This is a genomic window from Vibrio sp. 99-8-1 (assembly GCF_013114595.1).
Taxonomy (GTDB): domain Bacteria; phylum Pseudomonadota; class Gammaproteobacteria; order Enterobacterales; family Vibrionaceae; genus Vibrio.
In genome coordinates this window covers 1-52,662 of the sequence record NZ_VTXE01000033.1, presented here as the reverse complement: position 1 = coordinate 52,662, position 52,662 = coordinate 1, and the positions used below count along the sequence as shown (strand labels likewise).

At 40.7% G+C, this 52,662-nt stretch carries 41 protein-coding genes, 2 tRNA genes, 1 pseudogene and 1 riboswitch; of the genes and pseudogenes, 19 read left to right on the top strand and 25 right to left on the bottom strand.

The window, feature by feature from the left end; all coding sequences use genetic code 11:
• Nucleotides 1-132: 132 nt before the first annotated feature.
• The 6 genes from nrfF to F0227_RS17195 are packed head-to-tail and all read right to left on the bottom strand — an operon-like array spanning nt 133 to nt 5,353.
• The gene (gene nrfF, locus F0227_RS17220; protein ID WP_171754480.1) at nt 133-576 is read right to left on the bottom strand and encodes a heme lyase NrfEFG subunit NrfF; all 444 of its coding nucleotides are present in this window, start codon (nt 574-576) and stop codon (nt 133-135) included.
• A 1-nt stretch (nt 577) separates the two neighbouring features.
• A complete protein-coding gene (locus tag F0227_RS17215; RefSeq protein ID WP_171754479.1) occupies nt 578-1,096 on the bottom strand; it encodes a DsbE family thiol:disulfide interchange protein in 519 nt (172 codons plus the stop codon).
• A complete protein-coding gene (locus tag F0227_RS17210) occupies nt 1,083-2,990 on the bottom strand; it encodes a heme lyase CcmF/NrfE family subunit (protein WP_171754478.1) in 1,908 nt (635 codons plus the stop codon). The genes F0227_RS17215 and F0227_RS17210 overlap by 14 nt, the downstream gene beginning before the upstream one ends.
• A 49-nt stretch (nt 2,991-3,039) precedes the next feature.
• Nucleotides 3,040-3,987 (bottom strand): cytochrome c nitrite reductase subunit NrfD, encoded by a 948-nt coding sequence (gene nrfD, locus F0227_RS17205; RefSeq protein WP_171754477.1) that lies wholly within the window; start codon nt 3,985-3,987, stop codon nt 3,040-3,042.
• 2 nt (nt 3,988-3,989) lie between these two features.
• Complete coding sequence (gene nrfC, locus F0227_RS17200; protein ID WP_171754476.1) at nt 3,990-4,673, bottom strand: cytochrome c nitrite reductase Fe-S protein; 684 nt, start codon at nt 4,671-4,673, stop codon at nt 3,990-3,992.
• Nucleotides 4,673-5,353: a cytochrome c3 family protein gene (locus tag F0227_RS17195; RefSeq protein WP_171754475.1), complete on the bottom strand. Its 681-nt coding sequence runs from the start codon at nt 5,351-5,353 to the stop codon at nt 4,673-4,675. Before F0227_RS17195 ends, nrfC begins: the two co-directional genes overlap by 1 nt.
• A 537-nt stretch (nt 5,354-5,890) precedes the next feature.
• On the opposite strand from F0227_RS17195, the gene nrfA reads away from it, so the two are divergent.
• A complete protein-coding gene (nrfA, locus tag F0227_RS17190; RefSeq protein ID WP_171754474.1) occupies nt 5,891-7,312 on the top strand; it encodes an ammonia-forming nitrite reductase cytochrome c552 subunit in 1,422 nt (473 codons plus the stop codon).
• Between the two features lie 519 nt (nt 7,313-7,831).
• Here the strand turns inward: nrfA and F0227_RS17185 are convergent.
• Both F0227_RS17185 and gyrA read right to left on the bottom strand, forming a co-directional pair.
• Nucleotides 7,832-8,479 carry a hypothetical protein gene (locus tag F0227_RS17185; RefSeq protein ID WP_253822127.1) on the bottom strand — a complete coding sequence of 216 codons (648 nt, stop codon included), beginning with the start codon at nt 8,477-8,479 and terminating at the stop codon, nt 7,832-7,834.
• Nucleotides 8,480-8,581: 102 nt separating this feature from the next.
• Complete coding sequence (gene gyrA, locus F0227_RS17180) at nt 8,582-11,221, bottom strand: DNA topoisomerase (ATP-hydrolyzing) subunit A (RefSeq protein WP_171754473.1); 2,640 nt, start codon at nt 11,219-11,221, stop codon at nt 8,582-8,584.
• A 482-nt stretch (nt 11,222-11,703) separates the two neighbouring features.
• On the opposite strand from gyrA, the gene ubiG reads away from it, so the two are divergent.
• The 4 genes from ubiG to F0227_RS17160 all read left to right on the top strand — a co-directional run bounded on the left by ubiG (nt 11,704) and on the right by F0227_RS17160 (nt 16,688).
• Nucleotides 11,704-12,414, top strand: a complete 711-nt coding sequence (gene ubiG, locus F0227_RS17175; protein ID WP_171754472.1) for a bifunctional 2-polyprenyl-6-hydroxyphenol methylase/3-demethylubiquinol 3-O-methyltransferase UbiG — start codon at nt 11,704-11,706, stop codon at nt 12,412-12,414.
• Nucleotides 12,415-12,805: 391 nt separating this feature from the next.
• The gene (nrdA, locus tag F0227_RS17170) at nt 12,806-15,091 is read left to right on the top strand and encodes a class 1a ribonucleoside-diphosphate reductase subunit alpha (RefSeq protein WP_171754471.1); all 2,286 of its coding nucleotides are present in this window, start codon (nt 12,806-12,808) and stop codon (nt 15,089-15,091) included.
• A 99-nt stretch (nt 15,092-15,190) separates the two neighbouring features.
• On the top strand, nt 15,191-16,324 hold the full coding sequence (gene nrdB / locus F0227_RS17165) for a class Ia ribonucleoside-diphosphate reductase subunit beta (RefSeq protein ID WP_171754470.1): 1,134 nt from the start codon (nt 15,191-15,193) through the stop codon (nt 16,322-16,324).
• 85 nt (nt 16,325-16,409) lie between these two features.
• Nucleotides 16,410-16,688, top strand: coding sequence for a 2Fe-2S iron-sulfur cluster-binding protein (locus F0227_RS17160; RefSeq protein ID WP_171754469.1), 279 nt, complete (start codon nt 16,410-16,412; stop codon nt 16,686-16,688).
• On the opposite strand, the gene F0227_RS17155 is transcribed toward F0227_RS17160, so the two are convergent.
• Nucleotides 16,664-16,984, bottom strand: a complete 321-nt coding sequence (locus tag F0227_RS17155; RefSeq protein ID WP_253822126.1) for a hypothetical protein — start codon at nt 16,982-16,984, stop codon at nt 16,664-16,666. The genes F0227_RS17160 and F0227_RS17155 overlap by 25 nt on opposite strands.
• A 229-nt stretch (nt 16,985-17,213) precedes the next feature.
• Nucleotides 17,214-18,455 carry a CinA family nicotinamide mononucleotide deamidase-related protein gene (locus tag F0227_RS17150; RefSeq protein ID WP_171754468.1) on the bottom strand — a complete coding sequence of 414 codons (1,242 nt, stop codon included), beginning with the start codon at nt 18,453-18,455 and terminating at the stop codon, nt 17,214-17,216.
• Between the two features lie 320 nt (nt 18,456-18,775).
• Here F0227_RS17150 and F0227_RS17145 point away from each other — a divergent pair, with 320 nt between their 5' ends.
• Together F0227_RS17145 and F0227_RS17140 are read left to right on the top strand one after the other, a co-directional pair.
• Nucleotides 18,776-19,285 (top strand): ACT domain-containing protein, encoded by a 510-nt coding sequence (locus tag F0227_RS17145; RefSeq protein ID WP_171754467.1) that lies wholly within the window; start codon nt 18,776-18,778, stop codon nt 19,283-19,285.
• Nucleotides 19,286-19,572: 287 nt separating this feature from the next.
• Entirely contained in the window at nt 19,573-21,315 is a 1,743-nt protein-coding gene (locus tag F0227_RS17140) for a methyl-accepting chemotaxis protein (RefSeq protein ID WP_171754466.1), read from the top strand.
• A gap of 215 nt (nt 21,316-21,530) precedes the next feature.
• Here F0227_RS17140 and F0227_RS17135 read toward each other — a convergent pair whose 3' ends face one another.
• From F0227_RS17135 to F0227_RS17115, 5 genes are all read right to left on the bottom strand, one after another.
• Nucleotides 21,531-22,826, bottom strand: a complete 1,296-nt coding sequence (locus tag F0227_RS17135) for a rhodanese-like domain-containing protein (RefSeq protein WP_171754465.1) — start codon at nt 22,824-22,826, stop codon at nt 21,531-21,533.
• An 89-nt stretch (nt 22,827-22,915) separates the two neighbouring features.
• A complete protein-coding gene (locus F0227_RS17130; RefSeq protein ID WP_171754464.1) occupies nt 22,916-23,242 on the bottom strand; it encodes a hypothetical protein in 327 nt (108 codons plus the stop codon).
• A 31-nt stretch (nt 23,243-23,273) separates the two neighbouring features.
• Nucleotides 23,274-23,873 carry a cytochrome b/b6 domain-containing protein gene (locus F0227_RS17125; protein ID WP_171754463.1) on the bottom strand — a complete coding sequence of 200 codons (600 nt, stop codon included), beginning with the start codon at nt 23,871-23,873 and terminating at the stop codon, nt 23,274-23,276.
• Nucleotides 23,874-23,891: 18 nt separating this feature from the next.
• Nucleotides 23,892-25,511: a tetrathionate reductase family octaheme c-type cytochrome gene (locus F0227_RS17120; RefSeq protein ID WP_171754462.1), complete on the bottom strand. Its 1,620-nt coding sequence runs from the start codon at nt 25,509-25,511 to the stop codon at nt 23,892-23,894.
• A 519-nt stretch (nt 25,512-26,030) separates the two neighbouring features.
• Entirely contained in the window at nt 26,031-31,316 is a 5,286-nt protein-coding gene (locus F0227_RS17115; protein WP_171754461.1) for a diguanylate cyclase, read from the bottom strand.
• A 291-nt stretch (nt 31,317-31,607) separates the two neighbouring features.
• A riboswitch (cobalamin riboswitch) is annotated at nt 31,608-31,799 on the top strand.
• Between the two features lie 160 nt (nt 31,800-31,959).
• On the opposite strand from F0227_RS17115, the gene F0227_RS17110 reads away from it, so the two are divergent.
• From F0227_RS17110 to F0227_RS17085, 6 genes are read left to right on the top strand one after another with little or no spacing between them, the layout of a single operon-like run.
• Nucleotides 31,960-32,964: a sirohydrochlorin cobaltochelatase gene (locus F0227_RS17110; RefSeq protein ID WP_216613460.1), complete on the top strand. Its 1,005-nt coding sequence runs from the start codon at nt 31,960-31,962 to the stop codon at nt 32,962-32,964.
• Between the two features lie 59 nt (nt 32,965-33,023).
• Nucleotides 33,024-33,899 carry an ABC transporter ATP-binding protein gene (locus F0227_RS17105; RefSeq protein ID WP_171754460.1) on the top strand — a complete coding sequence of 292 codons (876 nt, stop codon included), beginning with the start codon at nt 33,024-33,026 and terminating at the stop codon, nt 33,897-33,899.
• The gene (locus F0227_RS17100) at nt 33,892-34,632 is read left to right on the top strand and encodes an ABC transporter permease (RefSeq protein ID WP_171754459.1); all 741 of its coding nucleotides are present in this window, start codon (nt 33,892-33,894) and stop codon (nt 34,630-34,632) included. Before F0227_RS17105 ends, F0227_RS17100 begins: the two co-directional genes overlap by 8 nt.
• Entirely contained in the window at nt 34,629-35,579 is a 951-nt protein-coding gene (locus tag F0227_RS17095) for an iron ABC transporter permease (RefSeq protein ID WP_171754458.1), read from the top strand. The genes F0227_RS17100 and F0227_RS17095 overlap by 4 nt, the downstream gene beginning before the upstream one ends.
• Complete coding sequence (locus tag F0227_RS17090; RefSeq protein ID WP_171754457.1) at nt 35,572-36,309, top strand: ABC transporter ATP-binding protein; 738 nt, start codon at nt 35,572-35,574, stop codon at nt 36,307-36,309. The genes F0227_RS17095 and F0227_RS17090 overlap by 8 nt, the downstream gene beginning before the upstream one ends.
• Complete coding sequence (locus F0227_RS17085; protein WP_171754456.1) at nt 36,263-37,054, top strand: ABC transporter substrate-binding protein; 792 nt, start codon at nt 36,263-36,265, stop codon at nt 37,052-37,054. The genes F0227_RS17090 and F0227_RS17085 overlap by 47 nt, the downstream gene beginning before the upstream one ends.
• A gap of 45 nt (nt 37,055-37,099) precedes the next feature.
• Here the strand turns inward: F0227_RS17085 and F0227_RS17080 are convergent, their stop codons facing one another.
• Together F0227_RS17080 and F0227_RS17075 are read right to left on the bottom strand one after the other, a co-directional pair.
• On the bottom strand, nt 37,100-37,765 hold the full coding sequence (locus tag F0227_RS17080) for an SDR family NAD(P)-dependent oxidoreductase (protein WP_171754455.1): 666 nt from the start codon (nt 37,763-37,765) through the stop codon (nt 37,100-37,102).
• 102 nt (nt 37,766-37,867) lie between these two features.
• Complete coding sequence (locus F0227_RS17075; RefSeq protein ID WP_171754454.1) at nt 37,868-40,132, bottom strand: EAL domain-containing protein; 2,265 nt, start codon at nt 40,130-40,132, stop codon at nt 37,868-37,870.
• A 234-nt stretch (nt 40,133-40,366) separates the two neighbouring features.
• On the opposite strand from F0227_RS17075, the gene F0227_RS17070 reads away from it, so the two are divergent.
• Together F0227_RS17070 and F0227_RS17065 are read left to right on the top strand one after the other, a co-directional pair.
• A complete protein-coding gene (locus F0227_RS17070; RefSeq protein WP_171754453.1) occupies nt 40,367-40,975 on the top strand; it encodes a hypothetical protein in 609 nt (202 codons plus the stop codon).
• 272 nt (nt 40,976-41,247) lie between these two features.
• On the top strand, nt 41,248-41,958 hold the full coding sequence (locus F0227_RS17065; protein WP_171754452.1) for a hypothetical protein: 711 nt from the start codon (nt 41,248-41,250) through the stop codon (nt 41,956-41,958).
• A 91-nt stretch (nt 41,959-42,049) separates the two neighbouring features.
• On the opposite strand, the gene F0227_RS17060 is transcribed toward F0227_RS17065, so the two are convergent.
• Nucleotides 42,050-42,616, bottom strand: coding sequence for a cytochrome c3 family protein (locus tag F0227_RS17060; RefSeq protein ID WP_171754451.1), 567 nt, complete (start codon nt 42,614-42,616; stop codon nt 42,050-42,052).
• 302 nt (nt 42,617-42,918) lie between these two features.
• On the opposite strand from F0227_RS17060, the gene F0227_RS17055 reads away from it, so the two are divergent.
• Nucleotides 42,919-43,422 (top strand): glucose PTS transporter subunit EIIB, encoded by a 504-nt coding sequence (locus F0227_RS17055; protein ID WP_171754450.1) that lies wholly within the window; start codon nt 42,919-42,921, stop codon nt 43,420-43,422.
• 141 nt (nt 43,423-43,563) lie between these two features.
• Here F0227_RS17055 and F0227_RS17050 read toward each other — a convergent pair whose 3' ends face one another.
• The 3 genes from F0227_RS17050 to F0227_RS17040 form a co-directional block, all read right to left on the bottom strand.
• A complete protein-coding gene (locus F0227_RS17050) occupies nt 43,564-44,091 on the bottom strand; it encodes an MltR family transcriptional regulator (protein WP_171754449.1) in 528 nt (175 codons plus the stop codon).
• 327 nt (nt 44,092-44,418) lie between these two features.
• A complete protein-coding gene (locus F0227_RS17045) occupies nt 44,419-45,567 on the bottom strand; it encodes a mannitol-1-phosphate 5-dehydrogenase (RefSeq protein ID WP_171754448.1) in 1,149 nt (382 codons plus the stop codon).
• A 93-nt stretch (nt 45,568-45,660) separates the two neighbouring features.
• Nucleotides 45,661-47,547 carry a PTS mannitol transporter subunit IICBA gene (locus tag F0227_RS17040; RefSeq protein ID WP_171754447.1) on the bottom strand — a complete coding sequence of 629 codons (1,887 nt, stop codon included), beginning with the start codon at nt 47,545-47,547 and terminating at the stop codon, nt 45,661-45,663.
• Between the two features lie 706 nt (nt 47,548-48,253).
• Between F0227_RS17040 and F0227_RS17035 the strand changes: the two genes are divergently transcribed.
• Complete coding sequence (locus tag F0227_RS17035) at nt 48,254-48,550, top strand: hypothetical protein (protein ID WP_171754446.1); 297 nt, start codon at nt 48,254-48,256, stop codon at nt 48,548-48,550.
• A 98-nt stretch (nt 48,551-48,648) separates the two neighbouring features.
• On the opposite strand, the pseudogene mtlA reads toward F0227_RS17035, so the two are convergent.
• Nucleotides 48,649-49,659 (bottom strand): annotated as a pseudogene (gene mtlA, locus F0227_RS17030) (mannitol-specific PTS transporter subunit IIC); the annotation flags it as partial.
• A gap of 146 nt (nt 49,660-49,805) precedes the next feature.
• Nucleotides 49,806-50,282 (bottom strand): MarR family transcriptional regulator, encoded by a 477-nt coding sequence (locus tag F0227_RS17025; protein ID WP_171754444.1) that lies wholly within the window; start codon nt 50,280-50,282, stop codon nt 49,806-49,808.
• Between the two features lie 386 nt (nt 50,283-50,668).
• Between F0227_RS17025 and F0227_RS17020 the strand changes: the two genes are divergently transcribed.
• Together F0227_RS17020 and F0227_RS17015 are read left to right on the top strand one after the other, a co-directional pair.
• Nucleotides 50,669-51,619, top strand: coding sequence for a DMT family transporter (locus tag F0227_RS17020; protein WP_171754443.1), 951 nt, complete (start codon nt 50,669-50,671; stop codon nt 51,617-51,619).
• 153 nt (nt 51,620-51,772) lie between these two features.
• Complete coding sequence (locus F0227_RS17015) at nt 51,773-52,078, top strand: YHYH domain-containing protein (RefSeq protein WP_171754442.1); 306 nt, start codon at nt 51,773-51,775, stop codon at nt 52,076-52,078.
• 320 nt (nt 52,079-52,398) lie between these two features.
• Here the strand turns inward: F0227_RS17015 and F0227_RS17010 are convergent.
• Together F0227_RS17010 and F0227_RS17005 are read right to left on the bottom strand one after the other, a co-directional pair.
• A tRNA-Gly gene (locus F0227_RS17010) sits at nt 52,399-52,488 on the bottom strand.
• A gap of 70 nt (nt 52,489-52,558) precedes the next feature.
• Nucleotides 52,559-52,634 (bottom strand) — tRNA-Gly (locus F0227_RS17005).
• Nucleotides 52,635-52,662: the final 28 nt, after the last annotated feature.

Here is a 52,662-nt window from a genome sequence, read left to right as displayed (position 1 = left end):
GTCAGATAATCTTGAAAGGGAATGCCATTCCTTCAATTATCTTTCTTGAACTGAACTTGTTGATGTTGCTCTGAATCCTGCATCTTGAGGTCACTTGAGTATATTCTCGATTGAGAACCAAGGGTAAAAAAACTATTTTTTCACCGCTCGGATGGCAAGTACGCCCCCGATAAGCAAGAGCAGCAGAGGCAAAAACCATAGTAGATAGGTACGATTATTGACACTTGGCTGATACAGTACAAAATCACCAAAACGACGAGTCATATAGTCGACAATTTCTTGATTCGACTTTCCTTCTTTAATCATCTGATAAACATGAAGACGTAAGTCTTTGGCAACAGGAGAGTTAGACTCAACCAAATTTTGATTTTGACATTGAGGACATCGAAGGGACTTTGCCAACTCAATGGCATTTTGTCTTTGTGCGTCGTTATCAAATTCAAATAGTTCGACTTTAATAGCGACGTCTTTATTGTCATCGTAGAAAACCGTTTGGTTATTATTCTGTGCAGACCACGCCAATGAAGCCGTAACAGTTAGCATAGCGATAAAGGTAGCTCTTAATAAACGATACATATTACCTCTCAAAATACGCAGCAATACTGTTATCCCAAACAGCTTGATCGATGACACCACTAATCCTATGAACTATCTTGCCATTAGAGTCGATAACAAATGTTTCTGGTGTTCCTATCACACCTAGATCCAGTGCTAATTTACCCTCTGGATCAAAAATCACGTTTTTATAAGGGTTGCCATCTAACACCAGTACTTTGCGAGCATCTTTTTTATTATCGCGATAGTTAAGCCCATAAATAGCAACACCTTGGCGATTTAGCTGTAAAAGAAAAGAGTGCTCCAGTTTACAAATACCGCACCACGATGCCCAAACATTAAGCAGTTTGTAACCATCACTGATTAACTCTTTTTCGGTAACCGGATTATCGCTACTCAATGACTGTAAGTTAAATGCTGGTATTGGCTCATTTAGCATCGCAGTATTGTTGCTCGATGAGTCATCATTTAGTGCATAGGTTAATACCACAAAAATGGCCAACGATAATGAGGCAAATAAAACCAGTTTAATTATGCGCATTTACTTTCTCTACATTGTCTATATATCTAAACCGAGATACAAAAGCGGCAATTCCGCCTAGAATCATCACCATACCACCAAACCAGATCCACTGAACATACGCTTTGTACTGAATCCTCACCGCGAATGAACCATCATACAGTTTCTCTCCCAGAGTAATGTATAAATCCCCATGCCAATAGCTCTTAATCCCCGGCTCTGTCATGTTCATTACTCTGACTTGATAGTGTCGTCTCTCAGGGATAACGTGATCACCACTACTGGTTGTTAGCACGACTTTCTCAGAGGTATAATTTGGCCCAACAAACAGTTCTTGCTGTTCAAAGGTAATAGCAAATCGACCAAGTTCTGTTTTCGTTCCAACCGTCATGCGGTCACTATTTTCAATAGAGTGGTACGCGTTCATACTCGCCCCTATTGATGCCATAACAATGCCTAAGTGAGCAAGCCACATAGGCAATAACTTAAGTCGAACTCGTGTTGATGGAGAGGTAGCGAACTGATAAATCATGGATAACATGACATTACTCGCTAAAATCCATGTCGCCAATACCATCATCTCTAGCTGCTGATATTGCAGGCGATACAGAATGAAACCAATAAAACACGCCAGCAAAAACTGCACAACCAACACTCGTGGCTTATTGTTTTTACTGCTTAATACAATCGGGGCAGCACTCATTAATAGCAAAGCAATGAATGTCAACGGAGCAAATAAAGAATTGAAATATGGTGCTCCTACGGAGATTTTTCCAAGATTTAATATCTGGAATACCATTGGGTAAAAAGTACCCAGCAGTACCGTTATCATCGCAATGGTAAACAAACCATTGACCAACAAAAACAGAAACGGCTGTGTGGTAAAGCTTTTAATAGGCTTTGACTGAATGTCGTTTGCTCGATAAATCTGCGAGCCAAATCCAGCTAAAATCAAGCCGAGGAGAATAAGTATTAAGACAACCCCTCGGGTTGGATCCACAGCAAAGGCATGCACTGAGGTCAAAATACCAGAACGAACAACAAAGGTACCTAATAAGCTAAGAGAAAAAGTAATGAACGACAGGCCGAGTGTCCAGCCAATCAATCGTCGGCTATTACTGCTCACGACAAGACTGTGAACTAAAGCTGTCGCCGTTAACCAAGGAAGCAAAGAAGCATTCTCAACAGGATCCCAGAACCACCATCCGCCCCAGCCCAACTCGTAATAAGCCCACCATGCACCTAAAAGAATTCCGGCGGTTAAAAACACCCATGCAAACAAGGTATATTTACGGCTCACTTCAAACCAGTAGGTTGGAATCTCTTTCTGCCACAATGCCGCCAGAGCTAAAGCAAAACTTGAGGCAAATCCAATATAGCCCATGTATAGCAAGGGTGGATGGAAGATCAGTGCGATATCTTGCAGCATCGGATTGAGGTCTCGCCCTTCATCCGGAAGAACCGCATTTAACTCAAAAGGATTGGAAGCAAACAAGGTAAATACAGCAAAAATAGCCACTAAAGAGGCGCTAATGATCAGTACTTTAGTGAGATAACTTTGCGCTACTTTTGTATTTAGTAACGCAATAGCAGAGTTCCAGAATGCAAGAGTGATAACCCAAAACAGCAATGACCCTTCATGTCCTCCCCACACTGCAGCAATCTTAAAAAAGTTGGGTAATGCGCTATTGGAATGCGCAGAAACATATTGAATCGCAAAATCATCAAAGTAGAAAGCAAAAGCTAAAGTGATGATGGAAATGAGAGAAAACAGTAGACTGGCATGCACGAGAGCAAGTTGCAGTGGATAGCACTCTTTTCGTCCTGAATACAGACCAAATGCTGCAGTGAGGATAGAAAAGATGGAGGCTATAGCGACTAATAGAAGAGAGAACTGACCAATTTCTGAATACATATTTTATATTAAGAAGGCTTTACCCTAACAGGGTAAAGCCTTTTCATTCCTAAACGACTGTCATTTGACCAGCATATAGAATAAAGGTACGAAGCATCAATACCCCAGCTAAACTAAGTGTGGTAACAAGCAGGATAAACACAGATTTGTGACGCACCTCTTTTGGACAAAATGCGTTTAGCGCTAATGGAACAAGCATACCAAACAGTATCACGCCCCACCAAAACCATGACGCCCAAAAACCACTACCAATAGCATTCCACGCCGCCACTTCGCCTCGTCCACCTGCAAATATAAGCCCAGTAAAGAAGGTAACCATGACAAACAGTTCAAACATCACAACGGGACGCTCAAAACTATGCACCCACTTAACACTTGCGCTATGAGGTGATTCTTTAAATCCAAGAATACCAAACAACATACACGCAGCCGCACCAGAGGATAAACTAGAGAATAAGAACAGTATTGGTAATACAGGGTTATTCAGCATTGGATAGGTTTTAAGCGCTGACAGTAAGAATCCAGTATAGGCCGCCAATACAATGGCAAGAAAGCCAAGGAATAACTCTAACGCATTCTCTACCTTAGCGATTTTATCAATAAGATCACCAACAAATGAAAGCTGCTTAGGCATATATTTCATAATGGTATCTTTGAAAATAATCGCAATCCATGCAAACAGCACGGCCATATAGATGTTAAATAACATCACCCCCATGGACATAACGGAACTGGTATTGTAGTAAATCATGATTTTCCAAAACATCAGAGGTTTTGTTAAGTGGAAAACCAAAATCGTCAAACCAGAAATAATGCCAAATGGCGCTAACCATGCTGTGGCTTTTAAAATACCGTTTTTAGCCGGATCACCTTCAATAACTTTTCTCTTCAAGTATATTGAAATCATTACCGAGCCTGCGGACATACCCGCCAAAAACAGATAAATAGCTATAATCCAGTCCCATACAAGGGAATCGAAATTAAACGCAACTTCCATTTCTAAATCTCCCCTTTCTCATGTGGAACTTTGTATAGCTTAGGTTTTGTCCCTAGCTGTACCTTGTCTCGATATACTATCTTGTCTTTCAATACCGCATTAATTTGCGACTCTGGATCATTAAGGTCACCAAATGTTAGCGCTTTGGTAGGACACGACTCGACACACGCAGGCAGTTTGCCTTGTGCCAAATTAGTATCACGACAGAAGTTACATTTATCTGCAGATTTAGTTTCAGGATTAAAGAAACGAACTTGATATGGACACGCGGCTAAGCAATAACCACAACCGACGCACTTGTCATTATGAACATCGATGATTCCAGTTTCTTCATCTTTATAGGCCGCACCTGTTGGACAAACCATTACACATGGCGCGTTTTCACAGTGCTGACAAGAAACACGATTAAAGCTGTAATCAACGTTAGGATACTCGCCTTTCGGTTCACTACGTTCAATCTTAAGTCTTGCTACGCCTTCTGGAACATTGTTTACTTCGCGACAGGCATCTTCACAAGCAGTACAACCGATACAAGCATTTTCGTCATAAACCATGCCGTATCGCTTTTTGCCATCTTCCATACTATAAGCAAGAGACTTACCGCTTAATGCTGACGTACCAGCAACACCGGTGGTAAATATAACGGCACCCGCACCGGTTAAAAAATTTCGTCTTGAACAGCTCATTACTGATCCTCCTGCTTGTCTTTAAGCTGGTTAAAATCAGCGTGACAATCAACGCACATACCAATGATGTCTTTATGACTTTCAAACTCTAGTACGTTCACACCAGTATCGTTCTTCTTCTTAATTCTCGCCTTGGTCTTCATGCGTTTGCTTTTCTTCGTTGCAATATGAACATCATGACAATTTGAACAGGTTAAATTCAGCGCATGAACATCGTGAGTCCAGCTTGCTTGCTGTAAAGAGGTCGCGTCATGACACTCCACACACTCTTTATTCGCTTTGAAAACATCCTCTTGACTAAGCAGAGTTTTGTTTGTTCCAGCTTGAGATTGCGCAGAAGCGTATTTGGTTACTTTTTTTGAATTCTTACGGTGCGTAGAACCGATCTTATTGTGGCAGTTTGCACATGTGACAGGTTTACCCAGTACTTCGGTTGCTGCATCGCCGTGAGTCTGATGTTGCGTAACACGTGAAGAGGTATGACACTGAAGACATTTAGCATCAGGGTCTCGTTTCTTACGGGTTGTTTTTTTGACTTTTGAAACTGTTTTCGTAGCAGTTTCAGCTTTTGAGGTGGCCGCCCCATCCGCAGCGACTGCGTAATTAACGGAAAAACCATAAAGACATAATATAAGAAGAGACTTCAACATTATGGCTATGGTCAATCTACTATTGCCCATGTTTACCTATCCTAATTCCGAAAGTTAAATAAAATAAACTTTCGAACAAATATAAAAGTTTATGAAGTTAAATATAACCCCAAATGATAATAACTCTTATTTAGAAACAGCCACAACGCTATTGCAAGTATTATAATTAGTTCTTCAATTAATGCTTAACTAACGTTCGAAAAGAGTGAGCTATTTCACCTTATTTTATTTAAGGTAATATTCTAACCTTTTGAATATGAAGCCTTAATCTTACAGCTAAGTACTACTAAAGTAGTAGTTGAAAATAGTGAATATATTAACTACACATCTGCATTAGATAATTAACTATTAACCCTTTAGGGGTATATAAATTAATTTGTGCTTTGGATCACCTCGATAAATTGATCTGAAACAATTTATATTTTTTGTTTAATAAAACTTATTATTTTTCAGCTAGAATATAACGGTATCTCCAAAGTCTTATTTTGGATACCAGTCCACAACGCTAGGTATAAAAAAAGTAAACGGAGTAAATAATGAAAAAACAACAAACATGGAGGCAACACCATGAGTAAGCACTGGATAACAAGTTCTATAACAGCCATCGCTGCTAGCTTAATTTTTAGTGCAGCTAGTGTTGGTGCTGCTGAAGGCAAGATCGGTGATCCACGTAATGAGCAGTTCGAAGCTTCACATGCAGATCAATATCAATCTTGGAAAGCAACTTCTGAAAGCAGTGAAATTGAAGACGCACTAGCCGGTGATCCTAATATGGTCATCATGTGGGCTGGATACGGCTTTGCAAAAGACTACAACAAGGCTCGCGGTCACTTTTATGCGATCGATGACTTACGTAATACACTAAGAACAGGCGCACCTAAAGACGAAAAAACAGGTCCTATGCCAATGGCATGTTGGAGCTGTAAAAGCCCTGACGTTGCGCGTTTAATTGAAAACGAAGGTGAAGACGGTTATTTCGCGGGTAAATGGGCTCGTCTAGGTCATGAAGTCGTTAACTCTATTGGCTGTTCAGACTGTCACAACACAAAAAGCGAAGCGTTTAAAAACGGTGAGCCTGAGCTAATGATCACTCGTCCATACGTGGAACGTGCATTTGAAGCTATCGGTATGCCTTTTGCTGAGCAAGATGATACTGAAAAACAAGCTACTGTTTGTGCTCAGTGTCACGTTGAGTACTACTTCACAGGTCCTAACAAGAGCGTTAAGTTCCCTTGGGATCAAGGTACTAACGTAGGTGACATGGAAGCATATTACGATGCTCTAAACTTCAAAGACTGGACTCACAAAGTGTCTAAAGCGCCTATGCTTAAAGCACAGCACCCAGGCTTCGAAACATGGAAACTTGGTATCCATGGTAAGAACGGCGTAGTTTGTGCTGACTGTCACATGCCTAAAGTTGAAAAAGATGACGGCACTGTATACACAGACCACAAAGTAGGTAACCCACTAGATAGCTTCGACAACACTTGTGCGCAATGTCATACACAAGAAAAAGAGTACTTCGAAGATGTTGTTTCAACTCGTAAAGCTCAAGTTACTAACATGAAGCTAACGGCTGAAAAACAAATCGTAGCCGCTCACTTCGAAGCTGGTGCAGCTTGGAAAGCTGGTGCAACTGAAGAAGAGATGAAACCTATCCTAATGGATATTCGTCACGCACAATGGCGCTGGGACTATGCTATCGCATCTCACGGTGTACATATGCATGCTCCAGAAGTTGCTCTAGAAATTCTAGGTACTGCAGTAGACAAAGCAGCTGACGCTCGTACTAAGCTTGTTCGTCTTCTAGCGAAGAAAGGCATTACTGATCCAATTCAAATCCCTGATATCTCAACTAAAGCAGCCGCTCAAAAAGCGATTGGTATGGATATGGATAAGATGAACGCTGAGAAACAAGAGTTCCTTAAAACTCTTGCTCCTGAGTGGGATAAGAAAGCTGACGCTCGCGAAGCTCAATACAAGTACTAAACTAAGTAGATAAGGTAACGGGCCTACCCCGTTACCTCTATTTTAAAAAGCTAGCATATTGCTGGCTTTTTTATTGCCTATTACTCCTCTCTGCTAAACGGCATAAGGCCAAGCCATAAATCATATCTGCGCTTATTGCTGTCTTATGCAAATCAACCTCTAGTGAAAGTCGCTCCGTACGCACCAGTAGCATCATCATTCACTACAAAAGAGTCAACTACCCCAATAACGCCCACTCTCAACCTTATCCAACGCCAAAGTAGAACTATTGATGCCAGACCAAAGGAGACACTTTAGTGGTACTTTATTAACAACGGATAAGATAGTACCCCATTGAAAGTCGTTACTTATTAGAAGTCGATAGATATCACTACCGTGTTTTACAGCGGCTGTTAATTTGCGGCGAGAACCAATAGAAGATTAGCGAGGTGCTTTACTCACCGCCATCATAAGCGATGAGTAATAAGATATGGGATAAGTATTGTTAGAAAAGCACAGTGTACAAATATGACTTTAACGTTAGTTCATCATTTCACGAGTTTTATTGATCGAGTTTATCAAAGTAACTCTGTCTATATTAGGACGATCGGAATCAAGCACTTGCTGCCAGATATCAATCGCTTTTTGATATTCAAAACTTAAGAAATAATCATTAGCTATTAACATCAAAGCGGTGTCATTAAGCGGGTCTCTCGATAACGCCTCATCAATTAGGCGCTGTACCCCATCAGTAATCCTTTGCGAATTAATGTAATAGTCTGCCGTGGCTTTGGCAGCAAAAACGGTAGATGATGGCTCATCAGTAAGGCGCAGCACATAACTGAAGCAGGTAGAAGCCGATTCAAATCTCCCATCCGCAAAATAGCCTTGTCCTAACTGAAACCAGAGATCGGCATTGTTTCTATCTTGTTTTAACTTCTCTTCAATCTCTAGCAATACTGCATCAATGGTTTTTCCTTGCGCTTTTTTAGATGCAGAAAGAACAACCTCTGGCTTACTTGGTTCAATAACAAGATACCAAATAGAGAATGCCGTTAATGATAGGCATAGTGACACCAGCAGCGGAACCTTAAAAACGGCCGCAGAGTATTGACTAAAATTATGCTTATAAAGATAAAGAGAGCAAATAACAATTACTGCTAGTGCAGAGAGAATAATAGGATACATTTTGTCATGTCAAACTTGCCAATTCGAGATGTCTAATTTTAACATTTAAAGCAAAAAAAAACCGGGCTAATTGCCCGGCTTACATCAAGATATTAACTAAAGTTACGCTTCAGTATCACTAGAATCATCTGAACCATTATCTTGTTCTACTGAATTTTCTTCTAAGTTAGAAGCCTCTTCAGTTTCAAGTAGTTCACCTTCTTCTATTTCAGCTTCATCAATTTCATCAATGCGCTGTAGAGCAACCACGTTCTCATCTTCTGACGTTCGAATCAATGTAACGCCTTGAGTATTACGACCTACCTGACTTACTTCAGCAACACGAGTACGTACTAATGTTCCTGCGTCTGTGATCATCATGAACTCATCGCCGTCTTCAACTTGAACTGCGCCAACTACTGGGCCGTTTCTCTCTGAAACTTTAATAGATACAACGCCTTGGGTTGCACGACCTTTGGTTGGATATTCTTCTAATACCGTACGTTTACCATAACCATTTTCAGTCACAGTCAGTACATCACCTTCGTTTGAAGGAACGATTAGAGAAACAACCTGATCGCCATCAGCAAGTTTCATACCTCTAACACCAGATGCTGTACGTCCCATTGCACGTACTAGTTCTTCTTTAAAGCGAACAACTTTACCGGTTTTAGAGAACAGCATAATGTCACTTTCACCATCAGTGATATCAACACCAATAAGCGAATCGTCATCGCGTAGATTAACTGCAATAAGACCGTTTGAACGAACTTTAGCAAACTGATCAAGAGAGGTCTTCTTAACCGTTCCATCACCTGTCGCCATAAAGATATACTTATCTTTAGAGTACTCAGAGACTGGGAGAATCGCCGTAATACGTTCACCTTCTTCCAATGGAAGAATATTTACAATTGGCTTACCACGAGCAGTACGTGTTGCTTGAGGTAACTGGAACACCTTCAAGCTATATGTCTTACCACGAGTTGAGAAGCAGAGAATATTATCATGAGTATTTGCGACAAGCAGACGCTCAATATAATCTTCATCTTTCATCTTAGTGGCGCTCTTACCTTTACCACCACGACGTTGTGCTTCATAGTCATTAAGAAGTTGGTACTTCACATAACCTTCATGTGACAGCGTAACCACAACATCTTCTTGCGCGATAAGCTCTTCCATATCCATATCATGGACAGCGGCCGTTATTTCTGTGCGACGTTCGTCACCAAAGCCATCACGTACTGCGACAAGCTCTTCACAAATAACTTCCATCAAACGTTCAGTGCTAGCAAGAATATGCATTAATTCAGCAATAACATCGAGAAGCTCTTTGTATTCATCAAGAATTTTCTCGTGCTCAAGACCCGTCAGTTTTTGTAGACGCAAGTCTAAAATAGCTTGGGCTTGTTGCTCAGTTAAGAAATACTGACCATCACGAATACCAAACTCTTCTGCTAACCAATCTGGACGAGCGGCATCTGTACCTGCTCTCTCGAGCATTGCTGCAACATTACCAAGGTCCCAACCACGTGAAACTAAGCCAGCTTTCGCTTCTGCTGGTGTTGGAGCACGACGAATCATTTCAATGATTTCGTCAATATTCGCTAGAGCCAGAGCTAAGCCTTCAAGAATGTGTGCGCGATCCCGAGCTTTACGTAGCTCATAGATAGTACGACGAGTAACCACTTCACGACGGTGATCAACAAAACACTTCAGCATCTCTTTGATGTTGAACAGTTTAGGTTGACCATTATCTAGAGCAACCATATTGATGCCGAATGTCGTTTGAAGCTGAGTTAGTGAGTAAAGGTTATTAAGAACAACCTCTCCTACTGCGTCACGCTTACACTCGATAACAATACGCATACCATCTTTATCAGATTCATCACGAAGAGCACTAATGCCTTCCACTTTCTTATCTTTTACCAGCTCAGCAATTTTCTCAATTAAGCGAGCTTTGTTAACTTGATAAGGAATCTCAGTAACAATAATGGTTTCACGACCATTTGCAGCGGTTTCAATATCCGCTTTAGAACGCATGTAAACTTTTCCGCGTCCTGTTTTATAGGCGTCTACTATCCCTTTACGACCACTGATCATTGCGGCAGTAGGAAAATCAGGACCAGGAATATGTTCCATGATTTCATCAATAGTAATGTCTTCATTGTCGATAAATGCAAGACAGCCATCAATAACTTCCGTCAGGTTATGTGGTGGTATGTTTGTTGCCATACCTACCGCGATACCAGACGAGCCATTTACCAATAAGTTCGGTACTTTAGTTGGTAAAACAGCTGGAATTTGTTCTGTACCATCATAGTTTGGTACATAGTCCACCGTTTCTTTATCAAGATCTGCCAACAGTTCGTGGGCAATCTTCGACATACGAACTTCGGTATAACGCATTGCCGCAGCAGAGTCACCGTCAATAGAACCAAAGTTACCTTGGCCATCTACTAACATGTAACGCAGTGAGAATGGCTGAGCCATACGTACTATTGTGTCGTATACGGCACTATCACCATGTGGGTGATACTTACCAATTACGTCCCCGACAACACGGGCAGACTTTTTATATGATTTGTTCCAATCATTACCAAGAACATTCATCGCAAATAAAACACGACGGTGTACTGGTTTAAGGCCATCACGCACATCAGGAAGAGCACGACCTACGATAACTGACATCGCGTAGTCTAAATATGAACCTCTCAGCTCATCCTCAATATTGACGGGTGTGATCTCTTTAGCTAGATCGCTCATAGAGCCATTATTCCTCTATAGTTTGATCGTATATTCGATACGTACAAGGAGGGAAAATATAACACAGTTTGTTGTGGTACGGCATCCCTTTCATTCACCTTTTATAATGTTGTGACATTGGTTTAGAATCTGATGTACAAAAAAGCATCAACTTGGAGTTATACATTTGATTAGAGGCTAGTTTTTAACCATTCCAACACGGTTATCTCCAACAATACACCGAATAAGCGCAATTTAAATTTGTCGTCAACAGCCTCTAATTGCTCTTTTCAGCTCTAACTAGGGTCTTTTGACCTTTCCCGTATGTTTTTGTGGCTTTATGCCGGTGTTTTATACAAAGCCGCGTCTGTGCCGTGTCGTCATTGACACAAAACGCGCTCCATTTTGCCATCCTGCTATTTGAGCGAGTCCTAACGACAATTTTGAGCTCACACAACAATATGGTTATAATCCGACGATTCGCAGTCAGCTAGTTAGATAATATGCAACAATCAATAAATGTAGATCCCGATGAAATAAAGAAATTTGAAGATATGGCATCTCGTTGGTGGGATTTGGAAGGTGAATTTAAGCCTTTACATCAAATCAACCCACTCCGACTTAACTATGTTTTAACCGGCTGTAATGGACTCTTTGGCAAAAAGGTTCTCGATGTGGGTTGCGGTGGCGGCATTCTCGCAGAGAGTATGGCAAAAGAAGGTGCCGAGGTAACAGGGTTAGACATGGGGAAAGAGCCGTTAGAAGTCGCTAGGCTGCATGCATTAGAAACCGGGACATCATTACAATACATTCAAAGTACCATTGAAGACCATGCTAACGAGCACCCGGCCAGCTACGACGTGGTTACTTGTATGGAAATGTTAGAGCATGTTCCTGACCCACTGTCTGTCATAAAGTCGTGTGAAAAATTGGTTAAACCTGGCGGTCATGTCTTCTTTTCAACCTTGAATAGAAACATTAAGTCTTATCTGTTTGCTATTGTGGGCGCGGAACAGTTACTCAAAATCGTCCCTAAAGGTACTCATCATCACGATAAGTTCATTAAGCCTTCTGAACTACTTAAAATGGTTGATCAAACCGCCCTTTTCGAAAAGAGCATCACTGGACTTCACTACAACCCGCTCACTGATAACTACCGATTAGGTAGCAATGTAGAAGTGAACTATATTGTGCACACACAGCTCGCACAATAATGTAATTAATAGCCGGATCTTTCTATTGGTTTTGAGTAAGATCACACTGATGAAGTTTCGGCTAAAATCAAGGAAAATATTTTTTATTTTATTTTTATTTTTGTTTTGATCGAATTGACATTTTTCCTCGCTAATTCTCGCCTATTTCCATCAGTTAGCAGCTACTAACTGTTTTTCAATTTGTCCATATCCTCAGCTAATCTCCTTAATGTTAGTGTATTGAAAAATGATCAGAGTAAGACTATCTTGTACTCGCTCAAACAAATAATCCCTATATATAGTGTTTTAGTGATTTCACTGTTGGGGAGCAGATCACATGAGTCCTTATTGATTTTTGACAATAACTACAAAAAATGGACGTTAGTCAGTATTTTTAGGAAATTAAACCATAATGAATCAACAACTCACCGTTTCTAAGCGTAATGGACGTAAAGAAAATATAGATTTAGAAAAGATCCATCGCGTTATTACCTGGGCAGCTGAAGGGCTAGAAAACGTCTCAGTATCTCAAGTAGAAATTAAGTCGCATATCCAATTTTATGACGGTATTACCACCTCAGACATTCACGAAACTATTATCAAATCAGCGGCTGACCTTATCTCAGAAGAGACGCCAGATTATCAATATCTCGCCGCTAGATTAGCCGTTTTCCATCTGCGTAAGAAAGCTTACGGACAATACGAGCCACCTACTCTTTATGATCACGTTTCTAAACTTGTAGAGTCCGGAAAATACGATAAGCATTTACTAGAAGATTATAGCTATGATGAATTTGTAAAATTGAATGACATCATAGACCACAAGCGAGATTTGGATTTTTCTTACGCAGCGGTTAAGCAGCTTGAAGGTAAGTATTTTGTTCAAAACCGTGTCACCAAAGAGATTTACGAGAGTGCTCAGTTCTTATATATCTTGGTTGCCGCTTGTCTGTTTGCAAAATATCCGAAGAAGAACCGTTTAGATTACATAAAACGCTTCTATGATGCGGTTTCTACTTTCAAGATCTCGCTTCCTACACCAATTATGTCTGGTGTTCGTACGCCAACTCGCCAGTTTAGCTCATGTGTGCTTATTGAGTGTGACGACAGCTTGAACTCTATCAATGCAACGGCAAGCTCAATTGTACGTTATGTTTCTCAGCGCGCAGGTATTGGTATTAATGCCGGTCGTATTCGTGCATTAGGATCTGAGATTCGCGGTGGTGAAGCATTTCATACTGGATGTATCCCATTTTACAAATACTTCCAAACGGCAGTGAAATGCTGTTCACAAGGTGGAGTACGCGGTGGCGCGGCCACGGTGTTCTACCCAATGTGGCATGGTGAAGTTCAATCGCTAATGGTGCTAAAAAATAACCGTGGTGTTGAAGAAAACCGTGTTCGTCATATGGATTACGGTGTACAGCTAAATAAGACGATGTACTCTCGTCTTATTAAGGGCGGAGACATCAGTTTATTCTCTCCATCAGATGTTCCCGGTTTGTACGATGCGTTTTTCCAAGATCAGCAAGAGTTTGAGCGCCTTTATACTCAGTACGAAGCAGACTCATCCATCAAGCGTGAAACCGTTAAGGCTGTTGACCTGTTCTCTCTTCTCATGCAAGAGCGCGCATCTACTGGTCGTATTTACATTCAAAACGTCGATCATTGCAACACTCATAGCCCGTTTGATCCGGCTGTCGCACCTATTCGTCAATCGAATCTTTGTCTTGAGATTGCCTTACCGACTAAGCCATTAAACAATGTAGAAGATGATGAAGGTGAAATCGCTTTATGTACGCTTTCTGCATTCAACCTTGGCGCCATTGACTCGCTGGATGATTTTGAAGAGCTTTCTGAGCTTGTTGTTCGCGCTTTAGACGCATTGCTCGATTATCAAGACTACCCTCTTCCAGCTGCATATAAGTCAACAATGAACCGCCGAACCTTAGGTGTGGGTGTGATTAACTACGCTTATTACTTAGCCAAAAATGGTGTGAAATATTCTGATGGCAGCGCTAATGGCCTAACACACAAAACATTTGAAGCTATTCAATACTACCTGCTGAAAGCATCAGTTGCGTTAGCGAAAGAGCAAGGTGCCTGTCCTCTCTTTAATGAGACCAGATACGCGCAAGGCGAACTGCCAATTGATACCTACAAGAAAGATGTGGATTTAATTTGTGACGAACCTCTGCACTACGATTGGGAAACATTAAGAGAAGAGATTAAAACGCACGGATTAAGAAACTCAACCCTAACCGCATTAATGCCTTCAGAAACCTCGTCTCAAATTTCTAATGCAACGAATGGTATTGAACCACCGCGTGGCTTTGTTTCCGTTAAGGCGTCTAAAGATGGAATCCTAAAGCAGGTCGTTCCTGAGTACTTATCGCTGAAAGATCAATACGAGTTGTTATGGGATATCCCTTCAAATGATGGTTATCTTCATTTGGTTGGCATCATGCAAAAGTTTGTAGACCAAGCAATCTCATCTAACACCAATTACGATCCAACTGATTATGAGAGCGGCAAAGTGCCAATGAAGCAGTTACTAAAAGACCTGCTTACTGCCTATAAATTTGGCGTTAAAACTCTCTATTATCACAACACCCGTGATGGTGCGAGTGACGGCCAAAATGGCGATGTTGCTCAGGCGCAAGATGATGATTGTGCCGGTGGTGGTTGCAAGATTTAACCGATAAAATTGATAACATATCTGGCTTAAACCGGATAATAAAAAAGTATAATTTTCCCTTGAGCAATCAAGGGAAATCTCAAAAGGAATTCGTATCAAATGGCTTACAGTACGTTTACACAAACTAAAAATGATCAACTTAAAGAACCCATGTTCTTTGGCCAGCCGGTTAACGTCGCTCGTTATGACCAGCAGAAATTTGAAATTTTCGAAAAACTCATCGAGAAACAGCTGAGCTTCTTTTGGCGTCCAGAAGAAGTTGACGTATCTAGTGACAGAATCGACTACAACAATCTTCCTGAGCATGAAAAGCACATTTTTATCAGCAACTTAAAGTATCAAACGTTGCTGGACTCCATTCAAGGTCGTAGTCCGAATGTGGCATTACTACCCTTGGTTTCACTGCCAGAAGTAGAAACTTGGATAGAAACTTGGTCATTCTCTGAAACAATTCACTCACGTTCATATACTCATATCATTCGTAATATCGTCAATGAGCCAAGTGTCATTTTTGATGATATTGTCGAAAACGAACAGATTCTAAAACGAGCTAAAGATATTGCTCACTATTACGATGAGCTAATCGCTTTAACCGCCGATTATCACCGCTACGGTGTCGGTCAGCATCAAATCAACGGAGAAACCGTAACCGTTGATCTCAATGTTCTTAAGAAGAAACTATACCTCTGCTTAATGTCGGTTAATGCACTTGAAGCCATCCGCTTCTATGTAAGTTTTGCTTGTTCTTTCGCCTTTGCCGAGCGTGAGCTGATGGAAGGAAACGCGAAAATAATCAAGCTAATTGCTCGTGATGAAGCGCTGCATCTTACTGGCACTCAATACATGCTTAACTTACTACGCAATGGCCAAGACGACTTTAGCTTTATGCAAATCGCCGAAGAGTGTAAACAGGACTGTTTTGACCTATTTAAAGAAGCGGCAGAGCAAGAGAAAGAGTGGGCAGAATACCTATTTAAAGACGGTTCTATGATAGGTCTGAATAAAGACATTCTTTCGCAATACGTTGAGTATATTACCAATACTCGAATGCAAGCTGTTGGTCTCGCTCCTGCTTACCCAGACGCCACATCTAACCCGATACCATGGATTAACGCTTGGTTATCCTCTGATAATGTTCAGGTAGCCCCTCAAGAAGCAGAAATCAGCTCTTATCTGGTCGGTCAGATAGACAATGAAGTTGACGCTGATGATTTTGAAGACTTCGAACTATAGAAGCCCCTTCAATTACACAACTTGATTTAGCGCTAGCCCTCTATTTTTTATGGCTAGCGTGTTATTCACTCAAACACGTGTCCCTATGTATAAAATAAACATTACAGGTTTGTCCCCGATTCTAGCGTCTTCAAATAAAACACTATTGGAGAATATGGAGTCAGCAAATTTACAACCAGAATATCACTGCCGAGATGGTCATTGTGGTGCGTGTAAATGCACTTTGGTGTCGGGGGAAATTGAAGAGATTGGCTTTAAAATGGCCTATACCTCTGAGGGAGAAATATTACCCTGCATTAGCAGGGCAAAAACTGATCTATTGTTAGAAAAGGTAAATTATCAAATTAAAGCAAAATCAGCTTGATTGGATGAACGATCACTGAAGCAGAACTGGTTAATCCCTTGACACATTTCAATCGCCACTCCATTTTTCAGCACTTTCTCCGCATTGGTTTGTGAAATAGATTTATCACCTATGCAGCGGCCACCATCATCAAATAGAGATACTCGATACCCTTGAGTAGACGATGATCCAAGATCAAATGGAAGATCAACCCATAAAGAAATAACATCCATTGACGTAGATTTATTCGTTTCACCGAGAAGAATTCGCTCTCCGGAAACCTCATACCACACTTCAATTTTAGATTGACAAAGCATACTCAAACCTCCTGCCTTCCTTGGGTGAGTTCGTGTTTACTAAACGAACAATATTCAGTTTAAAAGTTTTTGCAGTAATAGCTAGGAGAAAGTTCAATCTAAATTGTTACAATGTCATTAACCTGTTATTTAACAACAACATAAGCTTTAGATTAATCCGTTATAAGCTAAGCGGATTAATCTCATTTATTTGTTATATTCAGTAAGTTTAAGGAGTTACAAGCGAGAATTAATCACTTAAAATTGCGCCCGGAATAAACAACTCTTTTTCACGAATAATCGAACTATATTGACCAAAAATCGGCTTATTTTCTTGCATTCTTCTGAGCATATCCAGAGTCAAATAAGCAATAAGCTCTCTTTGATCTTGCCGATCATATTTTCGCTTCAAAGAGATCACTTGTCCCCACTCTCCTGCATCGGAAGAAAGCGCCACTGCGACTTGATTTTCGATCAATTTACCGACAGACAAACCAATATCCGCATCGGTTTTTTCTTTAATAGCGGCTGCGAGTGCTAATGCAGAAGCTAGCGGATCATTATCTGCAATATCTATATGATTGGCATTATTGAGCACCCAACCTTGAACCAAATTGTTGTCGGTTTTCTCATTACCAGTAAACAAACTCGTTAAATGGCCACCAGTAGCAACCTCAGATATAGACACTTTGCTTCCACTGTCTGTTATCAGCCCCCCGATGTTACTCAACATCTCTTCATCTATGCTGACAACATTATCACCCAAGTGAGCATAAATAATCTTTAACAGCGACAGTCGTTTCTGCTGTTCATTTTGAGGACCAAACAGCTTAACTTCAATAAACGGGATATAGGACCGGTAACCCAACTCGAACCCATCAGGCAAAGTAAGATTATCCAGCAAATCAGAAATACCAGACTCAGATAAACCCATGGTATACATTCTGCTGACTTCAGAAGGCGCAATTTGAGAATAACTCGCCACTAAAGTCGGCAATATCTGCTGTTCTACCATTATCTTAAATTCACGCGGAACACCTGGAGTAAAGAAAAACCACGTGTCGTTGAACTTAACACTAAAGCCACATGCAGTGCCAACAGGGTTGTCTATTAGTTCCGCGCTTTCAGGTAGCATGGCTTGTTTTAAATTACTCTCTGGCATCTTGCGGCTACTTTGTTTGAACATAGATTCCATTTGCGCCACCCAGCTATCAAACAGAACCAATGGTTCTCCGGCAGCATCAGCTATGGCTTGTGCTGTAATGTCATCAGACGTTGGCCCTAGCCCACCATTTACAATCACGATATCGTGATTAAAACTCAAATTTAATAGTTCATTTGTCAGAGCGGAGAGTTGATCGCCAACCGTTGAACGCTTAGAAATAGACAAGCCGTTTTGATAAAACAGGCGCGACAACCAAGCAGCATTTGAGTCAAGAATATCACCATGTAATACCTCTTCCCCAGTACTTAACATTGCAATTTTAAGCATATTGAATAACAACTCTTTTATATGAAAAACACCTTGATAAAACTACGCTAAAAACCACACCCTTGTCGAACCCTAAAAGCAACTTTTTCTGATTCGTAATCATATTTAAGATTGAGACCCAGTCTTAATTAGCAATCAGCAAAACGTAACCTGATACATAAAATTATCGGAAATGTTTGATATGAGTCCATTTTTGCACTGGAATTAACAAGATATACCACGCAATTCTGTTTTTTAAGCCTACACTAAGAATAAATAACACTCGATTTCATAGACTTAGCGTGTCGTTATCATTACGTTAGCCCATGGAGGGTTCTAATATGAACAAAGTATTTATAGTAAGTTTTGTTGGCCAAGCCTCCCCTGCAACCATTAGAAAACTGGCCGAAATTACTCATGAAAATGGAGGAAAATGGTTAATCAGTAAAGTTAATTTTATTGAAGATCAAGTAGCGGCTGTTATCAAAGTAGATCTACCAGAAAAGAACGAAGACACCGTTAAAGCCGTCTTTAAAGAAAATTCCAACCTGTTGGTTCAGTTTACTGATAGTGATTCCATCGAACATAACAAGGACGAAATATACCAAGTCAGATTAGACGCGACAGATCGGGCTGGTATCGTTAATGAGATAACGCAGGTATTAGATACCCAAGGCATCAACATTCTTGATATGGATTGCCAACGGGTATTTATCGCCGGTGGCGGTGGTGTGAGTTCTAGTCTATTTACCGCCAACATGGCAATCCGTTTACCGGAACCTGTTAGTATCGATGATGTGACAAAAGAACTAGAGTCATTAAGTAACGATACTCGTGTCATTTTGTCCTAATTTCTCCTTTCTCAGTAGCCCAAAAAGCCCGATTTGGGCTTTTTGCGCAAAAACGGTCAACTTTAACCGCTGAATTTCTTATGCTCGTCCCTTTCAGCTTTACAGTATTTCGTGTTGTCCATCACAGAAATAAAACTCCCATGTAAACAATCTGTTATTAACGTCATTTAAGTTTCAAGTTTTACTTATCCCTTGCCGATTAGTGATGAGCTTCATATTAAATAAGTGTGGAAAGCTATATCATCGCTTTTCATTATTCAACAAAAATGGACAAATGTTGACGCACCATGAAAAATATCTCTTTTAAAGCTAAGGTTTTAGCACTCGTTGTTGCCATAATATCAGTTTCTGTACTCACCTCTTACTTAAGTGTTAACTACTATATAAGCAGCTATATTTCTCAAACTGATACTGAGAACATTCGTTCGCAGTTGGACTTAGTCAAAAACAAACTGGTCAGTGATATCGACCACAACGTAAAACTGGCTCAAAGTTCTAACTTTAGTATTATGGAAATCCGCAAAACATTAGATGCCGCGGGCTATGCTGATATCGTTAAAATTTCATACGATCTGGTATTCAATAAAGACGGTGGCATTGATGATGATGCGTTAAGCAGCAAATACCTTGAACAGTTAAAACAAGCGAACGGAAAAATCGTAATCAGCGACATCTTTTTTAAAGATGAGTTGCCGATGATCAGCATTGTTGTTCCAAGAGACGGTGCGGGTGGCGATATTTTCTTCGTGGATCTCAGTAGCGTTCAGCAGACTCTTCAAGATTCGTCTGTTGACGGAAGTTTTGTAGAACTCTCCGATGCCAATGGAAACATACTGTTTAGTAATAAACAAGCCGGTGACCTGATCCCCGTTCCGAGTAGCTTCGACGTTGGTGGCAAACAGTGGAACTTAAACGGCTACATCGATAAGCAACATATTCAAGATAATACAGATAGCCTAAATGGCGCTATCACTATTGCACTTCTTATTGCCGCAGTGATCATTATTCCTTTAAGTGTCGTGTTAATTAATATCGCCTTTAAACCTATTGTTTCATTACGTGAGGTTATTACCGATTTAGCTAATGGTAGCGGCGATCTTACGCACAGGCTTGAAGTCGAGTCCAAAGATGATTTAGGCAAGATTGCAGATGGCATCAATAAGTTTATTGAGAACTTACAAAAAATGATGCTTGATGTCTCTTCATCCAGCCAAAACATTAGCAGCGAAATCTCACTGCTGGAAGATCAGGCCGACTCAAATCAAAAACTTTTGGCTGCTCATAGTTCGGAAATGGAAATGGCGGTCACTTCAATTAATGAAATGAGCTCTACAGCCGATTCAGTAGCAGAAAGTGCCGCTACAGCCGCGAAGCAGACACAAGCAACAAATACTGAAGCAGAACAGTCTAAAATCGTGGTTCAGCAAGCGGTAAACAACGTAACCGCCTTGGTTGATGAAGTTGAGCATACTGCCCAAACCATCTTAAATATGAACAAAGATACTGAGCAAATTGCAGAAGTACTCAACGTCATAGGCGAAATCGCTGAGCAGACAAACTTGCTCGCACTGAATGCCGCAATCGAAGCTGCTAGGGCTGGTGAACAAGGTCGTGGCTTCGCGGTCGTGGCAGATGAAGTAAGAGCACTTGCAGGTCGAACTCGTCAAAGCACATCAGAAATCGGTGAAATGCTAGCTAAATTAAGAACCGGTTCTGAAGCGGTGGTTAATAGCATGGAGTCCACTAAAACAAGTTGTGAGCAGACAGCAGAGACAACGTCTCATGTTATGAACTCGCTAGACTTAATGACGGACTCCGTTATAGAAATCAATGATCTTGCGGCGCAGATTGCCACCTCAGCAGAAGAGCAGAGCTCAGTAACGGAAGAGATCAACCGCAATATGACCGCCATTCAAGATATGATTCAAACCTTGAATGCCAATGGTAGCGATACTGCAAACAGTACTCATCAGCTAACAGGCACAAATGCACAGTTGGTAGGTATCGTGGATAAGTTTAAACTGCAGTAATGAGCTTTATTGCACTATTTAATGATGTAACGACGCTGTCAGGTCAAGGAGAGTACAGAGGGAACTGTCCTCTTTAGCCAAGTTATCCGGAATAAAGTCGTCTGGAATAAGGTTGCCTGGCATCGAAATGAACATAAAGAAACGACATCGCAATGATGTTAAGCCAAAAAAAGGCCTGCGTAAGCAGGCCAAAGGCTCGAAAAAACACACTAATATTAAAACAGTTCTAAGCCATTCTCTTTTGCTACCGCATCAAATGTATCGTTTAAAAACTTAACGTTGCTATAGCCATTTTTTGTTAGCATTGTATAAGCTAAAGAAGCTCTTGCCCCAGCGGCACAATGCAGCACGACAAGCTGGTCTTTTGGCACTTTAGCTAGGTTTTTATCTAAAATATTCAAAGGAATATTAATCGAGTTCTTCAATTTACCATGAGCAACTTCGTCAGGATTTCGGACATCAATAATGGTGCCCTTGCCATTTTTAGCGACATCGACAAACTCACTGATTTCGACTGCTCCTTTGACCGGTTTTTTAACGTAATTCAGTACAGTTGCAATATTGCTAGAGTCTATCGGCAACTTAGCCGATTGCCACTCATTAAACCCACCCGCTAGAATGGCAACATTACTAAACTTCCAGAAAGTTAAAATCTCAAATGCTTCAATCGCTTCGTCAGCATTTTCGGTATCAGCAATTATCGCAATCGGCGCTTTTTTGTCTCTCAAGTCAAAAATCGTACGTTTATTTGTCGCCAGTTTTTCTCCATTCCATTTCTCATGCATTGCAGCAAGTTTAGATGCCGGATAATGTACCGCTCCTTTAACCGTTGTTGATGGGTTTTCACGCACGTCTAAGATAATGTGGTGGATATCAAGATTATTTTTTAGCCAGCCATTGTTTACATGGGCTGGATAAACGTCCCCTTTCCAAGCAGGGAAACCTTCGACATAAGCTTTAACATTCGTGTAGCCATTCGCTTTAGCAATTTTCAGAGCATTAGGGCTCAACGGACAAGTGACCCCACCACAGTAAAATACCACGAGCGTATCTTTGTCTGTCGGTAACCAATTTAAGTTTTTCGCTAATTTATCTGAAGGCGTCGCTTTAGAGGTTGGAATATGACCAATATCATACTTGCCTTTAGGGCGGGCATCACCAATGAATACTGTCTCACCTTCATCTAACATATCGGCTAATGTATCTGTGTCTATCACTTCCTCAGGAGGAAGTTTAACTAGGATACGTTTTATTTTAGTTGCTACGCCCTCGCTATTTAAGGTTGCTTTAAACTTGGTGTTTACGGTTAGATCTTTAAATGATTCCGCGGCAACTAATTCTGTTTCATCAGTGTATTTCACCACTTTAACCGCTTTGGTTTTAGGATTAAGGTACTGAATTACTTTTGATGAATGAATAATTGACTGGATCTTTCCTGTTACCTCTTCCGCAGAAACGGAAAGGGGTAAAGCAAAAAGTAATAAGGTCACAATCGCTGGTACTTTGAACATATCGTCCTCCAAAAACTTTACCGGCTCCTTACTGCTGATTTCGGCAAAGCTATAAATGTGCGTCACAGTTGTATTTAATTAACTAGCCTTTAATCACATGCTGCCAATTCACCGCTATCAGCGGCGTATTTCATGGCAAAATCTCTAACATCAGGGGCAATTTCTTGAAACTTTTCACTGGATAGAAATTCAGCTGAGTCAGGATGTTTTTTGCTGTATGTTTTAATGAATTTTTTGGCATCTTTTTTAAAGTATCGCTTCCACTCTACTTTCAAGTGCTGCGAAGCAAAGTCTTGGCCGTTATAGCCAAACAAAGGTCTTAAATAGTCCAAGTAATCTTGTTGACCTTTTGCTGCATCAGCATAAGACGCGCAAGAAAAAATCGTTATCATCAAGCCTAAAATTAGTTTTTTCATTATGGTTACCTCTTATTCAAAATAATAAAACTTATTCGTCATTCACTGTTTCCTTCCCCGTTACCATCGCTTTCAAATGACTCGATAGCTTGGCACCCAGAGTGATCAGGTATAGATGTATTATTAAAAAAGCGATGATGCAGTAAGCGCAAAAAGTATGGATAATGGCCACCACTTCAATGCTCTCCATCACACCTGCCGCCCGTAATTCGGGAAAGAAGAAAAATAGTAATCCCGTTATCACCTGCAGCGGAACCAAGCCAAATAAAAGTCCCAAATAGGCAATACGTTGTAGCGGATTAAATTTGCTCTGCGGTGTCATATGATGAGGGTGTTTATCGCCAACAAAGACACCATATAAGTAGTAGCGAATCACTCCGTCTATGCCTTTCGTTTCAGGCACAAACTGTTTCCATTCTCCGGTAGTAAATACCCAAGTAAAAATCAACACCACCAGCGCTGCCCATATAAATCCAGACCACTGATGAAGCTCGACACTGCTGCCAAAACCGAACAGTACAATCAAACCATGCAGTTCAAGCCCAGTTGCGATGAGTAACAGTACCAACACCGCTTGAGCCCAATGCCAGAAGCGTTCAAAACGTTTAAAGATAATCATTGTCTTATTCATCTTATAATTCCTTTGTCTCTACTTCTTCATGGTTGCTGATCGACGGCGTATGGACACTATTCTGCTTATCGCATGAATAACCACCAGTAAGAGCCCGCCCCATATTGCGATGGCACCAAACCACTCTACAAACCTGTTGCTGTCTCTTCCTACTAGGTAGAAGTCATTTAAGCCATTTAACCGACTGTCTCTACTGTGACACTCAACACAAGGCACCGATTGCTCACTTGGCGCAACCATATGCTTGATAGGCCAGTATCCATTGGTTTCTATGAAATCGTAGTTGCCACTAAATTCAACATGATTCAGTTTGGCTCCCGCAGCCAATGCTTTGTCCCAATCAAATTCGGTCCAAAATGCCCCTGTGCCTTTTCGACCATATAGCTTAATAGGTAGAATATGATTGAGTTCTGTATCAAACGGCTGCTTGCCTTTGTGGATTTTAAATGGCCATATGCGGGCATCTGGATCATTGTAATCGCCGCTAGGAGGGTTGATATCGATCGGTGCCTGACTAGGATCAATCGTATCAAGCAAGGTCATCTGTTTAAGTTCGCCTTTGTACCAACGATATTCTGGTACAACATTTTTGCCCCACTCAAATGTGCCTTTCTTGCTCATGTACGCATGATTCACCACTCCATCGAACTCTTCATCGATACTGAATGGCTTACCATCCTTAAGTTGGCCTGCTGTAGACCAATCCCAAGACAACTTAGTGAGATAAGGGCCGCGTGCCATTTCAGGAATATGGCAAGATGCGCAGGCTACCTTCGCAGTATGAGCATCTATATCACGATCGTTATGGGGCGTTGCGCTATGACAAGATTCACAAGAGACATTGTTGCCATCCCGTTCACTTCTTCCTTTATTCATATCATGATCAATAAAGGCTTTTCTGTCGTTATAACGACCCGATATTTTGTGATCGCTGGTGGTGTGGCAGTCCTGACAAGAAAAGTTCAGTTTCTCCGGGCTCATATGTACGTCTAAAGCAAATTCAGGCTCTATCAGAGAGAGATCCGTATCACCATGTTTAACACCGTTACCACCACCTCCAACAGCATGACATGCTAGGCAGTTTTCTCTGTCTGGCGTACCGACATGTTGAGCGACATATGCGAGATCCACTGCTTTCTTCAGCTTACCGCCAACCATAGTGTCTTCGTAATAAGGGTGACCCGATGAAGCAGCCGATTTTTTATAAGTACCCGTTGTGTCGTGGCAGACTAAACAGTCAACATTTTCTTCCGCTTCTAAGTCGAAATCTTCATTTCTCCACCCATAACCGGTATGGCATTGAGTACAACTTTCGTTTCCCTTCGCAGAGACACAGTAATTGTTAAAGCCATTTTCAGCTTTACCAACCATCACGCCATCCACTTTTTTCGCCCAGTTCCAGTGAAAAGTTTTATGCATCTGTTTAGACGCTTCCGTATGACACTCCAGACAAGCTTCGGTTACATCGGGAGCGTAATCAAACTCTTGATCTAGAACCTCAAACGTAGAGTGATCTGCGGTACTGGCTATGGAAGAAATGGGTTTACTTGATACTGGTGTACTCTCTGCGCTAGAAGCAGATAACCACGAGCTATAAAATAATGTGATAACAATTATCGAGGCAAATAGTCTTTTCATTTTCTGTCTCACCTTCTCTGGAGTGACTTAGTGACTTAAACAGATAAAATAAGCTCAATCTAATTCATCAATCACTTAATTACCTATTACTAATATATACTCAATAACCATGGTTTGTATAAGGAATAAGCATTGTTAAATGCAAAGCTTCAACGCTGATCACAATTATTTTTTAAGCGAGCGAAAATCGGTTTTTGATATACATCAAGAAACCAAAATTAATTCAATAAAAACAAAAAGATAAATATTTTCAGTCGGCAGAAATTGTTAATGGAGATTTAACAGTTTTTTGATAGAAATGGGGATATTTACAGAGGAATAAATGAGTGAACAGCTAGCCATACAAATACAATAAGAGCTCAATTTCATATAAGGCAAAAATTTTCATTCCTGCTAAAAAAGCTATTTAATCTCCACTCAGGGTATGGAGATATAAATAGCTTTTCTGTTTAAATGGCCTTTCTCTTTAAAGGGTATTACGCATTTACTTCGCATTACCGTTTTAAACCGGTAACTCGACTACTTAATATCAGTTTGTACCTGATTTCGTCCTTGCTGCTTCGCTTGATACAACAAACTGTCTGCACGATTAAGTGACTCTTGCAGTGATTCACTTCTCTTCCAGCGTGTAAGACCAATACTAACGGTAAATTGAATTTGATGTTGTTCAGCCAAAACCGTCATTTTTTCAACCAATTCGACAATACGCTGAACAACCTTAACCGCCTCTTTTGGCTGAATATGGCTTAAAACTAGACCAAATTCTTCTCCTCCAAGACGGCCTAATATATCCTTGTCACGCAAATGAGATTGTACATACTCGGTAAATTGTCGCAGTACTATGTCACCAGCGGTATGACCAAAAGTGTCATTTAACCCTTTAAAATTATCAAGATCGAGCATTGCAACTGACAGCGAAGTATTCGCTTCAACTATGCGAAGATTATTGGCATTTCGTTTAAAGGCACGCCTGTTCTGCGCTCCGGTTAAAGGATCGGTAAAAGCTTGATGCTTTAATCGTTTCTCTTTCTCTTTTCTATCGGATATATCACTGATTGTGACAAACAGCCCAACACCAAAATCCAACTCGATTTTAGTGACGGACAAGGTCGCCCAGAAGGGCTTACCATGGTATGTCTTCATTTCACATTCAAAATCGGTCACTCCGCCATCAATATCAAGCTGAGAAAACAGACGTTTTCTATCGTCTTGGTCAACATAAAACTGACTAGCATTCACCTGTTTTGATTGCGCTTCACTGAGCTCTAAACACTCAAGTAAATGTTCATTTCCTTGGACTAAGCGTCCTTCAACCGTGGTAATACCAAAGGGAACAGGCAAGGTTTGAAGAATAATTTCTAAATGTTTGTTCTTCTGATTCAGCTCAGAGGTGCGCTGCTCGACCGCTTCTTCCAGTTCTTCATTCTGCTTTGACAGTTGTTTAAAATACTGTGAATTTTGATAACTAATCGCAAACTGGCCGGCCAATAGTTCCATGATTTGCACACGTTGAGCAGTAAACAGATTTACCGTTTCTGTATGCTCTAAATATAAAACACCAATTAAGTTGCTGTGGACAAACAGAGGTAAAGAGAGCACGGACCGAACCCCTTTATCAACAACATAGCGATCACGGACATGTTGATGATCGTTTTGCGCATCTTTTATCACCAGTATCTTACGACTGTTTAAGGTATAAAACAGAATCGATTCAGGCACGGCTGATTCCGGCGCAACCGTTTTGTCAATCTTTCCATGATGGCATGATGCTTTTTGCTGCCAAGCCCCCTCCTCTATCTGATAAAAGCAGACATGTTGCGCACCTGTCATGGAGGCTGTCTTAGTCAATATCCGATTAATTAAGTCTAACAATAACAAGGGCTGTGAAATATCTTGGCAAGCCGATATCACCGATTGCCAGTCGAGGTACTGAACGGAACTGGTGGCGGGCTTGTAATCTCCGGTGATAAATACTCTATCTATTTCAATACTTTTAGAGTAGGCACCCCATTTGTTATAGAGCAGTTTGGCTTGCTCTAAATAGGCATTCCCTATAGCCTCTTGCTCAATTTTTTTTCTGAATAGCCCTGCTCTTTCGTTCGCAATCGCTTGATATAGTGCAAAGCCAGCATTAGCCGATGCGGATATCGATTTCTCATAGGCGTTAAACGCATTTAACTCGTCACCATGCGTCGCATAGAACTCCGCACTAATTAGGTAATAACCTGCAGAGAAGTTATCTGGATTGAGCTGATACCATTGTTTGTATTTTTGCCATGCCTGCTGCAACCAGCTTTCATAATGAGGCGTGACCGCACTAGGGTTAGATTGTTTCAGCGCCAGGATACACAGGATATTAAATTGGGTATAAACCGCTTCATGGAAAATCCCTTCATCAAGATCATCTGGCCCTAACTCCTCCGCTAAGGTAACCGCAAGTGTTTGTTGATAATTAGCAAATAGGTAACCCTGCAGCAGACGTCCCAGCAACCTATCGTACTTACCACACATATAATTGGTTTGTTGGTAGAAACTGATCGCTTTGTCTTCAAATCCGCTTTCATGACTTAGGTTTTTGGTGTTGTCTAGTTTCCCTTCTAGAATCTGTAAGAAGTTCCGCTGTAGCGTACTTAAATAAACTTGAGCGGGCTGTTTGATTTCTTTACAGATATCAATCACTTTTTCTACTCGAGTCACCATCATATCTAGAGAGGGAGCACAAATAAGATCAGCGTAAAAGCCAAATATATAGGCGTGCACACCCCAGTAATAATCGCCTTGCTCAAAGCATTGCTGAAACGCTGTTTCCCTTAATTCTCCACTCTTTTGTAGTGGCAGTTGCCAAGGCATAATGAAGTTACTTCTCATCATGGATAAGCGCCCTTCAACCATGGGGTTTTTAGGGTATTGCTTGCTGATTTCTTGCGAACAGCGGGTCGCTTCAAAAGCGGTATCGTAGTCTTTCAAAACCTTAGTACACAACAAACCGTACATGGTGTAGATATAACTAGAGTAGGCAGAATTACCGTGCTGCTGCGTCAGTTCTAATAACTTCAAAATAGTCATAGGAAAGAGCAGTGAGCCCGAGTTATAACAGCAAGGTTGCATTGCCATTAAGATATCAAGCGTCAGTAGAACACTTTTATCTTCGACACTGTGCTTTTTAAGTAGGGCATCAAATGGGGTTGTTGCCAAACTGTTTATCGCTCCCGATATAGCCTGTTGCAGTGCATCCGCATCGTCACTAATTGAGCAATTTATATTATCAAGAGCTTTAATTCCCTGCTCTATCGCCCTTGTCAGTTCGCCGTAACGTGTATATTGCGTAATCAATATAACTTGCAGTTGAACATCCTCTTCATCACTTAGCGCGACGCTTTCTAATTCAACCCGGTACTTTTCTGCCTCTTTATATCGACCAGACAGATAAAGGCACTCTAACTTCTCAATGGCTGCGCTATTCCCTATCTCGCCGGCGCTCTTGCTGTCTAAAGCCAGCATTTTAAACAACTGATTAAAGAAGTTAACGGAAGTAGAGTAAGCATTGGATGCTTTGGAGCGCCTTGCCGCGAGGAGATTTAAATAAATTAACTGCTGTTTCTGCTCGCTATCTAACAGTTCATGAACATAATTTAGGTGAGAAACCACTTCAAAGCAGTGCTCATCTTTATCGCTACTACTCGCCAGCATTCGATCAAGCAGCAAGTTGCCCACTTGGTAATGAATGGCTTTTTTATCGCTGTCATTCAATTGCGAATAGGCCGCTTGCTGGACACGGTCGTGAAGAAAGCGTACCGCATTAATTGTTTCAGAGCCGGAGGCGACTTTGGTTCTCAAAGATGTCATAAGCCCAGCGTTCAAAGCGGGTTGAAGCAGAGCAATCGTCTCTTGTGCCGATTTCCCCTCCGTCAGTTCAATCACAATGTCTAACGCCACTGACGAACCTACGCATGCGGCCTTTTCAATAATTTCCTTGGTTGCATTTGGTAACCGCTTTAACTTTTCAGTCATCAGATCAACAACATTATCGGTAATATTCTGAAGCTTAATCTGCTCAGTGGACCAACGCCATTTCTGAGCTTGATAGTCAAAACTTAGCAGATCTTGTTGATACAGTTCTTGTATAAACTGGCGAAAGAAAAACGGATTCCCTCTGGTTTTTTGATAGATCAGGGCAGACAATCGCGTCACATCCGATACTGGCCGCTGCAAAGTATCCGCACAGATCTCAGTAACAATGCTATTGGCTAAAGGAGAAAGGGTTATTTTTTGCAGTTCAATATCAGCCTGTTCTATACCGAGAAGCATTTGACTAAATGGGTGGCGTTCATCCACTTCATTATCACGATAGGCACCTAAAATGAGGCAATGGCGACTCTTTACATCGGTAATCAACAGCCGTATTAACTGAATACTCGCGGTATCAGCCCACTGTAAATCATCAATAAAAAACACTAAAGGCCGATAAGCGCTGCAAATCACATGAATAAAATCTAAGAATACTCGATTGAATCGATTCTGCTGCTCCTCTGATCCTAACTGAGATAGTTCAGGTTGAGGCCCAAGCAACAATGCCAATTCAGGTACGATATCGATGACCACCTGACCATTGGGATACAAAGCTGTATTTATTTTGTCCCGCCAATCATTGACACTGGCCTCTGGCATAGAGAGCAACTGCTTAACCAATTGAGTTAACGCCTGCTGGATAGCTCGATAAGGCATGTCCCTCTGATATTGATCAAACTTACCCGTTAGATATAAACCATCTGAATCTATAATTGGGCTCTTAATCGCATTCACTAAAGCCGATTTTCCAATGCCTGAATAGCCGGCAACAAGTATGGCTTCAGATCGCCCATTTGTGACACGGTCAAACGCACTTAGTAATATCTCTATTTCCGCTTCTCTTCCATAGAGCCTATCGGGAAGTATTAACCTATCTGATAATGAGCGACTGTTCTCCTTTTCATCTAGTCTTTGTAACGGCATTTCAATCGTCGCTACAATGTCCTTTAGCACCCCTGCGGCACTTTGGTAGCGCTGACTCGGCTCCTTGTTAATCAAACCATTAACAAGTTGAATAATATTGTCTTTATGCTCACTGTCATCTAGCCCTATCAGCCGATGCTCAAAATGCAGTTTTTTACTAATGTGCGCGTAACCTATCTCCTCTTCGTTAAGTAGTTCGTTATAAGGAAGCTGTTCCGTAAACAGCCAAACTAACACACAACCAAGAGAATAAAGGTCAACACGATTATCTATAGGTCGATCTAAAAGGTAATTTTGCTCAGGTGCCAAAAATCGGGCATCGGCATTATAGGGATAGAATGCACTAATACCGGTAGATCCTTTGGGACAGATCCGTCCAGAACTAAAGTCCACCATAACTGCTGACGTGAAGTCATCACTTAATAAAAATACCGAAGGTCTAATTGAGAAATGAAATACATTATTGGCATGAACATCAGCAAGAGCTGAAATGAGTGACTTTGCAATGGTTATCTTCTGCTGAATCGATAACTTAGCCAAATTGATCTGAGATAACTGCCTAGGGTGTGACAGCAGTAAATGCAGCGACGCATCAGCGTCTTGCTGGCTAGATAGCTTGGGAGCGCCCTTTCCTGCCAGCTGATTTAAACATAAGATTTCGTTTCTTTTTGCTAACGATATCTGAAAAGTTTCTGTCTGTTTCGACCAAGAACGACACCATAACTCATCGCTATTCGCGCATGGTTCAAAAAGCAGGAAATTTTCTCGATAAAAACTTACTTTAGAAACATGGTTTACTACTTCTTCCGTCACAATAATCAACCCTTATAGGTACAGCTCTAAATCCTACATCTTGAAACTATTTGAGCATATACATTTAAGCTTAACATAAGATTTATTAATGACATGGCTAATCCGAATTTTTATAGCAATTAATGACTCACTTATCAGTAATAGCCTTAAAGGGGATAAATCTGGCGCCTCTTTACTGTTACTTTTCCTATTGTAAATGACCTTTTTGCACCAAATTTCAATCGATTAAGATAAACTTGACCTATCTCACGAACAAGCATTCGGTTAATAGGCACACTAGCCTAGCCTAAGGTAAAACACATTTAATCTGGCATCATTAGAATTGAAGTGTTTTTTAATAGGGAACCAAGTGAGAAGCTTGGGCTGTACCCGCAACTGTAAATGGCGAGTGCCTAGCGACAATGTCCACTGTTAATCCGGGAAGGACAGTTAGAGCACAGCGACCCATAAGCCAGGAGACCTGCCTTTCGGTAAATATAGAACTCTGTTCTACCCAAAAAACATGCGAGCGGGTTACTCGACTATATCCATTAAATTAGAAGTCATCTCTTTTAATTAATCTGTTTCCCTAAGCCTGTTTTTGATTTAGCAATTACCTTTCCTTAGTAGTAAAGGTAGCAATGTGTTAATTCGGAGACAAAACATGAATCTTGTAATACTTAAAAAACGGCTAATGGCGCTGTTATCAGTATCTGCCCTATGCCTTCTATCCAGCCCCACAATTGCATCGGACTCTATGAATAAAGCTAATGACGAAAAATCAGCGATCGTGATCGCAGCATTTGGTACCACTTACAACACCGCTGTAGACTCTTTAATCGCCATACAAAATACCATTCAACAAGCTTATCCAAATACCCCTGTTCGCTTTGCATTTACGTCGAATATCATTCGTAAAAAGTGGCATCGCAGACAAAATGACACTCAATATAAAGAAGATCACCCTGAAGTGCCCGACTCTTTCTACCATGTGAAAAATGTATTGGGCACCATGGCGGATTTTCAGAATGAAGGATATAAAAATATCGTTGTGCAAACGACGCTGTTAACACATGGAGAAGAGTACACGGATCTAGTGGCTTACGTTGATGCTCTCGCCTCCATTCAGACCATCAAAGAGAAGTTTAAACCATTCCAAAAAATCGCTATTGGTCGACCATTAATGGGGACTTGGGGTAAGCAATATGAGTACTCTAAAGACCTAGATAAACTGGCGGAAGCGTTAGCTGATGATGTTGAGCTAGCAAAACGTAATAAAGCCGCTTTAGTTTATATGGGACATGGTAATGACTACCTTTCTACTGGCTTATACTACGAACTTGAAGACAAACTAAACCAGATGTATCCAGAGGTAAAATCTTACGTCGGACTGGTTGAGGGTCACCCAAATTTTGATGCCCTATCAAGCAAAATCAAGCAAGACGGCAGCAAAAAAGTGATGATAAAACCACTAATGGTGGTGGCTGGAGACCATGCTAGCAACGACATGGCTGGAGATGAAGATGACTCTTGGAAAGTAATGTTAACCAAACAAGGCATCGATGTAACTCCTGTTTTAGTTGGCTTAGGAAGCAGCGAGAAGATACAACAGATCTATTTGCAGCACCTTAAAGATGCGGCTAACGACGCTGGCATCACATTAAAATAGTGTAATTCAAGGCTGGCAAATACCAGCCTTTCTCATCTCGTGACAAGAACAAGGGCACTATGAAAGAAACAGATAGCTGCGAAAAACTGATTGAAGTGGTTAATTTATCTAAAGTATTTGATAAATCTACGGCGGTAGACAAGGTAAACTTCTCGCTTCAGCGAGGGGAAATATGTGCTTTTCTTGGGCCGAATGGCGCAGGTAAAACCACCATCATTAAAATGCTCTCTGGTCTGCTGGAACCCAGTACTGGCACGATTCTTTATCAAGGTGAGAAATACCACCCTAAAAGACTTAGCCTGAAAAAATTGATTGGTGTCGTTCCTCAACACAACAACATTGACAGAGAGCTCACCCTAAAAGAAAACCTTCGTGTTCACGGTTACCTGTACCATTTAAAAGGAAAAGAGCTAGAGCAACGGATAGAAGAGAGCTTACAGTTCGCAGAATTAACTGAGCATGCTAACAAGCTGTCTGGAAAGCTGTCTGGCGGTATGAAAAGGAAGCTGGTTATTGCTCGCGCCTTAATGCACAAGCCTAAAATACTCTTTTTGGATGAACCAACGGTTGGCCTAGATCCTCATAGTCGCAGGAAAATGTGGCAATTTCTGAGCAAAATTAATCAACAGCAGCAGTGCACCATCTTTTTAACCACTCACTATATTGAAGAAGCTGAACGGCTTGCTAAACGCGTTATTTTTATTGAACAAGGCAAACTCATCACAACAGGAACCCCACACTCTTTAAAACAACAGCTAGGTAATGTCGTGGTTGATATTGAAACCGATGGTCTACAGCAAGAGTTTTTCGTTAACCGAGAAGAGGCTTTGCAGAGAGTAAAACAGATAGATGATGCAGCAGTAAGCATTAGAGAAACGACATTGGAAGATGTCTTCCTAACATTAACGGGAAAAAGGTTAACAAAAGATGCTTAATGGCGTTATTGGCATTTATTATCGCGAATGTACCGTTTTACGTAAAAAAATCATACGAATTGTCATGGCTGGAGCCGTGCCGCCATTTCTATATCTGATGGCCTTTGGTTACGGCGTTGGTAAAGATACCACCGTAGACGGCGTTAGCTATCTCACCTTCTTGTTGCCTGGTCTACTGGCTATGTCCAGCATGAATCAAAGCTATAACATTGCTACAGAGATCAATATCAGCCGCTTTTATCTAAAGATTTTTGAAGAGTACATGCTGGCGCCCAACCAGAGATGGCAGATTATTATCGGTGAAGTGTTGTACGGTATTACTAAAGGGTTAATTCCGGTCGGCATTATCGCTATTTATAGTTTATTTTGTGGTGTCAGCTTACATTTTTCCGTTCAATTTTTAGTCGCGATTACTCTGCACCTGACCGCATTTTCGCTTATCGGCTTCATCGTTGCTCTCAAAATGAAGAATCATCGTGATCAAGCGACAATGAATGCCTTCATAATCACCCCGATGATGTTTTTGTCCGGCACCTTTTTTCCTGTCGATCAAATGCCAAGCGTGATTCAATTATTAGCATCATTGTCACCACTCACCTATAGCGCTGAGCTGATACGAGCAGCGTTATTGGACAATGGTAACTTTGCTTTAAGTGCACTAGCTATCCTAGCGTCACTCAATGGAGTACTCATGTTACTGGCCAACCACATAGTGCAAAGAGTAGAAGTATGAAGCTATTATTGATTGGCGTTTTTGTTGTTCTAGCCGGTTTATCAATGCTGATTGGTCCTAACAATATCAATCCATTTAATATGACGCCGTTAGAGCAAAATATACTGTTAGAATTGAGGGTGCCAAGAGTCCTATTTGCCGCCATCATTGGTGCCATGCTTGGCCTCAGTGGTAGCATCTATCAGTTGACACTTAAGAACCCATTGGCAGACAGCTTTACTACCGGTGCTGCCTCTTCTTCGGCACTTGGTGCGGTGCTTGCCATATCCATTGGCGTGCCGGTTCACTTTGTTTCTGTATTTGCTTTCATCACGGGTATAAGCGGATTGATGATTGTTTATCGTATGTCTTTAACCAATGGCAGCATAAACCCAATCACCATGATTCTCGCCGGAGTGGTAATGAATGTTGTCGCCTCGGCGGTCATTAGTTTTTCTAAGTATTATTTTGAAGACTCTTTAAATTCCATCGTCTATTGGTTGATGGGGGGGATTTTTATCGTCAGCTGGGATAAGTTGGCGTTGTGCCTCTCTATCTTTGCACTTGTCTATTTTTTCTTACAACAGAGTGCAATGAAGCTGAACATTTTAGCACTGGATGATCAGTCCGCTCAGAGTCTGGGTATCAATGTTCATCGTCTTCGTTCGGTAGTATTTGTACTCTCCACTCTACTGGTATCTGTGGCGGTAAGTTTCTCCGGTATCATCGGCTTTGTTGGTTTAATTGTGCCTCATGTTTCTAGAAGCTTGTTCGGTAGCGATATGAAGCTAAACATATTCTATTCCAGCCTGTTTGGCAGTTTTCTATTAATGATGTCCGATACTCTCTCCAGAGTGATTATCCCTGGCGGTGCTGAACTTCCGGTCGGAATTATTACTGCTTTGATAGGCGGGTTATTTTTCTTCTACTTATTAAAAACACGCCGGGAGAGTTTCTGGAATGGTTAACATTAAAATCGATCATCTCTCCTTCTCAAGAAAAGATTTTTCCCTTCAGTTGGATAACCTCGTTATCTCTTCAGGTGAAAAAGTGGCTTTAATGGGTGAAAATGGTTGTGGTAAAAGTACCCTGATTAATTTGATGTCAGGGTTAATAGAAACATCGTCAAAAAGTGTTTTTTACAACCATGATCCGCTAGCGCAGCTATCACACCTTGCTAGAGCTAAGCTATTTTCTATCCTGCCACAGTTTTCGGATATCTCGTTTCCATTTAGTGTATTTGAAGTGGTGCAGCTAGGCCGCTTTGCCCATATGCAGGGAAAAACATTTAATCACGATGATGCAGAAAAAACGGAGCAGTTACTTAAGCTACTGGATATCTACCACTATAGAAATAAGAGCTATGCAGAGCTTTCCGGAGGAGAAAAACGGCGTGTTATGCTTGCTCGAGTATTGAATCAACAGGCTCCTATTATCTATTTGGATGAGCCAAACTCAAGTTTGGACATTCGTCATACACTGGAGATATTTCATCACCTTTCTCAACTACCACAGACCATCATTACGTCAGTGCATGATATAAACCTAGCTCATCGATATTTCGATCGTTTTTTGTTCTTTAAACAAGGAAAGTTGCTGCACGATGTCAATCGTTGCGATGTGACCAGCTCTCTATTATCCGAGGTATATAATGTATCGGTTTCTACTAATACTAGTAGCTTTAGTTTTCAACCCTAGCGCATATGCGTATCAACGAATTGTGTTACTTGCCCCTGCGGCTGGTGATATTTTTAACAAACTTGGTGCTCAAGATAGCATTGTAGGGGTCACCAGAAACAATTTTGATTTTCCTAATGCTCTAAAAATAGGTTCGCACATTAAGCCCAATGTTGAACTGATAAAAGGCCTCGACCCTGATCTTATCATCATTAGTTCCAATCGCTTTTTTTCACAACAGATGGCGAGTGTCATTGATGCAGACACCCTCACTTATAATCCCGAGACTCTTGAAGAGATTTTATCGGAGATAAACAGATACGGTGCAATTCTTGAGAAACAGACGCAAGCCGATGAATTGGTCGCTCAGCTAACGCAACTTTTAACGGAACTTAAGCCGATAGCGGTCCCGCCAAAAGTTGTTTATGAGGTAACGGAAAACCCGTACATCATTGCGGGTAAACAGAGCATTATCAAAAGCATAATTGAACATGCCGGAGGAAAGCTCTTTGCGCCATCGAACCGAAAAATAGCCAAATTCAACATCGAAAGTGTATTAATGGAAAATCCTGATTTTTATATTTACCAACAAGGGCCGATGAATAAAGTCCCTACTCCACCAGCCGATAGAAAGAACTTTTCTCTTATTGACAGTCAATTTATAAAGGTGGATCAGCTCAGTTTTTCAAGAGCAACCACGGACTCTTTCTATCACGCCATGGAGCTCAATAAACGATTTATAGCTCATAACAAGCTATCTGATTAATCTTAACCAAGCTTAATCAGATAAAGACTCTGTTTCTCAGGTTCGCTAGCCTCGGTTAATAGTGATATCCGATACAAAACCGTGTTCTGCACTAACCAGCGCCTGCTTAAGCATCTTGGCTGCATCGTCAGGGGAAATAAAACTTGAAGTGTCCATTTGCTTGCCGCTGGTTTTCCAGAACTCTGTCGCCATACCTCCTGGGTAGACAGCAATCAGCTTTATCGGCTTACCTTTCAACTCAAGTCGTAAAGACTCCAACAGTGCTCTTACCGCCCATTTCACCGCACAATAAGTTGATTCTCCAGCTTTAGCCACTTGCGCCGCTGTGGACATAACCACCACCACATTAACTGGCAAATCTTGATAACGTTTTACAATTTCCTGCAACAGATAGATGCTAGATGTAAGGTTATTGCTAATTAGCGACTCAATGTCGGCCGGTTGCTGTGTTTGCAAAGAACCAAAAGAACCACTACCCGCACAATGAACTATTGTATTCGGTGTCTCTTCTAATGAATCAAACAGTTCGGTTACCTGTTGTGAACAACTTAAGTCACACGCTATCCCGGTTGCTTGGTTGGTTAGTTTAGCAACGACATCCGCTAACTTTTGTTGATCTCGACCAGACAAAACTAGCTGCTCCCCGTCTTGATCATACTGTTTCGCCAATGCACAGCCTAAACCGCTGCTTGCTCCTGTAATTAATATCATACGTTTATATACTAATAGTGAACCGTAGTTAGATGTTACTGATAACGGTGGGATAAGGCGAGTAAGAATTACCAAACTGGTTGAAGGAGGCGGTAAAACCTATCAATTGTCAGGTTTTACATAGATCAATAACTCTTTGACAGATAAAGGTTTAGCATACAAATAGCCTTGAAATAGATCACAGCCTGATTCAGCTAACATCTGTTTTTGACTCTCTGTTTCAACACCTTCTGCTAACACTTTCATTCGGTAGTTTTTACCAATACTAATAATATTGTGAATCATGGTATGAGATTTATTATTCACATCAATATCATCAACAAAAGACTTGTCAATTTTAAGCTCTTTAATGGGTAAATTTCTCAATATACTCAATGATGAGTAACCGGTACCAAAATCATCCAGAGAAATTAAAACCCCTTTGGAAATTAATTCTTCACAGACCGGCTTAACAGTGCCAATATCTTCTATAAAAAGATTCTCTGTTATTTCTACCGTAACTTGATCAGGTGAAAAACCATATTTATCTAATGCGCCAAATAGAAGGCTGGAAAACTCTTTTTGCAAAAACTGTTTTACGGAAATATTAATTGAAAGTCGAAAGCTCTCTTCCGTTTGCTGCTGAATCATTGCCATCTCTTTAACTGACATTTCGATGATAAGATCACCAAGAGAGCTCATCAGTCCTGACTGTTCTGCAATGGATATAAATTTGTCTGGCGGTACATAACCAACGTCTTTATCCACCCATCTTACTAAGGCCTCAACACCATACAGAGAACCATCACCGGTCACCTGGGGTTGATAGGCCATATACAGCTCTCTGTTTTTAATGGCTTGTCGCAATTTTTGTTCTAAGTGCAGTGATGCAAGGTGCTCGGCCTGCAACTTCGGTGAGTAACAATAGATGGTGTTTTTATTCTTTTTCGCCTGAAGCATAGCGATATCTAAAGATCGTAGCAGCTCATCAAATCGCGTACCATGCATTGGATAATTCGCGGTACTAATACTGACCGTTAATAAAAAGCTGATATCGCCAATGGAATAGGGTTGTGACAAAGAGGTCTGTATGTTTTGACATAACTTGCGTAAGGCGGCCTCTTCAAGTTCATCAGATAGAACAATAAATTCGTCACCAATGCCTCGAATAAGCGTGTTTGGTTTATTCGAAAACTGTTTTAATCTCAGCGCGACATCCATAATGACTTTGTCTCCAAAGTCATGGCCATAGCTGTCATTGACATTTTTAAAGCGGTCGATATTCACAAATATCATACTGCATGGTGAGATTCGGTTATCTTCAAATAAGTAGGTTAGATAGCCATGATTCGGCAAATCCGTCAAAAAATCATGGCGGGTCTGATATAACAACTGGCTAAGTTTATCTTCTTCACTTCTGGCAATAGAACGAACCAAAAAGTAAAACATCAGAGCAAAAATAATTGAAACAAGAAAAGAGGTGAAAAACCGAGTATGAAATTGCGCTTCAATATAGTCAGAGTTCGTACTTGAAACCACCCAAAAGTTAAAATATGGGTCATATTCCAGAGTAATATGTTTCGCGATACCCGCAAATTTGTACCGAGTAAAATAGGGGCTTTTTGCCGACTTCAACGTTTGTAGATCAATATTATTGTACGCCAAAACTGACTCAATCAAGCCAGTTAGCAACGAGGGTTGCAGAGGTGTTTGATAGTTTTTATTTCCAGCCAGATTGCCTGAGTAGAACTGAAAATACCCATCGTCTCGAATGATATCCAGTTCGTTATAATTTTCTGTGACATGCTGTTTATCATTAAACAGAACAGACTCACTCACCTTAATGCCGGCGGTCATCACCGCAGCCACACTTCCTGAATCCGTATATATCGCTTTACGTACGGCAATGGCAAGTGAGTTGTCATTAAGCGCTTTTAATTGGTAAGTTCTTCCTGCAATCATTTTCTGTGACTGTATGACTTGCAAAAAGCTTTTACGACTGACTTCTTGTTGCAACAGATTCGGTAACTTAGCGATATTCAGATTTGATGATGTCACGACCAAATCGCCATCAATATTAGCTAAGCCAAGACCTGCAAAGAATGGGTGGGTTTTACGCACCCTATCAAGGGTCGCGGAATGAATGGCAGAAGAAGGTAACGCGTTATCTATTGCTAACTGGTTTCCTAAAACCTGCAACAGTGACTCTTGGCTTTTTAAAAATGCTTCTACCGAATCAGAGAAAAGGTGAACCTGAGTGTATTGAAACTGCTTGAAGCGATCTTCATTACTTTTCCAGAGAAAGTAACCATAATAGGAGAACAGGATAATGCTAATCGTAATGATTATCCAAAACAACATCCAAATGTTCTTCTTTAGCGTGGCCATACTTGTCTCCGCTGCTCATTTATTATACTAACCGAAAATATCAATTGAAGTTATTGACTAGATCTCATTAATTCATTCAACCTCAGTTAATAACATCCGTATAATTAGTACTAGCAACCATTTATGATGACTAACGAATGTTTAATGACTGACGTACAAGAAAAACAACAGAGTTCAACACCTGTCAGCATCAATTAGAATGGTATGACTTATTTTATTATAGAGAGCTATTTCATGACGCGACTGCTACTTTTGCTAACTGCTATCACTTTTTCACTGCCTACTATTGCTCAACCAGCGTCAACTCACAATACAGAGCCATTGTTGCAGTTTGAAATGAAGGTAGAAACAGATGGAATTGAAAATGCATTGCTGGAAATCAATTCTTCAATAAAGCAAATGACGACATCACTAGACGAGGTAGCAAAAAATCAAAACCTCACTAGCGAACAATCAGAGCTGATAAATCGGGCAATTAATAATATTGACCATTTCACTGTTCAAACAACGGAATTGATAGATACCCTTCCAACTAGCTTAGAAAAAACTCAGCAACGTTTTAGCAACGCGACTCAACTTTTTTATAGTGATCTTAAATTCAATATTATTGTGATATTAGTTGTGGTTCTTGTCTGTATTGCTCTTCTATTGGTGGTCTTATATTGGTTTATTATCAGGCCAATGCAATCTGCTATCGTTACCGCAACCACAAACGTTGCCAACATGGCCACAACCATTCAACTGACGGCCCAGTCGTTGGAAAAGAGTAATCAAACACATATAAAAATATTGCAGCATCTTGAGCAAGATCAAGAGCAAAAAAAGGAAACTGGAAAATTGTGACTTGCTCGTTAACTATCACTTGCCTTTCGACTTTAATGAATTGTTTTTTAACGATAATTGTACTATAAATAGAAGTATCAGCTATTTGATTGTACGATAAGCTTGAAAGGGGACCCAATCCTTCAATTATCTTTCTTAAACTGAACCTGTTGATGAAGATCTGAATCCTACATCTTGAGGTCATTTGAGTATATTATATAAGTTAGTTTATTTTAATAATGATTATGCAACGCTATTGGCTAAACCATTCACCTGACTAAGCGGGAAAGACTATGAACATTATCAGGTATGTGATTTACGGGCTAACTGCGGTTATTACCGTTATTTTGATTGTGCTAATTATTCAACCAGAACAATCTACCGTGTTGCGCATAGAAGGATCCGACACCCCAACAGAATTGGTTGAAGAAGTCATCGAAGAAGAGGCAGCTCCTACTACATCAAGCAGCGGTAGTTTTATGGCGTGGAAACCTTTCCCTGTCGATGGGCTTATTCAAGCTCTTATCGATAAAACTGACATCATGTCACTTCCGCCTTTTATCCAATCCCTGCCCTTGGAGCCTGCCGAAATAGACAGAAACGGCAACCAAATCAGAGATGATTTGGAAGTATTTATTGGTTACAAATATCCAAACAATCCCAAAAACCGAGCCACCCTGACTCAGCTTGTCTCCATATGGGATAGAATTGCAAAAGATGGCGGCAGAACAAAAATGTCTCGCCAAATGGCTCTCTATCTTGAAGAGAGAATGGCCATCGACTGTTGGTATAAAAATGGTTTTGATGAAGAAGACTTTGCTATTTTAAAATCTCTTGTACTTAATAATAAGCATAGAAAAGAAGGTTATTCAGAAGCGATGGAAGTACGTAACTCCATCCCTGCCGATGAGCTGGATGACATCATCATTCCAGAAGACTCTTGCGATCAGATGCTGATAGAGAATCAGATGTATCTACAAGACTGGCAACCCAGCAAAGAGTAACCGATAACGCATAGGCAGTGATTACTATCGATAGAGTGCCTGTACTTTTAACTAGGGACTCTCAGATAGCATCTCACTGCTCAGTAAGTCATCAATCCGCAATCTGCCACCCTTCTGGTAACATCTCACCCCAGCTATCAGACTTGTGGCACTCAGAACAGCTGAATCGAGATCGTCTATGTACTCTATGACAGTTTGAACAATCCGTTTGGCGGCGATGGTTTCTGTGTGGATTGATTCTTCCTTCGTCTTCAAAATATCCAGTACGCTCAATTAAACCGTCGTAGTCATCATGACACTGTAAGCAGAGATCATTGCTAAACTCTCTTCGATAAAAAGGTAATTGATACTCTCCCGATTGATACACCCTCTTTTCGTGAGCAATCGTCTCTTCACTTCGTTGGTGGCAATCTGTACAGGTTAATTGCCAGTTTTCCTGATGGCGGTACGCTAACAATTTGCTGTTGTGCTTGGCTCCCTCAATATAGGAATCCAAAATATGACACTCCCCTCCGCAGCTGCTTACTTCCTCACTAGATAGATGCTCACTAGATGAATGTTCATTAGCTAGAGCTCTACTAGAAAAAAACAGAGCGATAACCAATAGAGTTGTTATCGCAACGAGATCAATGTTGGCAAATTTGCGATTTGTAAACATAACGTTTGCCTATCACCCTTAAAATATTCAGCTGTCTAATACACTCATAATATACATAGATTAAATCTTCATATTTAAATATATAATGACTTTCTTTTTCAAATAGTTATATCGTTTAGTAGGTTCAGCTATTCTCTCCATCGATCACTCCTATCTCAGCTAGTAAATCAGTCCGAGCAATAAGCCAGCTTAAGTGGTAACGTTTCCATAACTAGATAAATGCACTATACTGTTTAGCATTCGATCAATTTCTAATTAATGATTTTCAATTTAACCATTTGAAAAATGACGGGAGTTTTACCATGTCTAATACTTTAAATAATCTGGATACGGCCTTTTTGCAAAGCCTTGCTGCTGCTCTGGGAGAGACACAAAACATCAACAGTATTGATGCTTGCTTAACTCGTCTACGCATATCGGTAGAAAACACAAACAAAGTAGATCAAGAGCAACTTAAACAACTGGGGGCTCAAGGCGTGGTCGTGTTAGCCGATTGCATACAGGTAATATTTGGCAAAGAATCAGATGCTATTAAATCGCGTTTACAGCACTGGATAACTAACCCGTCCACCACGATTCTCGCTGAAAAAGTATTAAGAGCCTACGGCGGGAAAGAGAATATTGCTGAACTAGATGCCTGCTTAACACGATTACGAGTCAAGATAAATGATCTCTCTCGCGTTGATCAAGAGCAACTAAAAGAGCTAGGCGCAAAGGGCGTCGTTGTCATCGGAACCTCGGTGCAGAGTATATTTGGTCCATCATCCAACACGCTTAAAACACAACTAGAGACCATTATTAATTAGAGCACCAGATTCAAAGAGATAGTGGGAGAAGTTAAACTCAATACGATGAACAGTGACAACCGATATTGACCCACCATTAATTAATGACCAAATACAAAAATGGCTCTGTATATCAGAGCCATTTTCGTTTACATCAATATATTAAAGCGGACTTTCTCGGTCTAGCTGACCGCATATATGTACAACCGTCAATGAGAGCGCAGATTTAATAATTTGTCTCTGCCTTTGTAGCTGAAGTTGATAAAATTCTGCGTCGAGATCATCAGAAGGCGGAATAACCGATTGTACAATTCCCATATGATCGGCAGAGCGCAACTTCTTCATTGGCTGCAAAATATAGGGGTCAAAAAAATCATACTCATTCGCACTATGAGTGAGTGCGTTTTTTAGGCTAATAATATCTTCAATATCGTGATAGATCTCGTCTGGCAACACCCCTAAGCCAAACAACAATTTTAACCTAACAGATAGATCGCCGAGTGGGCCAGAGTTATCTAAAAGAGGGCCGACAACAGACTGCACAGCAAAATCATCTTTACGAAACACCCGTTGAATAAGAGTGTCGATAGATTGATTAAAAATCTCACCAGTAGCGATAAAAAAACCTCTAACCGTAGTGGAAGAATTTAATTTTTCGATGATATCAGTTTCACTAATTGTGTCAGTCATAAATGTACATCTATTTACTCAAGAAGATTTCGTCTCTTCCTGAGACACTTTCCTAACTCCATTTAGCAGTAAATGGTTTTCACTGCGCATTACGCTAAACTATCTTATTTTAACAAAAAAATCATGCTTAACGTTCTGAACATGCCGATTCAAACCAGAGTTACATCATCGTGCATGTCACAAAATCTGCGTCAATGTACGCGTTTTAAAATACGCTGTCAAAACAACTATATCAACATCATCAAACGTACGTACAAGAAGAAAGGGTTTAAGATAAAGTTAATCACCAGAAGAATATAAATGTTATATCTTCTGGTGAGTTATTTATTAACTTATTTGTTGGAAAATGACTTCAATCTGCAATGTTTCACGGCTGTTTTTCGCTAAACCCGTGTACTTTTCTATAGTGGCAACAACACCCTCATTTTGCATAGAGCTTTGTAACTCGATAGCTTGCGGATCATCATCGTTTTTATAGAGCAATGCGGCGGCAACACCTTTAAGTAAGGCCTTATTCTCGCTTCCATATTCAATTGTGCCTAAAAGAGGCTTAATGAGACGATCACTTGCAGATAATTTTCTTAATGGCTGGCGGCCTACTCTATCGACCTCATCTACCAAGTATGGATTGGCAAAGCGACCAAGAATTTTTTCGATGTACGCTTCGTGCTTATCACGCTCAAAACCGTAGCGACTTATAAGAACTTCGCCACTCTCTTGCATGGCACTTTTAACATCCGATCTAACATCGCCATCTTCAATGGCTTCACGAATGGTTTTGTGTCCTTTAATTGCGCCTAGATACGCCGTTATGCAGTGACCTGTATTTAGAGTGAATAACTTGCGTTCCACAAACGCCATTAAGTTATCTGTGCACTCCATGCCCGCTATAACAGGGATGGGACCTTTAAATTGCGTTTGGTCAACAATCCATTCGCTAAACGTTTCAACAGTAACCGATAGCGGATCTGTCTCTCCTTCTTCCGCTGGAGGTACAATGCGGTCTACGGCTGAATCTACAAAGCCAACCAACTCTTCTACCTTAGCAACCAGTTCATCAGGTAATAGAGAGAACACCGATGCTTTTAGCTGGCTTGTGCCTCTCACCATATTTTCACAAGCAATGATATTTAAAGGCGTTGTATTGCCCATCGCAAGTCTGCTTTCAATACCCTGAGCCAAAGTTTTCGCAATAACATTAAGTACTGTAGGTCCAACTGCCGTGGTGATTAAATCCACTTCTGTTATTAACTCAACCACTTTAGGGCTTAATGAATTAACTGCGGAAACGCCAGTAACTGTTTCTGTTACGCAATCCGCACCAACAACTTTTACTGGGTACTCTTTTCGTTCAGCCAAGCCATTGACCACAGTTTCATTTACATCCGCAAATGTTACTTCTATTCCAGCATCTGCTAGTAACTTACCTATAAAACCGCGGCCAATGTTGCCGGCACCAAAATGCAATGCTTTCATAATATATATTCCAAGAAAAATGAGGATTTAAATAAAGGCCGTATTGATTGCCCGGCCTTTAATTACATTTATTAACACTGAATCAAATACTGACTACGCATTAAGTATTCGAAGTACATCTTCAGGGTTGGTCGTTGTTTTCAGAGACTCAATCGCCTCTTCATCGTCAAGGGCATTCGTTATTGCAGTAATAACTTGAATATGCTCATCTCCTTGAGCGGCAATACCAATAACCATTTTTGCAATATCGTCTTCATCTTCACCCCATTGAATACCTTCAGGAAATTGACAAAATACGATTCCAGTGTTTACCACGTATTGCTTGGTTTCTATTGTTCCATGAGGAACAGCGATAGATTCGCCTAAGTAAGTTGATACCAGCTTTTCACGTGCAAGCATCCCTTCAATATATTGTTCTTTCACGTTACCCAGCTTAACTAGTTGCTCCCCTGCAAACTTAATAACGTTCTCTTTAGACTCTGCTTTCATGCCTAAAAATATGTTCTCTTTAGAAAGCTTTAACGTACCTACACTATCAGAACTATTTACTGTAGATACTTCAGGCTTTACCGCGTCACCTTGCTGAGCTTCAACCAGTTTAGCCACAAGATTGTCGTATAAATCGTTATCTAAGAAATTAGACAGTGAAATATGTTGTGCGTCTGCCGCATGATTCTTTGCTCTATCAGTAAGGTCTTTATGCGTTACAACAATATCGACGTCTGATGGCAGATTGTTGATAGCTAGGTTAGTAACATCAATATCTAGACCGGCAGCCTCAATTTTTTTACGCAGTAGGCTCGCACCCATCGCACTTGACCCCATGCCAGCATCACACGCTACGATAATTTTCTTAACGCTACCTGCTACTGACGCACTTGCAGTCGCTACACCTTTAGAACTTGCTTTCATATCGTTCATTTGGTTGCTTGCTGCTTCTAACGCACCATCTTCATCCGATTGTTTTTGCGTTTTTAGCAAGAACGAAGCAACAAAGAAAGATACCGCTGCTGAAGCAATAACCGAGGCGATTACACCGACAAATGAAGATTTTGGTGTCATCAGTAACACAGCAAATATTGAACCTGGAGATGCAGGTGATACTAAGCCAGCGTCAAAAATAGTTAATGTAAATACGCCTGTCATACCACCAGCAATTACCGCTAGAATTAGACGAGGGTTCATCAACACATAAGGGAAGTAGATTTCATGAATACCACCTAAGAAGTGAATAATCGCAGCACCCGGTGCAGATTGCTTAGCACTTCCTTTACCAACAAACATGTAAGCAAGTAGTAGACCTAAACCTGGGCCTGGGTTAGCTTCAATTAAGAAGAATATCGACTTACCTAATTCTTCAGACTGCTGAATACCAAGAGGAGAGAAAATACCGTGGTTGATAGCATTGTTTAAGAAAAGGATTTTCGCAGGCTCTACGAACAGTGAAGTAAGAGGAAGCAAGCCTGATTCAACAAGAACATTTACACCAGCCGCAAGACCATTCGATAAGACTTTAACTGCAGGACCAACAACGAGATACGCTAGAATTGCGCAGAGCATACCGATGATGCCGGCAGAAAAGTTGTTAACCAACATTTCAAATCCACTTTTTACCTTACCGTGGACAGCTTCATCAAATTTCTTGATAGCTAGGCCACCTAATGGACCAACAATCATCGCTCCCATAAACATTGGAATGTCAGTACCAACAATAACACCCATTGTGGTCACTGCACCTACAACCGCGCCTCGGTCACCCGCGACCATTTTACCACCGGTATAACCGATCAAAACAGGTAGTAGATACGTGATCATTGGGCCGACCATGCTAGCCAATGTTTCGTTTGGCCACCAACCGGTAGGAATAAATAGAGCGGTAATGAAACCCCATGCGATAAACGCACCGATGTTTGGCATTACCATATTTGAAAGAAAACGGCCAAAATTTTGTACCTTGACCTTAGCTTCTGGTGATAACATAACAGTACCCCGTTCAAGTGTTATTCGTAATTTGTGTGTGCCCGGTTTCTGATAAAAACCGTTGACTGCTTAAGACACTTTCAAATTAGCACAGCATTATACGAATATCCTCTGAACGGGCTTTTAGTGATACGCATCACACAAAAAATATAGTTGACCATTTTTAAATGTGACACAGATCTTATATTGACAATGTAATTTAACTACATTTTAATTAAATCGATTTTGTCAATAATTTTATATAGCTTCACATCACAATTATTAAACAGCATAATAAAAATAATTGGTGACACACATCACATTATAATCAATTTAAAAAATCAACAGATGATGTTTTGTTAACCAAGTCACACTTAATGTCGTAATAAATGGTTTGCAAGTTAATTAACAGCTGAATGTTAATTTTTATGTAATTTTGTGACATAACGCGATCAAGGGTTAATTGAAGAGGGTCATTTAGCTAGGGAGGAAACTATAATTAATCCCTTAGTTATGATAAAACACTTTTCCTTTTGGTCTATCTAGAAAAATAACCGATTAAACGCCAACGTAATGAACTTAACTTGAAATATTACATTTTGAATGGAGTTTATACTGTGCACAAAGAGCTCTGACACGGAAATGGTTGCGTAGATACGCAAAATGAAAACGAGTTTGATTAGATAGAAAATATAGACATTCCATTTTCACAACGAAGATAAAAACTATGCAGTTAAAAGAAGCAACCGATATTATCGAATTAACAGATACTGATACCTTATCCCACGCTTTGGAAAAGTTTAATTCCCAAGGCGTTATTTCAAATGAACTCTTGCCTTTTTTAAGCGTAATATTTGAAACCGCACCAGAAAAACTCTCTAACAAATTAAAGCAGACCGGTTTTAAAGGAAATATTTGCATTGCCAAGAGCAGAGATGCTCATGAGGAAGTAAACTATATCGTGTTTGATTCAGAGCGCCATAACCTCGAAACGGCAACCCTTTGGCTTAAACAAAAACTTTAGTAACTGGTTATGCTTCCTGTGGCCTACCGTTATTCTCCCTAGTTCTTTTCATCTTACTGCTATTTCAGACCATTTAAGGGACACTATTTATCGGCACCAGTTTTCAGTAAAAGTGAAGAGATAATAAACGTCACTAATGCCGAAGATGAGACCGCAATAAATACACCTAAGATTGAAGCTTTTGGCGCCATGATCATTACTGAGAAAATAGATCCCGGAGATGCAGGTCCGACTATGCCTGCATTAAATGTTGTTAAAACAAAGACTCCTGTCATACCACCGGCAATCAACGCGATGATCAATCTAGGGTTCATAAATACATAAGGGAAATACACTTCATGTATGCCGCCAAAAAAGTGGATAACCGCAGCACCACCGCCAATACGTCGTGCGCCATTTTTGCCAAAAACAAAATAAGAGAGTAACAGGCCCAGTCCGGGACCCGGGTTGGCTTCGATTAAAAAATATATCGATTGCCCTTGTTCAATAGACTGCTGAATACCTAACGGAGAAAAAATACCGTGGTTAACCGCATTATTCAAAAACATGACTTTAGCGGGTTCAACCAAGATGGAAGTCAATGGCAAAAGGCCACTATCAACTAAGTAGTTAACCCCTCCCATGATCAAAATAGTTAGCCCCTGAATAAAAGGACCAATTAACATAAATGCGGTTATGGTACATATCGCGCCAACAATACCTGTGGAAAGGTTATTGACCAACATTTCAAAACCGCTCTTTATTTTTCCTTGTATAAGTATGTCAAAACGCTTTATAGCCAGCGCTCCTAACGGGCCAACAATCATCGCCCCTAGAAACATTGGGACATCAGAGCCAACAATCGCTCCCATAGTGGTAGCGGCACCGACAATCCCACCGCGTTCGCCCCACACCAACTTACCTCCTGAGTAGCCAACAAGCATCGGCAGAAGGTAAATGATCATCGGTCTTACTAACTGAGCAATGTTTTCATTTGGTGCCCACCCTGTCGGAATAAAGAGTGCAGCAATAAATCCCCAAATAATAAACGCACCAATATTTGGCAGAACCATGTTAGAAAGAAACTTTCCATACTGTTGAGTTTTTAGCTTTATGGTTCTAATGTTCATACTCGTCCCTGAATAAACTCTATATTAATAGATACTTGCTATAAGCTTAGCTTATTTACCATAAGCATCAATCATTTACCATAAGCATAAGTTGTTTCTAATAGCATGGAACAACTCCCAACAAATCAAATAGTGTAAAAATGACCTTACTCTATTTTGGTAATGCTACCCAACTCCAGTACTGGTGCGACATCAATATCTTCAGCATTCATCATAGTCGAGATTCTTTGAACGGATGACAAAAGCAATGTCTGTTCCCATTCATCCAGAGTCTGAAATTTCTTCACGAAAGTATCTTGTAGAGGCAAAGGTGCGGAAGCAAGACGTTGGTTTCCAAGATCCGTGATATGGGCATGTACTTTGCGTTTATCTTGTGTACTTCTTACACGCTGCACATAACCATTTCTTTCCAATCTATCTAATATCGCCGTCGCCGTTGCTTGACTCATATTAGTATGAACGGAAAGTTGTTTAATGGTGACTTCACCAAGTTCTTTTATTGAACGCATCAATATAAGCTGAGGTCCGGTTAACCCTGATTCTTTACTTAGTTTCTTGGAATGGATATCAATCGCTCTGATTATTTGTCGAATAGAAACTAATACTTCTTCATGCTTTTCCAATGACAGTTACCGTGTATTAAATGGATATGGAATGATAAGTGAAAAATACCGTATATTGGCCCTGTTGAAAAGCGCTGCTTCACGTATATGTGTTCTCCCTCTCCCGGCCATTCCTGAGTACACGAAATATTCGCTGTCTAACTGATATAACCTGTCATTTAATCACTTTTGTTACCTGAAATTGTGCAAATAATAGACGTATTTTCTGGATAGCAATAGAAGGCGCAATTGTTCGTCGCATTTCACATCACTAACAAGCCCTGTTAAGCCAATTTGGCTTGTTTATCCTCAATATAAGTAAGTTAAATAACATGCAATAATCAGATGTTTTTGAAGTTAGCCAATCGCTAACATGCCCTTATATTAAACAATGAAGGCATAAACAGATGACACCATCTCCTATTAACAACGCTATGAACGCTAAAGTATGGGCAATGCTCATACTACTGTCAGTATTATGGGGCGGTTCTTTCTTCTTTGTTGGCGTTGCGGTCAATGAACTTCCTACTCTAACTATTGTTGCCCTTCGAGTTGTTATTGCGGCAATTACTCTATGGATGATTGTGTTGATCATTGGCTTACCCATTCCCAGAAGTTTAAAACTGTGGAGTATGTTTTTGGCTATGGGTTTGTTAAATAATGTTATTCCTTTCCTATTGATTGTATGGGGACAGGCTCAAATAGCGTCCGGACTCGCATCTATTCTTAATGCTGCTACACCGATATTTACGGTAATTGTTGCGGCTATATTTCTTACAGACGAACGGCCAACACAGCTAAAAGTAATTGGCGTCACGATAGGTTTTCTAGGTGTAGTGATGATGATAGGCCTCCCCGCATTAGATACAGGTGAAAATCTGCTGGCTCAATTAGCAGTTGTCACAGCAACACTCTCCTATGCATTTGCGGGTGTTTATGGACGGAAATTTAAGAGTCAAAATATCAATCCAATCGTTATTGCGGCGGGACAAGTAACCGCTTCTTCGTTGGTATTATTGCCAATAGCATTAACAGTAGATGGTGTTACTACATTAAACCAAGCGAGCAGTTCTACATGGATATCCATGATTGGACTAGCCGTTATGTCAACGGCCATCGCGTATGTGCTCTATTTCAAAATACTTGAGTTAGCCGGAGCAACTAATGTTCTATTAGTTACCCTTTTGGTTCCAGTCTCTGCAATATTGCTGGGATCGCTATTTCTCGACGAATCACTACAGCTTATTCATTTCATTGGTATGGCAATGATAGCATTAGGGCTATCTTTTATTGATGGTCGATTGTGGCTTCGCGTTAAAACTCTAACTGTTGGGCACAAGACGTGCTCTAAACCTTAGCAAAGCTGCACCCTAAATACTTAAAGCAATACGCTAACAAGCCAGTAGGTAATACCTCGTTAGTTACACTACCACTCTCAAATGTGAACTTAAACGCATAACATTCTGTATAATTAATATATAACTAAGAAGTACACACACTAGGCTAGGAAAATGAAAAGAATATTACTTGCTGTATGCCTTTTAGCTGGCATATTCCCGCTTATTACACTTGCTCACCCCGGAAGAACGGCTTCAGATGGTTGCCACTATTGCCGAACCAACTGCGCCAAATGGGGTGTTCCACAAGGAGAAAGACATTGTCATTTTTACTCGGAACCCACTAAAGAGATAATAAACAGCTCTGTTAAAGTGAAAGAGTATTCGGATGAAAATGTTAGCTTTGTTACCTTTCAACATGATAATACGTGGTTAACATACCAAACAAAAACCGTAGTGCTTCAGGACTCTAAACTATAAGTAGTTTCGCGGTTCAATTTGGAGTAAGGCACGAGGTTCCCTTCTCTTGAACATAAGGCGTGACCTCAACCTTGGCAAGGTTGCGCTCTACCAACTGGATTAGTTCTAGATATTATTCCTATACTTTCTCAACGAGAGAAATGAAGCTTGATGGAGCAAATGTAAATGGGCAGGACGCCCATTTTCAAGCGAACAAGGATGTCTTGAGCGGTTTGCGTAATCGAGTTCATTTCTACCGCATCACCCATAATCAGCTTTTTTAAATGCAAAAAAGCCCGACCATTTCTGATCGGGCTTTTTACTTTCTACTTAAAGAAATCTGGAGCGACACACGAGGTTCCCTTCTCTTGAACATAAGGCGTGACCTCAACCTTGGCAAGGTTGCGCTCTACCAACGGAACGAGTCTCACTAAAATTCACTAGATGCAAAAAAGCCCGACCATTTCTGATCGGGCTTTTTACTTTCTACTTAAAGAAATCTGGAGCGACACACGAGGTTCGAACTCGTGACCTCAACCTTGGCAAGGTTGCGCTCTACCAACTGAGCTAGTGTCGCATGCTACATTCAGCGAACGTAGACTTAA

What these genes read in the sequence shown, in the direction of transcription:
- nrfF (WP_171754480.1), bottom strand. Translation starts at nt 576, where the DNA reads ATGTATCGTTTATTAAGAGCTACCTTTATCGCTATGCTAACTGTTACG.
- F0227_RS17215 (WP_171754479.1), bottom strand. Translation starts at nt 1,096, where the DNA reads ATGCGCATAATTAAACTGGTTTTATTTGCCTCATTATCGTTGGCCATT.
- F0227_RS17210 (WP_171754478.1), bottom strand. Translation starts at nt 2,990, where the DNA reads ATGTATTCAGAAATTGGTCAGTTCTCTCTTCTATTAGTCGCTATAGCC.
- nrfD (WP_171754477.1), bottom strand. Translation starts at nt 3,987, where the DNA reads ATGGAAGTTGCGTTTAATTTCGATTCCCTTGTATGGGACTGGATTATA.
- nrfC (WP_171754476.1), bottom strand. Translation starts at nt 4,673, where the DNA reads ATGAGCTGTTCAAGACGAAATTTTTTAACCGGTGCGGGTGCCGTTATA.
- F0227_RS17195 (WP_171754475.1), bottom strand. Translation starts at nt 5,353, where the DNA reads ATGGGCAATAGTAGATTGACCATAGCCATAATGTTGAAGTCTCTTCTT.
- nrfA (WP_171754474.1), top strand. Translation starts at nt 5,891, where the DNA reads ATGAGTAAGCACTGGATAACAAGTTCTATAACAGCCATCGCTGCTAGC.
- F0227_RS17185 (WP_253822127.1), bottom strand. Translation starts at nt 8,479, where the DNA reads ATGTATCCTATTATTCTCTCTGCACTAGCAGTAATTGTTATTTGCTCT.
- gyrA (WP_171754473.1), bottom strand. Translation starts at nt 11,221, where the DNA reads ATGAGCGATCTAGCTAAAGAGATCACACCCGTCAATATTGAGGATGAG.
- ubiG (WP_171754472.1), top strand. Translation starts at nt 11,704, where the DNA reads ATGCAACAATCAATAAATGTAGATCCCGATGAAATAAAGAAATTTGAA.
- nrdA (WP_171754471.1), top strand. Translation starts at nt 12,806, where the DNA reads ATGAATCAACAACTCACCGTTTCTAAGCGTAATGGACGTAAAGAAAAT.
- nrdB (WP_171754470.1), top strand. Translation starts at nt 15,191, where the DNA reads ATGGCTTACAGTACGTTTACACAAACTAAAAATGATCAACTTAAAGAA.
- F0227_RS17160 (WP_171754469.1), top strand. Translation starts at nt 16,410, where the DNA reads ATGTATAAAATAAACATTACAGGTTTGTCCCCGATTCTAGCGTCTTCA.
- F0227_RS17155 (WP_253822126.1), bottom strand. Translation starts at nt 16,984, where the DNA reads ATGCTTTGTCAATCTAAAATTGAAGTGTGGTATGAGGTTTCCGGAGAG.
- F0227_RS17150 (WP_171754468.1), bottom strand. Translation starts at nt 18,455, where the DNA reads ATGCTTAAAATTGCAATGTTAAGTACTGGGGAAGAGGTATTACATGGT.
- F0227_RS17145 (WP_171754467.1), top strand. Translation starts at nt 18,776, where the DNA reads ATGAACAAAGTATTTATAGTAAGTTTTGTTGGCCAAGCCTCCCCTGCA.
- F0227_RS17140 (WP_171754466.1), top strand. Translation starts at nt 19,573, where the DNA reads ATGAAAAATATCTCTTTTAAAGCTAAGGTTTTAGCACTCGTTGTTGCC.
- F0227_RS17135 (WP_171754465.1), bottom strand. Translation starts at nt 22,826, where the DNA reads ATGTTCAAAGTACCAGCGATTGTGACCTTATTACTTTTTGCTTTACCC.
- F0227_RS17130 (WP_171754464.1), bottom strand. Translation starts at nt 23,242, where the DNA reads ATGAAAAAACTAATTTTAGGCTTGATGATAACGATTTTTTCTTGCGCG.
- F0227_RS17125 (WP_171754463.1), bottom strand. Translation starts at nt 23,873, where the DNA reads ATGAATAAGACAATGATTATCTTTAAACGTTTTGAACGCTTCTGGCAT.
- F0227_RS17120 (WP_171754462.1), bottom strand. Translation starts at nt 25,511, where the DNA reads ATGAAAAGACTATTTGCCTCGATAATTGTTATCACATTATTTTATAGC.
- F0227_RS17110 (WP_216613460.1), top strand. Translation starts at nt 31,960, where the DNA reads ATGAATCTTGTAATACTTAAAAAACGGCTAATGGCGCTGTTATCAGTA.
- F0227_RS17105 (WP_171754460.1), top strand. Translation starts at nt 33,024, where the DNA reads ATGAAAGAAACAGATAGCTGCGAAAAACTGATTGAAGTGGTTAATTTA.
- F0227_RS17100 (WP_171754459.1), top strand. Translation starts at nt 33,892, where the DNA reads ATGCTTAATGGCGTTATTGGCATTTATTATCGCGAATGTACCGTTTTA.
- F0227_RS17095 (WP_171754458.1), top strand. Translation starts at nt 34,629, where the DNA reads ATGAAGCTATTATTGATTGGCGTTTTTGTTGTTCTAGCCGGTTTATCA.
- F0227_RS17090 (WP_171754457.1), top strand. Translation starts at nt 35,572, where the DNA reads ATGGTTAACATTAAAATCGATCATCTCTCCTTCTCAAGAAAAGATTTT.
- F0227_RS17085 (WP_171754456.1), top strand. Translation starts at nt 36,263, where the DNA reads ATGTATCGGTTTCTACTAATACTAGTAGCTTTAGTTTTCAACCCTAGC.
- F0227_RS17080 (WP_171754455.1), bottom strand. Translation starts at nt 37,765, where the DNA reads ATGATATTAATTACAGGAGCAAGCAGCGGTTTAGGCTGTGCATTGGCG.
- F0227_RS17075 (WP_171754454.1), bottom strand. Translation starts at nt 40,132, where the DNA reads ATGGCCACGCTAAAGAAGAACATTTGGATGTTGTTTTGGATAATCATT.
- F0227_RS17070 (WP_171754453.1), top strand. Translation starts at nt 40,367, where the DNA reads ATGACGCGACTGCTACTTTTGCTAACTGCTATCACTTTTTCACTGCCT.
- F0227_RS17065 (WP_171754452.1), top strand. Translation starts at nt 41,248, where the DNA reads ATGAACATTATCAGGTATGTGATTTACGGGCTAACTGCGGTTATTACC.
- F0227_RS17060 (WP_171754451.1), bottom strand. Translation starts at nt 42,616, where the DNA reads ATGTTTACAAATCGCAAATTTGCCAACATTGATCTCGTTGCGATAACA.
- F0227_RS17055 (WP_171754450.1), top strand. Translation starts at nt 42,919, where the DNA reads ATGTCTAATACTTTAAATAATCTGGATACGGCCTTTTTGCAAAGCCTT.
- F0227_RS17050 (WP_171754449.1), bottom strand. Translation starts at nt 44,091, where the DNA reads ATGACTGACACAATTAGTGAAACTGATATCATCGAAAAATTAAATTCT.
- F0227_RS17045 (WP_171754448.1), bottom strand. Translation starts at nt 45,567, where the DNA reads ATGAAAGCATTGCATTTTGGTGCCGGCAACATTGGCCGCGGTTTTATA.
- F0227_RS17040 (WP_171754447.1), bottom strand. Translation starts at nt 47,547, where the DNA reads ATGTTATCACCAGAAGCTAAGGTCAAGGTACAAAATTTTGGCCGTTTT.
- F0227_RS17035 (WP_171754446.1), top strand. Translation starts at nt 48,254, where the DNA reads ATGCAGTTAAAAGAAGCAACCGATATTATCGAATTAACAGATACTGAT.
- F0227_RS17020 (WP_171754443.1), top strand. Translation starts at nt 50,669, where the DNA reads ATGACACCATCTCCTATTAACAACGCTATGAACGCTAAAGTATGGGCA.
- F0227_RS17015 (WP_171754442.1), top strand. Translation starts at nt 51,773, where the DNA reads ATGAAAAGAATATTACTTGCTGTATGCCTTTTAGCTGGCATATTCCCG.